This is a genomic window from Acidobacteriota bacterium, from assembly GCA_004299485.1.
Classification (GTDB): domain Bacteria; phylum Acidobacteriota; class Terriglobia; order Terriglobales; family SCQP01; genus SCQP01.
Map to the genome: position 1 here is coordinate 112,403 of SCQP01000012.1, position 45,566 is coordinate 157,968.

The 45,566-nt window shown below is 65.8% G+C and carries 38 protein-coding genes, 1 pseudogene and 2 riboswitches (1 of these 41 cut by a window edge); of the genes and pseudogenes, 21 read left to right on the forward strand and 18 right to left on the reverse strand.

Annotated features, from left to right (window positions below; all coding sequences use genetic code 11):
• The 5 genes in view from EPN33_08630 to EPN33_08650 are tightly spaced (at most 52 nt apart) and all read right to left on the reverse strand, a layout consistent with a single transcriptional unit that may run on beyond the window.
• Positions 1–484: the 5' portion of a hypothetical protein gene (locus tag EPN33_08630; GenBank protein ID TAN22323.1), read on the reverse strand. Its footprint begins 38 nt before the window's first position; 484 of the gene's 522 nt are visible here — the first part of the coding sequence; the start codon lies at positions 482–484; its stop codon lies off the left edge, out of view.
• Complete coding sequence (locus EPN33_08635) at positions 481–1,416, reverse strand: hypothetical protein (protein ID TAN22324.1); 936 nt, start codon at positions 1,414–1,416, stop codon at positions 481–483. The genes EPN33_08630 and EPN33_08635 overlap by 4 nt, the downstream gene beginning before the upstream one ends.
• A gap of 1 nt (position 1,417) precedes the next feature.
• The gene (locus EPN33_08640; GenBank protein TAN22325.1) at positions 1,418–2,332 is read right to left on the reverse strand and encodes a protein phosphatase 2C domain-containing protein; all 915 of its coding nucleotides are present in this window, start codon (positions 2,330–2,332) and stop codon (positions 1,418–1,420) included.
• The gene (locus EPN33_08645; protein TAN22326.1) at positions 2,212–2,898 is read right to left on the reverse strand and encodes a tellurium resistance protein; all 687 of its coding nucleotides are present in this window, start codon (positions 2,896–2,898) and stop codon (positions 2,212–2,214) included. The genes EPN33_08640 and EPN33_08645 overlap by 121 nt, the downstream gene beginning before the upstream one ends.
• Before the next feature lie 52 nt (positions 2,899–2,950).
• Positions 2,951–3,766 carry an FkbM family methyltransferase gene (locus EPN33_08650; GenBank protein TAN22327.1) on the reverse strand — a complete coding sequence of 272 codons (816 nt, stop codon included), beginning with the start codon at positions 3,764–3,766 and terminating at the stop codon, positions 2,951–2,953.
• A 141-nt stretch (positions 3,767–3,907) separates the two neighbouring features.
• Between EPN33_08650 and EPN33_08655 the strand changes: the two genes are divergently transcribed.
• A complete protein-coding gene (locus tag EPN33_08655) occupies positions 3,908–4,414 on the forward strand; it encodes a hypothetical protein (GenBank protein ID TAN22328.1) in 507 nt (168 codons plus the stop codon).
• Here the strand turns inward: EPN33_08655 and EPN33_08660 are convergent.
• Positions 4,399–5,814 carry a beta-glucosidase gene (locus EPN33_08660; GenBank protein ID TAN22329.1) on the reverse strand — a complete coding sequence of 472 codons (1,416 nt, stop codon included), beginning with the start codon at positions 5,812–5,814 and terminating at the stop codon, positions 4,399–4,401. The two genes, EPN33_08655 and EPN33_08660, sit on opposite strands and share 16 nt — an antisense overlap.
• Positions 5,815–6,041: 227 nt before the next feature.
• Here EPN33_08660 and EPN33_08665 point away from each other — a divergent pair, with 227 nt between their 5' ends.
• The 7 genes and pseudogenes from EPN33_08665 (at position 6,042) to EPN33_08695 (ending at position 13,872) form a co-directional block, all read left to right on the forward strand.
• On the forward strand, positions 6,042–6,794 hold the full coding sequence (locus tag EPN33_08665) for a hypothetical protein (protein TAN22330.1): 753 nt from the start codon (positions 6,042–6,044) through the stop codon (positions 6,792–6,794).
• Between the two features lie 374 nt (positions 6,795–7,168).
• A pseudogene (locus tag EPN33_08670) lies at positions 7,169–7,264 on the forward strand (PE-PGRS family protein).
• A gap of 326 nt (positions 7,265–7,590) precedes the next feature.
• Positions 7,591–8,685 carry a PAS domain-containing sensor histidine kinase gene (locus tag EPN33_08675; GenBank protein TAN22331.1) on the forward strand — a complete coding sequence of 365 codons (1,095 nt, stop codon included), beginning with the start codon at positions 7,591–7,593 and terminating at the stop codon, positions 8,683–8,685.
• Positions 8,433–9,089: a response regulator gene (locus EPN33_08680; protein ID TAN22332.1), complete on the forward strand. Its 657-nt coding sequence runs from the start codon at positions 8,433–8,435 to the stop codon at positions 9,087–9,089. The genes EPN33_08675 and EPN33_08680 overlap by 253 nt, the downstream gene beginning before the upstream one ends.
• 26 nt (positions 9,090–9,115) lie before the next feature.
• Positions 9,116–10,951 (forward strand): cytochrome c biogenesis protein DipZ, encoded by a 1,836-nt coding sequence (locus tag EPN33_08685; GenBank protein ID TAN22361.1) that lies wholly within the window; start codon positions 9,116–9,118, stop codon positions 10,949–10,951.
• A gap of 47 nt (positions 10,952–10,998) precedes the next feature.
• Positions 10,999–13,428 carry a choice-of-anchor D domain-containing protein gene (locus EPN33_08690; protein TAN22333.1) on the forward strand — a complete coding sequence of 810 codons (2,430 nt, stop codon included), beginning with the start codon at positions 10,999–11,001 and terminating at the stop codon, positions 13,426–13,428.
• Between the two features lie 3 nt (positions 13,429–13,431).
• Entirely contained in the window at positions 13,432–13,872 is a 441-nt protein-coding gene (locus EPN33_08695; GenBank protein ID TAN22334.1) for a hypothetical protein, read from the forward strand.
• A 9-nt stretch (positions 13,873–13,881) separates the two neighbouring features.
• Here the strand turns inward: EPN33_08695 and EPN33_08700 are convergent, their stop codons facing one another.
• The gene (locus tag EPN33_08700; GenBank protein ID TAN22335.1) at positions 13,882–14,112 is read right to left on the reverse strand and encodes an SHOCT domain-containing protein; all 231 of its coding nucleotides are present in this window, start codon (positions 14,110–14,112) and stop codon (positions 13,882–13,884) included.
• A gap of 343 nt (positions 14,113–14,455) precedes the next feature.
• Here EPN33_08700 and glgX point away from each other — a divergent pair, with 343 nt between their 5' ends.
• The 6 genes from glgX to EPN33_08730 are packed head-to-tail and all read left to right on the forward strand — an operon-like array spanning position 14,456 to position 23,774.
• Complete coding sequence (gene glgX, locus EPN33_08705) at positions 14,456–16,567, forward strand: glycogen debranching enzyme GlgX (protein TAN22362.1); 2,112 nt, start codon at positions 14,456–14,458, stop codon at positions 16,565–16,567.
• Positions 16,564–18,939: a malto-oligosyltrehalose synthase gene (gene treY / locus EPN33_08710; protein TAN22336.1), complete on the forward strand. Its 2,376-nt coding sequence runs from the start codon at positions 16,564–16,566 to the stop codon at positions 18,937–18,939. The genes glgX and treY overlap by 4 nt, the downstream gene beginning before the upstream one ends.
• On the forward strand, positions 18,936–20,777 hold the full coding sequence (gene treZ / locus EPN33_08715) for a malto-oligosyltrehalose trehalohydrolase (protein ID TAN22337.1): 1,842 nt from the start codon (positions 18,936–18,938) through the stop codon (positions 20,775–20,777). Before treY ends, treZ begins: the two co-directional genes overlap by 4 nt.
• Before the next feature lie 53 nt (positions 20,778–20,830).
• On the forward strand, positions 20,831–21,817 hold the full coding sequence (locus EPN33_08720) for a site-specific DNA-methyltransferase (GenBank protein ID TAN22338.1): 987 nt from the start codon (positions 20,831–20,833) through the stop codon (positions 21,815–21,817).
• Positions 21,818–21,819: 2 nt separating this feature from the next.
• Positions 21,820–22,560 carry a restriction endonuclease gene (locus EPN33_08725; GenBank protein ID TAN22339.1) on the forward strand — a complete coding sequence of 247 codons (741 nt, stop codon included), beginning with the start codon at positions 21,820–21,822 and terminating at the stop codon, positions 22,558–22,560.
• Between the two features lie 44 nt (positions 22,561–22,604).
• On the forward strand, positions 22,605–23,774 hold the full coding sequence (locus EPN33_08730; GenBank protein TAN22363.1) for an MFS transporter: 1,170 nt from the start codon (positions 22,605–22,607) through the stop codon (positions 23,772–23,774).
• A 508-nt stretch (positions 23,775–24,282) separates the two neighbouring features.
• Here EPN33_08730 and hflX read toward each other — a convergent pair.
• From hflX to EPN33_08745, 3 genes are all read right to left on the reverse strand, one after another.
• Positions 24,283–25,566: a GTPase HflX gene (gene hflX, locus EPN33_08735; GenBank protein TAN22340.1), complete on the reverse strand. Its 1,284-nt coding sequence runs from the start codon at positions 25,564–25,566 to the stop codon at positions 24,283–24,285.
• Positions 25,567–25,698: 132 nt separating this feature from the next.
• On the reverse strand, positions 25,699–26,022 hold the full coding sequence (gene hfq / locus EPN33_08740; GenBank protein ID TAN22341.1) for an RNA chaperone Hfq: 324 nt from the start codon (positions 26,020–26,022) through the stop codon (positions 25,699–25,701).
• A 109-nt stretch (positions 26,023–26,131) separates the two neighbouring features.
• Entirely contained in the window at positions 26,132–29,350 is a 3,219-nt protein-coding gene (locus EPN33_08745; protein ID TAN22342.1) for a hypothetical protein, read from the reverse strand.
• 156 nt (positions 29,351–29,506) lie between these two features.
• On the opposite strand from EPN33_08745, the gene mltG reads away from it, so the two are divergent.
• Complete coding sequence (gene mltG / locus EPN33_08750; GenBank protein ID TAN22343.1) at positions 29,507–30,502, forward strand: endolytic transglycosylase MltG; 996 nt, start codon at positions 29,507–29,509, stop codon at positions 30,500–30,502.
• Positions 30,503–30,509: 7 nt separating this feature from the next.
• Here mltG and EPN33_08755 read toward each other — a convergent pair whose 3' ends face one another.
• On the reverse strand, positions 30,510–30,815 hold the full coding sequence (locus EPN33_08755) for a hypothetical protein (GenBank protein TAN22344.1): 306 nt from the start codon (positions 30,813–30,815) through the stop codon (positions 30,510–30,512).
• 146 nt (positions 30,816–30,961) lie between these two features.
• On the opposite strand from EPN33_08755, the gene EPN33_08760 reads away from it, so the two are divergent.
• Together EPN33_08760 and hemL are read left to right on the forward strand one after the other, a co-directional pair.
• The gene (locus EPN33_08760; protein TAN22345.1) at positions 30,962–32,242 is read left to right on the forward strand and encodes an FAD-dependent oxidoreductase; all 1,281 of its coding nucleotides are present in this window, start codon (positions 30,962–30,964) and stop codon (positions 32,240–32,242) included.
• Between the two features lie 2 nt (positions 32,243–32,244).
• A complete protein-coding gene (gene hemL / locus EPN33_08765; GenBank protein ID TAN22346.1) occupies positions 32,245–33,525 on the forward strand; it encodes a glutamate-1-semialdehyde-2,1-aminomutase in 1,281 nt (426 codons plus the stop codon).
• 33 nt (positions 33,526–33,558) lie between these two features.
• On the opposite strand, the gene EPN33_08770 is transcribed toward hemL, so the two are convergent.
• The 3 genes from EPN33_08770 to EPN33_08780 form a co-directional block, all read right to left on the reverse strand.
• Positions 33,559–33,903: an XRE family transcriptional regulator gene (locus tag EPN33_08770; protein ID TAN22347.1), complete on the reverse strand. Its 345-nt coding sequence runs from the start codon at positions 33,901–33,903 to the stop codon at positions 33,559–33,561.
• Positions 33,900–34,211: an integration host factor subunit beta gene (locus EPN33_08775; protein TAN22348.1), complete on the reverse strand. Its 312-nt coding sequence runs from the start codon at positions 34,209–34,211 to the stop codon at positions 33,900–33,902. The genes EPN33_08770 and EPN33_08775 overlap by 4 nt, the downstream gene beginning before the upstream one ends.
• A 462-nt stretch (positions 34,212–34,673) precedes the next feature.
• A complete protein-coding gene (locus tag EPN33_08780; protein TAN22349.1) occupies positions 34,674–35,774 on the reverse strand; it encodes a Fic family protein in 1,101 nt (366 codons plus the stop codon).
• A 144-nt stretch (positions 35,775–35,918) separates the two neighbouring features.
• Between EPN33_08780 and EPN33_08785 the strand changes: the two genes are divergently transcribed.
• From EPN33_08785 to EPN33_08795, 3 genes are read left to right on the forward strand one after another with little or no spacing between them, the layout of a single operon-like run.
• Positions 35,919–37,370, forward strand: a complete 1,452-nt coding sequence (locus EPN33_08785) for a glutamate--tRNA ligase (protein ID TAN22350.1) — start codon at positions 35,919–35,921, stop codon at positions 37,368–37,370.
• A gap of 55 nt (positions 37,371–37,425) precedes the next feature.
• Positions 37,426–38,394, forward strand: a complete 969-nt coding sequence (locus EPN33_08790; protein TAN22351.1) for a methylated-DNA--[protein]-cysteine S-methyltransferase — start codon at positions 37,426–37,428, stop codon at positions 38,392–38,394.
• Positions 38,343–39,089 (forward strand): proline hydroxylase, encoded by a 747-nt coding sequence (locus EPN33_08795; GenBank protein ID TAN22352.1) that lies wholly within the window; start codon positions 38,343–38,345, stop codon positions 39,087–39,089. Before EPN33_08790 ends, EPN33_08795 begins: the two co-directional genes overlap by 52 nt.
• Here the strand turns inward: EPN33_08795 and EPN33_08800 are convergent.
• The 4 genes from EPN33_08800 to EPN33_08815 form a co-directional block, all read right to left on the reverse strand.
• Positions 39,067–39,228 carry a DUF1289 domain-containing protein gene (locus EPN33_08800; protein ID TAN22364.1) on the reverse strand — a complete coding sequence of 54 codons (162 nt, stop codon included), beginning with the start codon at positions 39,226–39,228 and terminating at the stop codon, positions 39,067–39,069. The two genes, EPN33_08795 and EPN33_08800, sit on opposite strands and share 23 nt — an antisense overlap.
• On the reverse strand, positions 39,228–40,532 hold the full coding sequence (locus tag EPN33_08805; protein TAN22353.1) for a hypothetical protein: 1,305 nt from the start codon (positions 40,530–40,532) through the stop codon (positions 39,228–39,230). The genes EPN33_08800 and EPN33_08805 overlap by 1 nt, the downstream gene beginning before the upstream one ends.
• A gap of 153 nt (positions 40,533–40,685) precedes the next feature.
• Positions 40,686–40,876: riboswitch (cobalamin riboswitch) on the reverse strand.
• A 20-nt stretch (positions 40,877–40,896) separates the two neighbouring features.
• Complete coding sequence (locus EPN33_08810) at positions 40,897–42,006, reverse strand: aldo/keto reductase (GenBank protein ID TAN22354.1); 1,110 nt, start codon at positions 42,004–42,006, stop codon at positions 40,897–40,899.
• Entirely contained in the window at positions 42,003–42,551 is a 549-nt protein-coding gene (locus EPN33_08815) for a hypothetical protein (protein TAN22355.1), read from the reverse strand. The genes EPN33_08810 and EPN33_08815 overlap by 4 nt, the downstream gene beginning before the upstream one ends.
• A gap of 32 nt (positions 42,552–42,583) precedes the next feature.
• Positions 42,584–42,788, forward strand: a riboswitch (cobalamin riboswitch).
• A gap of 14 nt (positions 42,789–42,802) precedes the next feature.
• On the opposite strand from EPN33_08815, the gene EPN33_08820 reads away from it, so the two are divergent.
• Positions 42,803–45,256, forward strand: a complete 2,454-nt coding sequence (locus tag EPN33_08820; protein ID TAN22356.1) for a TonB-dependent receptor — start codon at positions 42,803–42,805, stop codon at positions 45,254–45,256.
• The last annotated feature ends 310 nt before the right edge of the window (positions 45,257–45,566 follow it).

The following is a 45,566-nucleotide window of genomic DNA, read 5'->3' on the forward strand; positions in this document are numbered from 1 at the left end:
GGCTGGCGATGAGCGTCAGGAGAAACAGCGCGACGCCAGGCAGGGCGAAACGGCGCCAGAGATGAGCCGTGTACTCGTGGCGCAGGAAGGCCTGAAAGGGCAGCGCAGCGGCAGCATGCAGGCGCGCGGGGGTGCGGGCGAGAAGGGCGGCATCCGACGGCGCGCCAGCGCCGAAGCGGGCGAAGGCCGGCGCCAGGGTGTTGTCGAGCGCTGCCGGCACCGCGGCGGGCAGGTGCTGCATGGCGGCCGTGGCGGCGGGCCAGTCGTGGCGCTGGAGAGCATACTCGGTCTGCGCGAGCGTGAGCAGTAAATCGAAATCGCTCGCCTCCGGAGGCTGGGAGCAGAGCGTCATGGCGTTGACGGCGGTATGGAAGTGACCTTGCGCGGCGAGCGCCCAGGCTTGCTGCTGGCACGGCGAGGCTTCTTGTGCTCCAAGTGCACCGGCGAGGGCAAGGATGACTGCGGCTGCGGCCACGATCTTCATGAATGCAGCCGGACCAATGTGGTGGCGATGGCGCCCTGGAGTTGGGTCATCCAACCGGCCCATTTATAGAAGAAGGCCAGGAGGATGACGGTTTGCAGAGCACGGCCGAGCTCGAAGGTGAAGCCGGTTGTGGGGCCAAAGTAATGAGCGGCGCCGATCCAGCCGGCGATCCAGACGATGGCGCCAGCGACGAGCACGGCGGGTTGCGCGATGAGCGAGAGCAGCTCGGGCGCCAAGGCCCACGGCGCCTGGGCGGGCGCGGGACGGCGGCGCGGGCCTTGGCGCTCGACCGCCCGCGCGAGGAAGAAATCACAGAGGCCAAAAACCGCGAGGCCGATGGTTAACTCGGCAGTGGTGAGCAGCCAATCCCGCGGCTGGAGCGACACCGGGCCGAAGGCGATCCAGGTGATCAGCGCCAGCGCGGCGCCGCTGAGGACGACGCTGGCCAGGCACAGGCTCAGCCAGCGGCGGTCGAGGCCGCGCGGCAGCGGCGCCCAGGCATCGGCGAGGGCTTCGCCGGGCGCGGGCCAGGAGGGTAGCGGCGGCGGTGCGGGCAGCGGCGTCACCGTGGTCGAGGAAACTGGCGCGCGGCGCACGGCTTCGATCCAGACTTCGGCGGTCCATTGCGCGGGGCCGCTGGCCAGGCCCAGCTCTTCTACCAGCTTCTGCGTCAGGCGCGCCAACAGGATGGGCTCGGCGGTGTTGCCGAGGGCGGCGCGGATATCGGCCACCAGGTTTTGGCGCAGCGCCGAGATCAGCCAGAAGATTTCACGGCCGCCGCCGCCGCAGAGGTCGCGCAGCAGCGCCTCGCAGCGCCAGGGATCGGCACAGATCTCGAAGCCATAGGTGCCGGTCAGATGAACGAGATGATGGCGCGCCCGCTCGGCGGGGCTGAGCGTGGGCGAAGGGCTGGGTGGGGCAGGGCTGGCCATACTATTTGCCGCCCGCCTCGGCGCGGTACAAAACTCCGGCCGTCACATCATCGCCGCTGCCCAGCCGTGAAGCTTCCTCCAGCCAGACTGCCAGATCACGTTCCACTTGCTGGATACCGTGGGTGCGCACCATCGAGAGTATATCGCGCCCCACGCGCAGGAAGCCACGCTCGGTGCGAAAAGAGTTACTGTAACCGTCGGTGCAGAGAAAAATGAGCGCCGGGGCGTCCGGCTCCAGCGCGCGGCGGGCAAAACGAACTTCGCGCCAGGCGTCGGGCAGGCAGAGCGAGGTGGTCTCGCCACCGAGCAGGCGGCCGTCGCGCGGCCAGGCGCGGCGCACGTGACCGAGAGGTGAGACCAGAAGCAGGTCGCCGTCGCCGAGCTGGAGGGTGAGGAGGTGACTCTCGGTCGCGAGCGCGGCCAGGACGGTGGTGCCGTAGACGGGGAAGAGGGAAGAGGGAAGAGGGAAGAGGGAAGAGGGAAAAGGGAAAAGGGGATGCGTGGCGGCGTGGGAGGTGACGGCGGAGCGCCAGCGATCCACTAACTCGCGGGCCAGACAGGTGGGATCTACTGGGGTGGGGTCAGAGGCGGCGATTTCAGACAGGAGGGCGGAAGCGACGGTGACGGCGAGTTGGGCGCCAATGTCGCTACGGGTGGCAGGGGCGCTGCCGTGGCCATCGGCGAGGGCGAGGATGGCGCCGTTGGGGAGCAGGCGGCGCTCGAGGGCGTCCTGGGCGGGCGTGCCGAGGCGCTCATGTTGGGCGCCGCGGACGGACGCGCCCGCGAGTTGCCAGCTCACCAGACCTCGTCGGCGGGGGAGACGTTGGCGGCGGGCGCGGGGATAGGCAGTGCCGCCGCGGCGAGTGCGGCCGTGGCGGGCGCGGAGGCGGCGCGCAGGACCGCGGTCGAGGCCCAGCGGATGTAGTTGACCAGCGATTCGGCGCCGTTGGCCTGCAGGACGGGCACGTCGGGGTTGCCGATGAAGGCGCGCAAGGGGCCGTGGTCGGCGTCATCGCCGATGGCGATGGCGATACGCACGGCGCGGCGCGCCCAGGGGACTTCCATAAGCTTGCGCAGGCCGCGCGCGAAATCGTCGGTGGGCTGGCCGTCGGAGATGAGCACCAGCACCGGCGGCAGGGCGCGGTCGGTCATGGGCGGAATGGTCAACTGCTCGGCCAGCATTTCCATCGCCTGGCCCATGTCGGTGATGCCCTGGGCGGAAAGATCCTCCCAGCGCAGTTGGAAGACGGGCGTGGGGGTGGCGATATGCCAATGCGCGCCGTCGGCGAAACGCAGCGCGCGGACCAGTACCTGGGCGTTGGGGTTCTCGCCGGCGGCGCGCTGCATGTGCGGAATGGCTTCGCGGATGGCGTTGTTTAGAGACTGGATCTTGCCGTCCGCCTGCATGGATCCGGAACAGTCACAGATCCAGAAAAAATGCAGCGGCCGCGATGCCAACTCGCCTCCGGGTCGTCGCGCCATAGGCCAATTCCAAGCTGATCGTATCACGCCAGCGGTTGGCAACCGGCCGGGGTTATTGCGGCTGCGCGACCAGGGAGTGGCGCTGGGGCCGCGCGGTAGACAGGACGACGGTGGCAGCGCGGCGGTCCGTCATGAGGAGGAAGTTCACGGCGGAGCCGGCATCGGCGCGGTAAAAGCCGGTGTCGTCGAACAGATACTGCTGGTAGCCCAGGGATTCGAGCAGCGCGAACAATTTGGGACGATGGCTGAGATCTTCGATCATAAGGATCGGGTCGAAGCGGCGAATCGTCTCCAGGCCACCGCGGACGACGGCCAGCTCGTAGCCCTGGACATCAATCTTGATGAAGACTGGGTTCAGGCGTTGGTCGTCAAGCCGTTCGGTGCGGCACGCGGTTTCGCGCAGCACCAGCCGCCGCGGGGCAAACCGATAGAGGGTTTCGGGGCCAAGCCAGGAAGCGGCGTTGTTGCGATCGAGCGAAGCCAGACCATCGTAGGCAAAGCCCTTGTAAACGGGCGTGAATAGCGTTGCGTCCGTGGGCGTTGCTCCCAAGCCGTAGGGGTGAACGGTAACAGTTTCACTGCCGCGATGCCGCTGCTGGAGCCGGGCCGCGAGGTGGGGGTCGGCCTCAAAGGCGTGGATGCGTGCGTGCGGCTGGAACAGCCGGATGGATTCGATACTCTGTCCCTGATTGGCGCCCACATCGACATAGCAGCCCGACGATGAGTCCGGAATGAAACGTAGAGAGCCGAAGTCCGGATCCGAGGGTTTACGTGCTAGTCGGGCGTGGTGATATCGCCATGCGGTTTTGAGCGGCTTGAGGAAGGGGACCTCGCTTTGGGCGGTGCGCAGGAGCTTGACTTTATTCACGGCTAAACAGCTTCGATTGAGCTCTGGCCAGAATGGATGCTTGGCGTGGCCGAGCGTCGTTCCCCGGCAATGGACGCCCGCTGGCGCTCAGGGCCTCTCCAGGTTGCTGCGTTCTGTCTGGTAGACTGAGCGCACACAGTCATGACCGTGGCCCTGCGTAACCGCTCCGTTATGGTTCTTGTGGCGCTGCTGTGCGTGGCGGCACTGGCAAGCTGCGGCCGTTCGCAGCCGAAGTTGATCGCGCCGGAGGCACGCGCGCCCAAACCGCAGAAACTGCACGGACCGCATCTGTGGGTCAGCATCGCGCCGGACGCTAACCAGGACAGTCCCATCGCTGTGGACCTGGCGGCAGTGACCGATTCGCGCCTGCTGAAGATGCTGACGCAGACGACCGTGAGCAAATGGTTCCAGCAGCGGACGCAGTGGGAACTTGATAACCCCGGCCTGATCACCGTGTATTCGTGGCAATGGGTGCCGGGGCAGCAGGTGACGCCGATTCCGCTCAAGCTGCCGGGCGGGACGAAAGCGGTACTGGTGTTTGCCAACTACCACGACCCGAAAGCACAGGCGCTGGTGCTGAGCCCCGGCGGCGGCGGCCTCGCGCTGCGGCTGCTGGCCGACGGCGTCGCGGGCTATGGGGTGAAGTAGCGCGCGGAGGCGTGGGCGGAGGTTTTGGGGGTGCGGCGGAGGGTGGTGAAGTCGACGTAGACGAGGCCGAAGCGCTGGGTGTAGCCGTCCTGCCACTCGAAATTGTCGAGCAGGGACCAGTGGAGATAGCCGACGATCGGGGTGCCGGCGCGGGCGGCGCGGGCGAGGGCGTCGAGATAGCGGGCGATGAAGTCGGCGCGCTGGGGATCGTGCACGCCACCGTCGAGAGAGGGGCTGTCGCGGCGGGCGCAGCCGTTTTCGGTGATGAAGATGGGCAGGTGGTAGCGCTCGTAGAGCCAGCGCGGCGCCCAGTAGAGAGCCTCGGGCGTGATCGGCCAACCGTTGGCGGTTTCCGGATACCCCGGCGGCCAGGGGCGATGGAGGTAGCGGCCGGAATAGACGTTGGCGCCGAGGAAATCGAGCGGCTGATGGATAACCGCCATGTCGCCTGCGGCGATGGCGGGAGCATCGGGGCCGAGGGCCTCGAGAGTCGCGGCGGGGTAGGTGCCGCGATAGACGGGGTCGAACCACCAGGCGTTTTCATCCCACCAGTGCGCCGCGGTAAAGTGCTCGGGGGATGAGGCGAAGGTGGCTTCGAGGGCGGCCGTGGGGTCGGCGTCCTCCCACGGCAGAGCGGGCGAGATGTCGTTGGGCAAGCCGATGCGCAGCGGCTGCTTGGCGTTAGCACGCAGGGCCTGGACGGCGCGGCCGTGCGCCAGCAGCACGACGTGGGCGGCGTTGAGGGCAGCCTTGCGGTCGAGGCGCAAGCCGGGTGCCTGCACGCCGGCGACGTAGCCGCCGCCGATGAAGGAACGCGGTTCGTTGATGGTGAGCCAGGTGCGGACGCGGTCGCCGAGCGAGCGGGCGGCGAGGGCGGCGTAGTCGGCGAACCAGTCCGCCATCTGGCGCGATTGCCAGCCACTGCGGCGCTCGAGTGCGAGGGGCGTATCCCAATGGAACAGGGTTGCGATGGGCTCGATGCCGGCCTCGAGGAGGGCATCGACGAGGTGCTGGTAGAAATCAAGACCGGACTGATGCACGGTGCCGGTACCATTCGGCAGGATGCGCGCCCAGGCCAGGCTGAAGCGGAAGGCTTTGAGGCCGAGCGCGCGCATGAGCGCGATGTCGTGTGCGTACAGGTGATAGAAGTCGCAGGCGCGAGCGCCGGTTTGGCCATCGGCAATTACGCCGGGACGAGTGACGAATTCGTCCCAGACGGAGAGGCCTTTGCCGGGCGCGTCGGCGGCGCCTTCGATCTGGTAGGCGGAGGTGGCCGCGCCCCAAAGAAAACCGGCGGGAAAGGACGGCGCCTTGTCGGGCTTGAAGTGCCAGGCGAGCGCCGGCGGGAGCACGGCGGTAGCCGCCAAGAACTTTCGTCTTGTCCAATTGCCATCGCTCATGGCGCTATTGTGCTATAGCCTTGCGGTATAAAGCCGATGCTGGTGGCTCGCCACTTTTTGCCCTGGTCGCTCCCGCTGGTCGCTTGGAGTGCGGGCTTCGATTCCCGGCCGGGTCCGCCCGCTGGCGCTCAGGGCTCCTCCAAGCTGCCGCCGCTCGTGTTGAGCGTGGTCGCGAGCATAATTTTTAGTATCTTTCGCCGCTGAAATTATGTCCTAATCCTCAGAGCATGAAAATTTCATTGGCGCTCGGGTGTGCTCTGCTGCTGGGGATGGGAGTCGCAGCGCAGGCGCCGGCAGCGGTGAATCCTTCTCTGTTGGTTCCCCCTCCGGTGAACTGGCTAGCGGTGACGGCGCCGCGGCCGCAGCAGGCACAAAAACCAAAAAAGGCGGCAGGGCCGCCGGGACATCACGTGTTTTATGTGATTCCGGCATATCAGGTGGAATACCTAAAAAACGTGCCGCCCCTCACACCTCACGAAAAGCTTGTAGAGATGGGGCAGGACGTCTACGATCCGATGGGCCTGGCGCTGGCCGGAGCCGAGGTGCTGGTGCTGGAGCACAACCGCAGCTCGGGCTGGTGCGACTACGGCAAAGGCTGGGGAGGGTTTGGCAAGTGCTACGGCTCCGCGCTGCTCGACGCCAATCTCAGCGGCGCGCTGGGCGACTGGGCGCTGCCGGTGTGGTTTCATCAGGACCCCCGGTACTTCCGGCTGGGCACGGGGTCATTTTTGTCGCGTACGGCGTATGCGCTCTCGCGCGTGTTCCTGACGCGCAGCGACCGCAGCGGGGGGACGGTGTTTGACTCCTCGCAGCTATTGGGCACCGTCACCGCAGGGTTCATCTCGAACCTCTACTACCCGAAAGTGGATCGCGGCGCGGGGCTCACACTCAGCCGGATTGAAATTGATTTGGCGGGGACGGCGATTTTCAATCTCGAAGCGGAGTTCTGGGAGGATATCCATAGCGCGCTGTTTCACTAGCTGGTAGCTCGTAGCTAGTAGCTGGTAGGAGGGCGCGGTGGTGGTGGTGGCTCGCCACTTTTTGCCCTGGTCGCTCCCGATGGTCGCTTGGAGTGCGGGCTTCGATTCCCGGCAGGGTTCGCCCGCTGGCGCTCAGGGCTCCTCCAAGCTGCCGCCACGCGAATGGCGGCGCTTACAATCGCCATACAGGCGATTGTATCTCAGGATGATGCAGTGGGTCAGGGGCCGGGAGACAGGGTCCGGTCCCTTACAGGTGCGCGGCGGCGGCTGAGGAGAAGGGCTCCGCCGGCGGCGGCCATCAGGATGATGGCGCCGGCAAGGGCGGCGGGCTTGAGGATCATGATGAGCGTGACGCCGAGGGTGAGTAGCGGAAGCAGGGCGGCGACGGCGCGGAGAAACGGATCGCGGGCCGCGGTGAGATGGGTGCAGCGGGCGCGGGCGATGGCGGCCAGGGCCGCGAGGGCGATGAGACCGAGCAGCGACAGATCGATCCACGGTGTCGTCCAGGCGAAGGCGGTTTGGGTGAGCCAGGCGCCGGTCGCGATGAGCGCCAGGCTGGTCCATAGCAAGCCAGTGCTGGCACGGGCGGTAAGCCGCAGAGCTGCGAGCGCGTCGGCAGTGGTGCGGACTTCCCACACGCGTTCCAGGCTCCAATGAACGTAGGCGGTGAAGAAGAACGCGGCAGCGACGGCGAGCAGGTGGAAATAGAGTAGGATGCCAAACCACGGCATAGGAAAGATGTAACAGGCTGCGGGGGGCGCGTCAATCCGGCTTGTTACAATATGGGCAAGAAGTTATGCTCCCCCCGATTACTGTGCCCCCCGCGGTTGAGCGGCAATTGCTCAATCTAAGCAGCGATGCGATTATAGTGTGCGCGTTCGACGACAACCGCATCGAGTTCTGGAGTGATGGCGCCGAAGCTATGTACGGGTACAGTGCCGAAGAGGCGCTGGGCCACACCACGTTTGAACTCATCCGCACGGAATTCCCTACGTCGCCCGCCGAGATCAAAGCGGAACTGCGCGCGCAGCACGTCTGGGCGGGGGAGCTGGTGCATCGGACGAAGGATGGGTGCGAGGTCCGCGTGGCGAGCCGCTGGTACTGGCACGATGGCGGCAGCAAGCAATTCTTCTTTGAAATCAACCGCGATGTTTCGGCGCGACGCCGCACGGAGGTTGCACTGGATCAGTGCAATCGGGATGTCGGGCAGATGTTGCGCACGCGCGAGCGTTTTATCGCGGCCATCAGCCACGAGTTGCGTACGCCGCTGAATGCGATTCTGGGCTTTTCGGACCTGCTGCTGGAGAACGGTCAGGGGGAGTGGAGCGAGAAACAGCACCGTTTTGTAGAGCATATCCACAGCGGCGGACGGCATATTCTCACGCTGGTGGACGAAATGCTCGATCTGGCGCGCATTGATGCCGGCAAGCTCACCCCTCGACCCATGCGGCTGCAACTGGCTGCAGCGGTGCAAACGACGGTCTATGACATGGAACTGCCGGCGCAGCAGAAGCAAATTGCGCTGACGCAGCAGGTCGCCCCGGAACTTTGGGTGCGTGCGGACGCGGCACGGTTGCGACAGATTTTGGGCAATCTCTTGTCGAACGCGGTCAAGTTTACGCCCGCTCAGGGGCAGGTGTGGATCGATGCCAGCCCGAAGGATGGGTCCATCGAACTAGTGGTCGGGGATACGGGCATTGGCATCGAAGCAGGCGAGCAGGAGAACGCCTTTCAGGAATTCTGGCGTTCCAACCAGGCCGGTCCGCAGTCCGGGGCTGGACTGGGGCTGGCGATCACGCGCCGTTTGGTGGAGGCGCACGGCGGATCGATCCGGTTGGAAAGCGAGGCGGGGCACGGCAGCCGGTTCTTTGTGATGTTTCCCGCAGCCTGAACAGGGTGAAAAACATACTGATTGCCGAAGATGATCCTGCCAGCCGTGAACTGCTGGTGGAGGTCCTGCGCAAGGCCGGCTACAGCGTGGTGGAAGCCAGTGATGGCGCCGAAGCCGTGGCTTTGCTGGACCAGCAGCGGCCGGATCTGGTCCTTTTGGATATCCAAATGCCCAAGCTGGACGGTTTTCAAGTGCTGCAACACTTGCGCCAGCACCTGGCCGCACCCCAGCCACGCGTGGTCGCCATGACCGCCCATGCCCTGGTGGGCAACCGGGAACACGCGCTGGAGCTGGGCTTTGATGAGTATTTGACCAAGCCGATTGAAATTGCCATGCTGCGCCGCCGGATCGAGGAACTGCTGGAAAATGTAGCCGACCAGCCCCCCGAACGTCCCATCCCGTAAGACAATAGGTCTCGGAGGTGAGGCGAGTGCTGCTGCTGGTGCTGGCGTTTTTGGGGGGCGTGCTGACGATCTTCAGCCCGTGCATCTTGCCGGTGCTGCCGTTTGTGTTCGCGCGCGCCGACCGTTCCTTCCGGCGCAGTACGCTGCCGCTGCTGGTGGGCATGGCGGTGACGTTCGCCATCTTCGCGGCGCTGGCAACGGCCGGCGGGCAGTGGATCGTCCGCACCAATGAATACGGCCGGGTCGTAGCTCTGGTGATCATGGCGGCGCTGGGCGTAAGCCTGTTTGTGCCGGCCGTGGCGGAGTGGTTTATGCGGCCGCTGGTGCGCCTGGGGGCGACGCTGCGCGCGCGCGTGCAGCCCTCCGGCGAACAGGCGAGTCCGGCGGGCTCGGTGGTGCTGGGGGCGGCGATCGGCCTGCTGTGGGCGCCGTGCGCGGGGCCGATTCTGGGCCTGGTGCTGGGCGTGGCGGCGCTGAGCGGCTTTTCGACCTGGACGCTGGGCCTGCTGCTGGCCTTTGCCGTGGGCGCCGCAGTTTCGCTCGCCATCGTGATGCTCGCGGGCCAGCGCGTGTTTCAGTCGCTGAAGCGCGGGCTGGGCGCCGAAGCCTGGCTGCGGCGCGCGCTGGGAGCCGTCGTGCTCGCAGCCGTGGTGGCGATTGTCTTCGGCGCCGATACGCAACTGCTGGCGGCCGTGCAGTACGTCAACACCAATGGCATTGAGCAGCGCTTGGTCGCGGTGCTGGCGCACCCGCGGCCGGTGAGAGCCGCGGCTGCATTTACCGGCGCGGGCCCCAGCGCGGCTTCGCCGCGCGTCCCGCTTGTGCTCGGCGCGGCCGGGGACCCCGTTCGCCCCAGCCGCGCCTCCGCGCCGCAGGTGCAGCAAGTCAAGCTCGACAACGAAGGGCCGATGCCGTCGCTCAGCGGAGCGACAGGCTGGCTCAACTCGCAACGGCTGACGCGAAAGAGCCTGCGCGGCAAAGTGGTGCTGATCGATTTCTGGACGTACTCCTGCATCAACTGCCTGCGCTCGCTGCCCTACATCGAAGGCTGGGCGCAGAAGTATAAGAGCCAGGGGTTGGTGGTGATTGGCGTGCATTCGCCCGAATTCGCCTTCGAACGCGATCTGAGCAACGTGCGCGCTGCGGTCGGGCGGCTGAAGCTGACGTTCCCCATCGCGGTCGACAGCGACCACAAAATCTGGAACGCCTTCAACAACGAATACTGGCCGGCGGATTACTTCGTCGACGCCAACGGGAACATTCGCTTTCATCACTTTGGTGAAGGCCAATATGGCGAGTCGGAGCGCGTGATTCAGGAGTTGCTGGCCGAAGCACATCACCAACAACTTGCGAACAGCGGTGGTTTCGTTGGCGACAGCGGCAACGGCGCCGAAGCCGCGGCGGATGTGCGCCAGATCGGCTCGCCCGAAACCTATATCGGCTATGCGCGCGGCGAACGATTCGACTCGCCCGAACGGCTGCGCATCGACCGTACCGCCACGTATTCGGCGCCGCTGCGGCCCTCGCTGAACCAATGGGGCCTGAAAGGGACGTGGCACGTGGGGGCCGAGTCCGCGATGCTGGAGCAGGCCAACGGCGAGGTGATTTATCGCTTTCACGCGCGCGACCTGCACATGGTGATGGGTTCGGGCACAGGCAAGCCTATCCGCTTCCGCATCTGGATTGACGGCACCCAGCCCGGCCCCGATCACGGCGTGGATACGAATGCTGCCGGTTTCGGAACGGTCACCGGCTATCGACTGTATCAACTGGTGCGGCAGAGGGGTGACGTGGAAGGCCGGACGTTTACCATCGAGTTCCTGGACCCCGGCGTGAAGGTGTTTACGTTTACTTTTGGTTAGACTGCTGAGCCACCCGCGCGGTACGCGGCTGCTTCTAACCGCGCATCATGGGTGCTCTCAAAGTGGTGCGGGTTGTGCCGCTGCTGCTTTGCGCGGCGGTCGCGGCTGGGGCACAGAGCTTTGTGGCGACCGCGGGCCCGATGACGCAGGCGCGCTCTGACCAGGCGGCGGTGGTGCTCAACAGCGGCAAGGTGCTGCTGGCCGGCGGCGTCGGCAGCGAAACCCAGGGGGCGCTGGCTTCGGCGGAGTTGTTCGATCCCTCGAGTTCGACGTTTAGCCGGACCGGGAGCATGGCTACGGCGCGCGGCGCCGGGGTGCAGGCGCAACTGCTTCGGGATGGCTCGGTGATGGTCATGGGCGGCGGGGCGCTTGGGACGCCGATTACATCGGACATTTACCATCCGGCGACGGGTAATTTCAGCGCTGGACCGGATCTGAGCGCACTCGACGAACTGTACGGCAGCGCGCGGCTGAACGATGGCCGCATTTTTCTGCTGGGAAGCGCGACCAACTGCACTGCAGCGGTGTGCCCGATGGTGGTCTATCTCTACGATCCCAGGACGCAGCAACTGGCTCCGGGCGGCAGCTTGCAGGATCCGCCGGTCGAGCGTCCGGCGATCGTTACGCTCGACGATGGGAAGGTTTTGATCTATAACGGTTTCCCGGCAGCTCCGGGCCCTACCTCGCCGACCAACGATTACTGGATCTACGATCCCAGCACGGGGACGGCGGCGCAATATGTGGCATCGACCATTCCCGTCGCCGGCGCGGCGGCGGTGAAGCTGAAGGACGGCACGGTTCTGATTTGCGGCGGAGGCAGTCACGATTCGGGATTTCACAAAGAATGCGAGCTCTACGACCCGGCGAACAACACCGTGCGGTATACGACAGGCACGATGGCGGAGGCGCGCAACGCAGCCCGAGCGGTGCTGCTGGACGACGGGCGCGCGCTCATCGCCGGCGGTCTGAATTTGACGGAAAGCGGGCCGGACGTGGAAATTTACAACCCCCAGATCCAGACCTTCAGTTCGGCGGGTAACTTCAATACCGAGCGCTCTGAGTTTTCCGCTTCTCTGCTCGCGAACGGCAGCGTGCTGTTTGCCGGCGGCCTCGACGATAGCCTCACGGCGCTGAAGAGCGCGGAGGTGTTTCAGTCCGTGCCGGTGCTGCCGGGTTTTTCCTTGTCGGCAGACACCACCATCGCCACCGTTAATACCGGTTCGGCCGCGACCTTTCACATCACCGTGCAGGGCAGCTCCGGTTTCAGCGGGAGCATTGCGCTGGGCTGCTCGGGTAATAACGCGCTCACGTGCGCCTTCGCGCCCGCAACGCTGAGCCCGGGCGCGACCAGCACGCTGACGGTGACTGGCTTCAACCTGAGCGCGGGCGGGCTGGTCAAGTTCAGTGTCACCGGGACGAGCGGCTCGACCACCCACACGCTGGCACTGGCGATCGCGCTGGAGCCACCGAAGGCGGTGCTGGCGCCAGCCGCGCTCAGCTTTGGCCATGAAACCACAGGCCACAAGAGTGACGCGCAAACGGTCTCGCTCTCCAACGGCGGCGAGGGCACGCTGCAGATCAGCACGATCGCCACCAGCGGGCCGTTCAGCGAAACCAACGATTGTCCGGCGAGCATTGACAATGGCGCGCCGGGCTGCACCATCACGGTGCAGTTTGCGCCGGTCTCGGCCGGAGCGCAAAGCGGCACGCTCACGATCAGCGACGATGCGCCTTTCTCGCCGCAGGCGGTGCAGCTCAGTGGAACCGGGTTTGCTCCGCCAGCGCCCGCGGTGACGTTGTCGGTCGCCCAGTTGCAATTTGCGGCGCAGGCGGTGGGGGTGGCCGGTTTGCCGCAGCCGGTGATGCTGACCAATAGCGGTTCGGCTGATCTAACGCTGACGTCGATTGCGGCGAGCGGCGACTTTCAGGAAAACGACAACTGCCCGGCCACGCTGGCGGCATCGAAGAGCTGCACGGTGCAGGTCGTGTTTAAGCCGATGGCCGCCGGCAGCCGCGGCGGCACGCTGGTATTTACCGACAATGCCCCGAATAGCCCGCAGAGCGTGGCGCTGGCGGGGATGGGCGAAGTGGCTGCCAGCCCGGGCGCCACGCTCACTCCAGCCAGCCTTACCTTCGCGGCGCAGGCGCTCAGTACCACTAGCGCCGCACAGACAGTGACGCTGGGCAACGCCACTGGCGACAACCTGGTGGTGAACGCCATCGGCACGGGCGGCGACTTTGCAGCAACCAACAACTGCCCGGTGGTGCTGGCGCCGCAGCAGAGTTGCGTCATCACCGTGACTTTTACGCCCACGGCGATGGGCCAGCGGACGAGCGCACTCAGCGTCAATGCCGGCGGAGTCACGTACGCCGTGCCGCTGGCAGGCACGGGCATCGCCGGCGCGGCGGTGGCCATAAAGGCTGCGCCGGGCGGATCGGCTGCCGCGACGGTGAATCCGGGCGATACAGCGGCCTAGAATTTGCAGCTCAGCTCGGGCTCCGGCTTTATCGGCACGGTAACGTTGACGTGCAGCGGCGCGCCTGCGGGCGCGGCCTGCGCCACCAGTCCGAATCCGGCCAACATTGGCGTCGCCCCCACGCCGGTGAGCGTGAAAGTCACGACTACGGCGGCAGCAGCGGTCTTGCCGCTGCCGGATGAGCCCGTGCCACCGCTGGTGTTACTGCTGGGGCTCGCGTCGCTGGGGTTGCTGATGGCGATGTGGAGGAGCCGCCGCCGCTGGCTACTGGGCGGCGTGGCGGCCATGGTCTTGCTGGGTCTGGCGGCGTGCGGCGGGAGCGGCTCCACGCACATCTCCAACGGCGCTGCTGCCACGCCGGCGGGTAATTACACTTTGACCGTAACGGCAGCCTTCGGTGGTACGACGGAAGGCTCAACCCAGCTCAGCTTAGCGGTGCGTTAGGAACAACCTTCATTCGCGCGGGCGTGGCGGGAACTGATCGCGCTCGAGGATGGCCTTGCGGCGTTCGTAGTCTTCGGGCGTGATTTCACCGCGCGCGAGGCGGTGCTGGAGGACTTCGAGGGGTGTGAGGCGATGGTCGCCACGGTTGGGCATCCACCACGCGAAGGCCCAGATGATGATGATGATCCAGACGATCCACCAGATCCACCACCAGCCGCCCCACCATCCGTAGCCGTGCATCCCGGCGTAGATGCACAGTGGCGGGGCTGGGGGATCAGCCTCGCCGCGCCCAGTAACGACACACTACTTAAGCTGTCCTAAGTAGGCGTGTGGCACAGCCACCTCTTGCTGGAGCCGCCCTCCCGCTGCCACCCCAAGCCGCGTGCGGCTTGGGGGCCCCGGCGCTGGTCGGGCTGTGGCTGGGCTTCGCTCCCCGGCAACCGACGCCCGCTGGTGCTCGTGGCGTCTCCAAGTTGCCGCGAGGTGCGGGCGCTACAATTTTTGGAGTGGAGGTTTACGCCAGTTGACAACCAGAGCGCCGCGTAAATCCCGTGTATTGTGGGCCACGCTGGATCCGGCCAGTCTGGATTTGCGGCCGGGTTCGCCTGCCCCGCTGGGTGCGATCTGGGACGGCGAGGGGGTGAACTTCGCCGTCTATTCCTCGGTAGCGCAGAGCGTGCACCTCTGCCTGCGGGAGTTCGAGGGGTTCCGGGAAGCGCGCGTGGCGCTGCTGGAGCACAACAGCCATATCTGGCATGGCTATATTCCGGGCTTGCAGCCGGGGCAAGCGTATGGCTATCGCGTCAGCGCACCGTATGCGCCGGCGAGCGGGCAGCGCGCGAATGACCAGAAGCTGTTGCTCGATCCCTATGCGCGTGCACTGGCCGGCGACGTGCGCTGGGATGATGCGTTGTTTGGCTATCGCGTGGGAGCGCGCAACGCCGACCTCAGCCTCGACCGGCGCGACGATATCGAGCAGGTACCTGCCTGCCTGGTGGTGGACTCACGCTTTGACTGGCAGGAGGATGCTGCCCCGAAGACGCCCTGGCACGAATCCGTCATTTACGAGCTGCAGGTGAAGAACTTCACCGCGCGGCACCCGGGTGTGCCGCCGGAGCTGCGGGGTACGTTCAGCGGGTTGGCGCATCCGGCGGCCATCGAACATCTTAGATCGCTGGGTGTGACCGCGGTGGAGCTGCTGCCGGTGCAACAGCGGCTGTCGGGGCGCGGCTTGGTGGAGCGGGGCTTGAGCGATCACTGGGGCTACAACACCATCGGCTTTTTCGCTCCCGATGCGCGTTTCGCCAGCGTGCCCGGCGATCAGGTGAACGAGTTCAAGCGCATGGTGCAGGCGCTGCATCGCGCTGGGCTGGAAGTCATTCTCGATGTCGTCTACAACCACACCGGGGAGGGCAACCAACTGGGGCCGACGCTGTCGTTCCGCGGGCTGGACAACGCCAGTTATTACCGGCTGGCGGAGGACCGCCGCTTCTACACCGACTACACCGGCGTCGGCAATACCTTCAACACCGCGCATCCGCAGGTGTTGCAACTCGTGATGGATAGCCTGCGCTACTGGGTCACCGACATGCACGTGGATGGCTTCCGTTTCGATCTGGCGACCACGCTGGGGCGGGGCGCGCAGCGCTTCAAGCCCTGGGGCGCGTTCTTTGCCGCGGTGCATCAGGATCCGGTGCTGGCGCAAAGCAAGCTGATCGCCGAGCCCTGGGATCTGGGTCCGGACGGCTACCAGGTGGGCAACTTTCCATTGCGCTGGTCGGAATGGAACGGCAAGTTCCGGGATGCCATGCGCGATTACTGGCGCGCGGCCACCAACGGCCGGTTGGGGGAGTTTGCCACGCGGCTGACCGGCAGCTCCGATTTGTACGAGCCCAGCGGGCGACAGACCTCCGCCAGCGTCAATTTTGTGACGGCACACGACGGCTTTACGCTGCGCGACCTGGTGAGCTACAACGCGAAGCACAATGAGGCCAACGGCGACAACAATCGTGATGGCACGGACGACAACCGCTCCTGGAACTGCGGGGTCGAGGGGGAAACCGATGACCCCAAAGTGCTCGCGCTGCGCACGCGCCAGCGGCGCAATTTTTTTGTCACGCTGCTGCTGTCGCAGGGCGTGCCCATGATCCTGAGCGGCGATGAAATCGGCCACACCCAGAAGGGCAACAACAACGCCTATTGCCAGGATTCCGACATTGCCTGGCTGGACTGGGAGCATGCCGACCAGGAGTTTCTGAGCTTTTGCCGGGGCGTGCTGGCCTTCTATCATGCTCATCCGGTGTTCCGGCGGCGGCAATGGTTTTCCGGCCGCGGACCGCACGGCACCGGTGCCGACATTGGCTGGTTCCGGCCCGACGGCGCGCGGATGCAAGGGGAGGATTGGGACAAAGATCACGCCCTGCAGATTTATATCAACGGCGCGGCCGTGCCCTCGCGGGATGAGGCGGGCGAGCGCATTCTGGATGACAGCTTCTGTCTGCTGTTCAATGCCCGCGCCGAGGAGGTCGAATTCCGTCTTCCGGTGGCGGAAGTCACCGACGGCGCGCAGAGCTGGCGGCAGGTGATCGATACTGCTTCCGGGCAAGTCGAGGCACAAACCCAGGAGCAGCTCGCCGCCCAAGCGTTGGTCAAGCTGGAGGGCCGCTCGCTGCTGGTGCTGCGGCGGATCGCGTGACGGCCCCGCAGTCGGTATACCGGCTGCAGCTCCGGCCCGGCTTCGGGTTCGACGAAGCCGCAGCCGGGGCGGCGGAATATCTGGCCGCGCTGGGCGTTACGCACGTGATGTGCTCGCCCATCCTCGCGGCCGCGCCTGGCAGCCAGCATGGCTATGATGTCGCCGATCCGGAACAGGTGAATCCGGATCTGGGCGGCGAAGAGGGTTTTCGCCGCTGGAATGAGCGTCTGCGTGCGCTCGGCCTCGGTCAGATTGTGGATATCGTGCCCAATCACATGGCTATTGCCACGACGCGGAATCGCTGGTGGTGGGATGTGCTGCGCGTGGGCGAGGCCAGCCCGTATGCGCGCTACTTCGATATCGACTGGCGTAAGTCAGCGCCGCTCGTTCTGCCTTGGCTGAGCCGGCCGCTGAACGCCACGCTGGCGGCGGGCGAACTAAAGATTGAGGATGGCGTGCTGCGCTACGGCACGATGGAGTTTCCGCTCGCCCCTGGCAGCGAATCTGCGGGCGAGCTGAGCGCGGTGCTGGCGCGGCAGCATTACCGGCTGGCGCATTGGAGCGTGGCCGATCACGAGCTTCCTTACCGGCGCTTTTTTGACGTTTCGCATCTCATTGGCGTGCGGGTAGAGGATGCGGAGGTGTTCGCGGCTACGCACCGGCGCGTTCTGGAGTGGCTGGCGAACGATGTGATCGACGGCGTGCGTGTCGATCATGTGGACGGGTTGCGCGAGCCTGCCGCCTATCTGGAGCGCTTGCGCGCCGCCGCGCCGCACGCCTGGATCGTGGTGGAAAAGATTCTGGCGCGGGGAGAAGCGTTGCGCGCGGAATGGCCGGTGGCGGGAACGACGGGCTATGAGTTTCTCAACCGCGTGATGGGGCTGCTGCTTGCGCCCGAGAGTGGCGCGGCGCTCCAAGCCTGCTATGAGGCGTTTACCGGACCACAGCCGCCGTTCGCGGTTGCGGCACTGGAGTCACAGCGGCAGGTCCTGGGCAATCTGCTGCACAGCGAGCTGCGCTGGGTGAGCAAAATGGTGCTGGCGCGGCGCGGGCCATTTGCGGCGCTGCGTGGCCTGACGCGCGTGCAGCTCGATCATGCGCTGGCCGAGCTGGCGGTGCGTTATCCCGTGTATCGGACTTACGCGCCGGCAAGCGGTCCCATCGCGGCCGAAGATCGGAGAATACTGGCGGCGGCGCAGGCGGCGGCCAGCGCCGCGGAACCCGCGCGAGCAGCCATTTACGAAGCTTTACGGGAGCTGCTTGAGCGCGAAGAGAACCGGGCGGTGCTGTTGCGCTTCCAGCAGCTCACGCCGGCGGTCTTCGCCAAAGGCGTCGAGGACACGGCGTTCTACCGCTCCTTCCGGCTGAGCGCGCTGAATGAAGTGGGCGGCGATCCGGGCAACTTTGGCACGAGCTTGACGGAATTTCACGAGGCGTGCGCTGCGGTCGAGCAGCATTGGCCGGCGACCATGCTCGCTACCAGCACGCATGATGCCAAGCGCGGCGAGGATGTGCGGGCGCGGCTGTGCCTGCTCTCGGAGATTCCGGAATCGTGGCAAGCGGCGGCGCTCGCCTGGCAGGAGCACAATCGCACTCGCCACAGCCGAATCGGACCCGATGCGAACACGGAGTATCTTTTCTACCAAACGCTGGTGGGCGCCTGGCCGATCCGCGAGGAGCGCATGCAGGCCTATCTGCTCAAGGCGGTGCGCGAAGCCAAGGCGCATACCTCCTGGCGGACGCCCAACGCCGCTTATGAACACGCGCTGCGCCGCTTCGTGGCCGCAGCCATGGCTGACGCCGCATGGATGCGGACGGTGGAAGCGTTCGTGCAGCCGTTGCTCGACCCCGGCTGGGTCAACTCGTTGACGCAGGTGCTGCTCAAGATGACCGCGCCGGGCGTGCCGCACATCTATAATGGCGCCGAGCTTTGGGATATGCACCTGGTCGATCCGGACAATCGCGGCGCGGTGGACTTTGGTCTGCGGCGGCGGCTGCTAGCCGAGCTGGATCCGGCTCCGGCGCCCGAAGCTATTTGGGCGCGTCGCGCGGAGGGACTGCCCAAGCTCTGGCTGATTCACCGGGCGCTGCAATTGCGGCGCGCGCAGCCGGAAGCGTTTGCCGATTACGCGCCGCTGCGGGCGCAGGGACCGGATGCGGAGCGCGTGGTCGCGTATACCCGGGGCGGAGGGGTTGCCACCATCGCGCCGCGACTGATGATGAATCACGATCCAGTGGAAGCCACGGTGGAACTGCCTGCCGGGCGCTGGCGGAATTATTTGACGGACGAAATGCTGGAGGGCGGCGCGCGGCCTGCCGCGGCGCTGTGGGCGCGCTTTCCCGTGGCACTACTGGCGCGGGAGACGGCATGAAACCGAGGGTCTGGGCGCCGCTGGCGCAGCGGATGGAGATCGAGCACGATGGCCGCCGCGAGGCGATGCAGCCGCACGCGGACGGCTGGTGGATTGCCGCCACCGATCTGCCGCACGGCGCTGACTATGCCTTTTGCCGCGATGGCGGCGAGGCGCGGCCCGATCCACGCTCCCTCTGGCAGCCGAACGGCGTACATGCACCGTCGCGCTGTTTTGATGTCCGGCGCTTCGTTTGGAGCGATGCGGACTTTCGCGCTGCGGCGTTGACGGGCGCGGGGCCTGGCGTGGCTGCGCCACGCCACCCGCTTGACGCTCGGCCGAGCCGGGGGCCCTGGACGCCCCAGCCCGGCCTTCGCGTCTGGCGGAGCGCGGTTCTCTACGAGCTGCATATCGGCACGTTTACTGCGGAGGGCAGGTTCGACGCCGCCATCGGCGAACTCGATCATCTTGCGGCGCTGGGCATTACGCATGTGGAGGTCATGCCGATTGCGGCGTTTCCGGGTGAGCGCGGCTGGGGGTACGACGGCGTGGCGTTGTTTGCCGCACACAGCGCCTATGGCGGGCCGGAGGGATTTCAGCGTTTCGTCGATGCCTGCCATGCGCGCGGCCTGGGCGTCATTCTGGACGTGGTGTACAACCACCTCGGGCCCTCGGGAAATTATCTGAGCACGTTCGCTCCGTATTTCACCGATCGCCATCACACGCCCTGGGGCGAAGCCGTGAACTTTGATGGGCCGTACAGCGATGGCGTGCGGGAGTTTTTTATCGCCAATGCGCGAAGCTGGCTGCGGGATTTCCATTGCGACGGTCTGCGGCTGGACGCGGTACATGCTATTGCGGACAATTCCGCGCGCACGTTTCTGGAAGATTTAGCGGCGTCGGTACGCGTGCTCGAAGCCGAGTGCGGGCGCCCGCTGGTGCTGATCGCCGAAAGCGACGCCAACGATTCCCGGCTGAGCGCGCCGCCCGAGGCTGGCGGCATCGGGCTGACGGCGCAATGGAACGAGGATTTTCATCACGCCTTGCACGCGGCGCTCTCCGGCGAGCGCGAAGGCTACTTTTGCGATTTCGGCTCGCTGGCGGCGCTCGCCGCGACGCTGCGGCGCGGCTTTTACCTGGACGGACGGTATTCGCACTTTCGCCACCGGCGCCATGGGCGGCCGTTCGGAGCGACGGATGCTTCACGGCTTGTGGTCTACGCCCAGAACCACGATCAGACCGGCAATCGCGCGCGCGGCGAACGCCTGAGTCAGCTCGTCTCGCCGGGCCTGCTGCGGGTTGCGGCGGCACTGACGCTGCTCGGCCCCGGCGTACCGCTGCTGTTCCAGGGTGAAGAATTCGGCGCGAAAACGCCCTTTCTGTACTTCACCGATCATGCTGAGCCCGAGCTGGCAGCCGCAGTGCGCCAGGGCCGGCCGCGGGAGAGTCCCGATCCGCAAGATCCGGACACCTTCACGCGCAGCCGCCTGCGCTGGGACCAGCAGGATGCCGGCCTGCTCGCCTGGTACCGCGACCTGATCCGGCTGCGGCGTACGACCGCACTCGCCGGCCACGATCTCGCCGAAGTCCGCGTGCGCTACAGCGAGCGCGACCGCTGGCTCACGCTGGCGCGCGGAGGCTGGCGGGTGGCGTGCAATCTCGCGCCGCAGCCACAGGCGGTGCCGCTCGGCCGGTCTCCGCAGGGCTGGCGGCTGGTGCTGGCGTCGGCGGAGCCGCAAGCCGTCGCTGCGGACGCAGCCACCCTTGCACCCACTTCTGCTGCCGTATTCGCGCCCCGGCAGGGCTGGGGCCCCGGGGCCCCCGGACCTGCCGGGGCGGAAGCGGGTCGCCCGGCGTAGTCGGGCGGGGCCCCGCGCCAATCAAAGTTCTGGCTGCTACTCTTAAGAGTTCCATGCAAGCTGCCAGGCCACAGCCGCCGGTTGAGCCGGCCGATCTCATCCCGCGCGAGGTGGGCGCTCTCAGCGATCCGCAGCGCGATCTGCCGCGCATTGCCAAAGACGAGGCGCTGGTGGCGCGCATTCAGCGGGCGGCGCAGGCGCTGCCGACCGAACACCGCCTGGTTCACGGCGACGCGCGCGCGCTGGAGTGGTTGCAGCCGGGAAGCGTTCACCTGGTGCTGACATCGCCGCCCTACTGGACGCTCAAAAAATACCGCTCGTCCCGCGGTCAGATGGGCGACATTGCCGACTACGAACAGTTTCTGGCGGATCTGGATCGCGTCTGGACGCACTGCTATCGGGCGCTGGTGCCGGGCGGGCGGCTGATTTGCGTGGTGGGCGACGTTTGCCTGTCACGCCGGCAGAACGGCGGCCGGCACACGGTCGTGCCACTGCACGCCGCCATCCAGGAGCGCTGCCGTGCCATCGGGTTTGACAACCTGGCGCCCATCATCTGGCACAAAATCGCCAACGCCGCCTACGAGGTCGAGCGCGGCTCGGGCGGATTTCTGGGTAAGCCCTTCGAGCCCAACGCAGTGATCAAGAACGATATCGAGTTCATTCTGATGCAGCGCAAGCCCGGCGGTTACCGGCAGCCGGACGTGGCGACGCGGGTGCTGAGCGTTCTCTCCGCGGAGCAGCACGGCGCCTGGTTTCAGCAGATCTGGACGGGCCTGACCGGCGCCTCGACGCGCGAGCACCCGGCGCCCTATCCGCTGGAGCTGGCGCAGCGGCTGGTGCGGATGTTCAGCTTCGTGGGCGACAGGGTGCTCGATCCGTTTCTGGGTTCGGGGACCACCGCTGTCGCCGCAGGCCAGAGCGGCCGCAACAGCATCGGCGTCGAAGTTGATGCGCATTACCTGGCGCAAGCGCACAAACGCATCGAGCGGGAGCTGGTGACGTTCTTTAGTGCGGCGCGTGTCGTTCAGCAGGATAGATAGCTATGCCCCTCGCCCCCGAACTGGAAAGCCGGCTCCGAGACGCAATCCGCAGGTTTTGGGAGGTGCGCGCGACGCAAGCGAAGCGGCAAGGCTCGGCTGGGGCGCGCGACAGCGGCGAACGCGCCGCCGTAACGGGCGGCGCGCAGATGGATGGCTTCGCAAACCTGGTGCGCGATCTGCTCTGCGAACGCGGCCTGCCACACGCCAGCGTGCATTGCGAGCGCCGGCTCGAGCTTCCTGGCTGGTATCGTCCCGAGAAGCAATGGGATCTGATTGTGGTTAGCGACGGCCAGCTACTTGCCGGGGTCGAGTTCAAATCCCAGATCGGCCCGTCATTCGGGAACAACTACAACAACCGCACGGAGGAGGCTCTGGGAAGCGCGACCGACCTCTGGGCGGCGTACCGCGAAGGTGCGTTCCGCCCGTCCGCGCGGCCCTGGCTGGGGTATCTCATGCTTCTGGAGGATTGTCCGAACTCCATCGCGCCGGTGCGCGCGCGGGAGCCGCACTACCGCGTTTTTGAGGAATTTCGCAGCGCCTCGTATGCACGGCGCTACGAACTGTTGCTGACGAAGATGGTGCGCGAGCGGCTGTACGATGCCGCGTGCCTTCTGCTGTCTCCTGCGGTCCCCGCTGCTACTGGTGAGTACCGGGAGCCTTCTTCAGAACTTAGCTTCGAGAATTTCGTCGCGTCTTTGTTAGCCAAGGCAATCGCCGCTGGCCGCGTGAGCGGGCAGTGCTGAGCGCGCCCGCCGAGGCGGCAGCGCCGGCGGCGCCGGCCGGGGACGTGATTGGGCTGCTGGCGTGGGCGCATTTTCTCAACGACGGGGCGGCGAATTACCTGCCCGGCATTTTGCCGGCGCTGCTGGCGGCGCTGGCGCTGCCGCTGCGCGATGCCGGCATTCTGGTCGGCTTCCTGATTGCCTTTCAGGCATTGCAACCGTTTGCGGGCATTCTTGCCGACCGCAGCAATGCGCGGGTGATGATCACCCTTGGTCTGGCGGGGTCGTCGCTGGGCGCGGCCTGGATCGGCTGGGCATCGAACGCGCAGGCGCTGATTGGCGCGCTGGTGGTGATCGGCATCTGCAATACGCTGTTTCATCCGCCGGCGCTGACGGGCGTGCGGCGGCTGGCGGCGGGAAGCGGCGAGAACGCGACGGCGGTATTTCTGGTGGGCGGCGAAGTCGGCCGCGGCCTCTGGCCGCTGCTGGCCGGCATTGTGGTCACTGCCTGGGGATTGCACGCGCTCTGGGTGCTGGCGCTGGCCGCCATCCCCACGCTGCCGCTGCTGTGGTCGCGCGTGCCGGTGCGCATGCACCCGGCGGCGCGGACGGGCGCCTGGCGCGGCATTCGCGAGGCGGGACAGCCGCTGCGCATGGTTATCGTCTATTCGGCGCTGCGGGCCACGCAAATCACCGGCGTGAGCGCCTTTGTGCCGCTGCTGTGGGAGGCGCGCGGCGGCAAGCTGGTGGCGGGCGCGGGGCTGATCACCACCATGCTGGTGACGGGCATCATCGGCAATCTGGGCGCGGCGGCGCTGGCGCGGCACTGGGGACGGCGGCCGCTGGTGATCGTCAACACCGCGGCGTTTACGGTCTTGCTGGCCGTATTCCTGCTGGCCAGCGGCATCTGGCTGTGGATCACCATGGCGCTGCTGGGCATTGCGGTTTTTGCCACGCTATCGCTGACGGTGTTGATGTGCCAGGACCAATTGCCGCGCAACCCCTCGCTGGGTTCCGGCCTGGCGCTCGGCTTTTCCAATGCGCTCGGCGCCGGCCTGGTGGCCGCGCTGGGCTTGCTGGCGCCGCTGTGGGGGCCCGAAGGCGTGCTCTGGACATTCGTGGTCTGCGGCGCCCCGGCATTTCTGTTTGCCTTTGCGCTGCCGGCCGACGCCCCTCCGCCCACCACCCACCACTCGCCCCCCACCACGGCTACACAAAGTCTGAGCAGCTCATGAAATAGCCGCAGCCCGGGCAGCGGAGTTTACAGCCGCGGTCTTCGAGCTTGCGCGAACAGTTGGGGCAGTAGAGCATGGGCTCGCGTGTTGGCTCGGGCGGGCGCGGCGGGCTAGCAGGATTGTTTTGCACGGCTAGGGGCAACGTAGCACAGCGCTGCGGCGAAAGCGAAAGCGAAGAAGAAGCAAAGATGCCGGTTGCCTGTGGAGACCAGTTTGGGACTGGAGGCGGAGTGAGTACAGATAGCGTGAGTGGCGATTTTTCCTAGTGGAAATGCGCCTCCACGCGGCTACGGGCTTGTGCAAAAGCAAAGAATCCCTTGTGGGACGCGCATGGACGCAAGCCGGGCTCAGGGCCGGCGCCGTGTATCGGCTCCAAGTTACTGTAAACAATAACTTTACTGCAATGATAGACGGTTGTGGGGGCAGCGGGTCGAAGCCCCGCCGGCGCTGACTAGCACTTCGGTTTCCGTGGTGAAATCCACGCGATTTCCACAGTTTTCCGCAAAAATTAACGCTTGCTCTGGGCGCGGAATTCCTGTAACTGAGGCAGCAGGGAAGCGGGTACGCGCGCCAGCAGATCGACCCGCGAACCAGAGTGGGATTCGGCCAGGATTTGACCGCGTTCGTGCAGCAAGTGCACGATTTTGCCCGCCGGATGAGGCACCTGCAGGCGCACCTCTTCCAGCCGATCCAGCGGCAACTGCTCATCCAGACGCTGAATAAGCCGATCGAGGCCGGCGCCGGTGCGCGCGCTCACCAGGACCGGCTCTGCGCCCGGGTGCGGCTGTTCGGGCGGGGCGCCGGCAAGCAGGTCGGACTTGTTCCAAACCCGGATTTGGGGGACGGTGGAAACGCCCAGTTCGGCCAGCACCTGGTGTACCTGCGTTTCCTGTTGCTCGCGCTCCGGCGCAGAGGCATCGGTGACCACGAGCAGCAAGCTGGCGCGGGTGACTTCTTCCAGGGTGGCCCGGAAGGCGTTGATGAGGCCGTGGGGCAGGTCGCGCAGGAAGCCGACGGTGTCGGAGAGCAGCACGGTGCGTTTGCTCGGCAGCCGGATGGAGCGGAGGGTGGGATCGAGGGTGGCGAACATGCGGCTGGAGGTCATGACGCCGGCGCCGGTGAGGGCATTGAACAAGGTGCTTTTGCCGGCATTGGTATAGCCGACCAGCGCTACTGTGGCCAGCGGCACGCTTTCGCGCTGGCGCCGCTGCTCGCCGCGCTGTGCACGCACCCGTTCCAGCGCCAGCTTGAGCACACGAATGCGGTGGTGAATGCGGCGGCGATCGCTTTCAAGCTGGGTTTCGCCCGGTCCGCGCGTGCCAATGCCGCCGCCCAGGCGGGACATGGAACGGCCGCGGCCGGCGAGGCGCGGCAGCCGGTACTCCAGTTGCGCCAGCTCTACCTGGAGCTGACCTTCGCGCGTGCGGGCGTGGCGGGCGAAAATGTCGAGGATCAATTGCGTGCGGTCCAGCACCCGGACTTCGAGCGCCTGCTCGAGATTGCGCTGCTGCGTGGGGCTGAGCTCGCGATCGAAAATCACCAGATCGGTACCGCGAGCGGTGGCGGCGAGCTCGGCGAGCTTGCCGGAGCCGATGAGGGTAGCCGGATCGGGCGCCGGCCGCTGCTGCAACAGGCTGCCGGCAACGTGCCCGCCCGCGCTTTCCGTTAACGCGCGCAACTCCGCGAGGGCGGCTTCAGCGCGTTCGAGGCTGGCCGGCAGACGCGCGGTGCCGGCTTCGGCGGCCGCAACGAGTTGACTGGCGCGGGGCCGGGCATGGCTGCGCCACGCCACCCGCTTGACGCTCGGCCGGGCTGGGGTCCCCGTGAGCCCCAACCCGGCCGGGTCCGGCCGAGGCTGCCCATGGCGGGCGGTAAAAACTACGCCGACCAGGACCGCCGTTTCGGGAATCAGGCCCGACCCCGTCTAGGGCTCCTTCGGATCGCTGGCGGCGAGAGCTGCCGCCGCAGGGGCGGCTTCGTTGTGGACTGCAGCCACGGGACGGTGGTCAGCATGTTCGCGCGCGGAGTTGCGCTGCAGGGCGTTGTGTTGGAGAACGACAGTCGAGATCGCGTGCTTGAAGATCATCTGCTCCTGGCTATTGGACTCCAGGACCAGGCAGTACTTATCAAAGCTGCGAATACGGCCGATGAGTTTTACGCCACTCAGCAAATAAATCGTAATCGCCTGTTTTTCCTTGCGTGCAGCATTGAGGAATGAGTCTTGAATGTTTTGCGAGGCTTTTTCCATGTTTCCTCCAGCGGCCCCTTCAAGCTCAGGCTAACACCAACGAGTGGCACGGCCACCTCTTTCTAGGAGCCCCCTCTCCAAGTTGCCCTATGAAGAATCCGCGCACAGCCTAATGGCTCGCGCTGGCGGGATTCACGGTCCAGGTCAGGTGGCTGCTGGCGGTGGCGCCGGTGGCATCTTTGACCTGTACCGTGAAGGCATAGTTGCCGGCGGCGGCGGGCACGCCCGAGAGCACGCCTGCGGGCGTGAGCGTGATGCCGCTGGGCAGGCTGCCATTCAGCACCGTGAAGGTGTAGGGAGTGGTGCCAAAATTCGCGGTAATGGGCTGGTTATATGCCTGCCCAGCGGTTCCCGGCGGCAGCGCGACGGTGGTGACCGCCAGCGACGTGCCGGTAAATATGGTCAGCGTATAGGCCTGAACGACCATCAGGCCGTTGGCATCGGTGGCCGAAACGCTGAAGGTATGAGCTCCAGCCGTGCCCGAGGCGGGCACGCCGAAGATGAAGCCATTGTTGTTCATGCTCAGGCCGGAGGGCAAAGTGCCCAGCACGAGCTGGAACTTGTACGGGCTCACGCCGCCCTGGGCGGTCAACTGCTCTAAATAGCCGGTGCCTTCGACGCCAGTCTGTAACACCGCGGGCAAGATGGCGAAGGGATCCACGGTTATGGTGAAGGGTAGGGTGACGCTTTGGCCGTCCGCATCGGTAATCAGCAGACTGAAATGGTAGGTGCCTGCCTGCGTGGGCGTACCAGCGAACAGCCATTCCACCGTGCTGGAGATGCTCTTTTCGGCGGTGATGCCCGGCGGCAGGGTGCCTTGCGCCAAGGTGGGAACGAATGGCCCCGTGCCATTATTCATGGTGATGATGGCCGCGTAACTGGTGCCCACGACCGGATCGGGAACGGTGGTGCTCTGGGCGGTCAGACCCGCCAGTTGGATGGTGATGGGCCGGGTCGAGGTAGCCGGCGGCACCGAGCTATCAGTAACTTGCACGGTGGCGTTGAAGGTGCCGCTGGTGGCGGAGGTGCCGCTAATGATACCGGTGGCCGGATCCAGGCTGATGCCATGCGGCAGGCTACCTTGCACCACGGACCAGGAATAGGGCTGCTTGCCATTGACTGCGGACAGCGTCAGGTTGAAGGCTTCGTTGGTGGTCCCCAGCGTGGCCGCGACGGGTTTGATGGCCAAGGTTTGGTCGATGGTCATCTGGATGTTCTGCAGGGCGAAGTTGCCCGTGCCATCGGAAGCCTGGAAGGTGATCTGCGCGGTGCCGGCCACGAGCGGTGTGCCGGTGATCGAGCCATCGGATTGCAAGGTCAAACCGGTGGGCATGGGCAGGGAGCCAGGGGCGAGGCTGAAGTTGATTTTCGAATCGCCCAGGGCGCCGTTCACGGCAGCCAACTTACCGTTGTAGGCAACGCCGACGTTGCCATCCGGCAGCGTAGTCGTGAGGATGGTCATGCGGCTCACGGGCGTTTCCTGCACGATCCACAGCCCGGAGTTCATGTCGCTGGCGAGGATGTAATGATTGCCGTTCACGTTGTAAGCGGCCACGCCGTCGACGAGCGCCTTGGGCGGATTGTTGATGGCCGGGTTGTTACCGTTGGGATCGGGCGTGTCGGGCGGAATGAACGAGGCCAGCCGCGTGGGCGGATTCAAGGAACTGATATCGAGATCTTCGACGCCGGCCGAGTACCAGGCAACGTAAGCATGGGGATGGCTGGGATCGCCGTTCCAGGCCAGCGCGTGCGCGGTGTAAATACCATCGTCGGGCGCAGGTGCCGACATGGACTGCGGGTTGGCGAAAAAGCTTTCGAGCGTAGCCGCGCCTTGCGCGCCCAGGCTGTAGGTGCGCACAAAGCCCCAACCCGAATTTAAGGTGAGCGGCACGGGCGGGCCACAATCGAGGGCCACCGCCGGGTTGGCCGCGGTCTGCTGGGAGGGATCGGATGGATTCGTCTGCATTGCCGAGGCGCACACCTGATCGGCAATCAGCAGGCCGGTGTCGTTGTTCACGGGCAACGCGGCCCGGGTATTGCCTTCCGGCAGAGCGGGCTGGGTGGTGCTGGCGAGCCGGGTGATGGGGTACGTGATGTGGTCGAGGAAAATGCTGGGGTTGTTGGTCGCGATTTGCGCCGGGTCGCTGACGTCGAGCACCACCACGCCCTCGTCCCAGTAGCCCAGATAGGCGATCTTGCCGTCGCTCGATAGATTGATTGAGGCCAGAAATACGCGGGGATCGTTGCCCATCACCGCCTGCGGCAGTTGCGTAGCGGTAGCGGCGAGCACGCCCCATTGGCCGATCTGCTGGGGAGCGGCAGGATTGGTAATGTCGAGCACGCGCAGATCGCCCTGGCCGTTGCCGGCGGGTGAGGTTTCCGATCCTGGCACGGCCACCAGGGCGTAGATCTTGTCCTGGCTGTGATCGACTTGCCCAACGGTGTTGGTAGGACCAGGCACGGCGACCATCGCCACATCGGCGGCGCCATCGAGGCCCGAACTCCAGCTTCCCAGCAACTGCGGGCTGGCCGGGTTGCTGACGTCGAAAAACTCGACGCCCTCCTGGTTGGCGCTACCGTTGCGGGGATCGCAGGGCTGCTCGGTGACCGCCATCATGTCGCCGGTCCCGCCCGGATGAAAAAACGGTGAAGTGATGCTGGTGGCGATACGCACATTCGCCTGGCTGGCGCCACTGATGGCCCCGGCCGTGGCGACCACGGTGGGATTGCTCACGGTGCTTAAGTCGACGATCTTGATGCCCGTTGCGGGGCATTCGCCGGGAGTGCCGCGCGTTCCCACGTAGGCGTAGCTGACGCCGCTCACGCTTGTTCGCGCCACGCGCACGGCGGCGTTCTGGCCGCTGCCGCCCAGGTCACTGTGCGCAACCTGCGTGAGCGTCACGCCCGGCAGCCGGATATCCATCAAGTAAGTGAAGTCGGCGGTTTGGGGCTGGGGCGCCGAACTGTCGACCGCTCGAATCGATACCGAGAAAATTCCCGGTTGCGTCGGCACGCCCGTCAATACCCCGGCACTGCTCAGCGTCAGGCCGCTAGGCAGCGGATGGGTGTTGCTAAAGACAATGGGCAGGCGCGCATTGACGCCGGGCTGGCCGACATTCGTCTGAAAGCCGTAGGCGTACGGGGTATCCACGACCGCTCCCGGCAGGGTGCCACCGGTGGAGGACTCGACCAGGAAGTTGGCCATCAGCGGCGGAATCGGCTTGGGAATCGGAGTCGATCCGCCGCAACCGCTCAGCACCATGGCGAACAGTGCTGTTCCGGCCAGCCCGAAAGCGGCGTGACGAACCTGAAATGTCTGAAATCGCATCAGAACAGTCGAGAAAAGCTAATGGGTTGAGTTTACCTCATTTATTGGCGCTGGCCCTGGCGCGGGTTCGCCGCGCTTGCCGCTTTTGTTCGCTCCGGGCCGGGGACCCGTGAGCCCCAACCCGGCGCTGCGTTGCGACGCTAGAATGACTTAACCATGAATCGTGCGCGGATTGCCATTTTAACCGTAGTGGTGGTCGTCGCCGCGGTGGGCATCGGATTGTGGAGGGTCTGGGCGCCCGGCCCGCGTCTGGCGCAGCCCCGGATAGTCGAAATCGCGCCCGGCGCCAGCCACACGCAGGTTGCCCGCCAATTGCACCAGGCCGATGTAATTGGCAATACGGTCGGGTTCGACCTGTGGGCGGCGCTGCATTTCCGCAGCACGCTGAAGCCTGGCCCGTACCGTTTTGGCGGCGGCGAATCGGTACCCCAGGTCTTTTACACGCTTTCGCGCGGGCTGTTGTACACCCTGCCGCTCACCGTGCCGGAGGGCTACAACCGCTTCGACATCGCCCAGGAGCTACAAGCCCGGGGGATGGCGGGCGCCGCAGCGTTTTTGGCAGCGACGGCCAACCCGTCCCTGGTTCACGGCCTCGATCCGCAGGCGGTCTCACTCGAGGGTTACTTATTCCCGGCGACCTATCGCATTCCCTATCACGCCAGGGTGCAGGCGATTGTAGCCATGATGGTGAACCGCTTTCGCCAGGAAGTGCGGCATGACCATCCCCAAAATGTTCATCGCTGGGTGACGCTGGCCTCGCTGATACAGAAGGAGACGGCCGTGCCCGACGAGCGCCCCCTAATCGCCGGCGTGTTCGATAACCGCCTGGCGCGCGGCCTGCCGCTGCAGTGCGATCCGACGGTGATCTACGCGGCACTGCTCGATGATGCCTACACCGGCAGCCTGCATGCCCGCGACCTCAAGCGCAAGTCGCCCTACAACACCTACTTGCACCCGGGACTGCCGCCCGGTCCCATTGCCAACCCCGGCCGCGCCTCGCTCGAAGCCGCGCAGCACCCCGACGAAACCGACTACCTCTATTTCGTCAGCGACGGCGACGGCGCCCACCGCTTCGCCGTGACGCTCACCCAGCAGGAGAAAAATGTCCGGCTCTATCTGCGCACGCTGCGGAAAAAGCAGCACTCGCGCTAGCGCCGCCTCATGGGAAGTTGCCCACGCAGCCCTGACACCTCTGTGAATGATCCCGGTGTGCCACGATGATGCCGGTGATGATCGCCGCCGCCGCTGCGATGACCGCGGTAATCAGCCAGCGGTGATGCTGCTGCCGCGCGCCCGTTGCATCTTCCTGCTTGTGCCGGGGGTGCAGGTGTCTGGGCGCTGGACGGGTGCGAGCCGAAACCGCCGCGGCCGATGGCGGCGACATCGGCGTCTGCGCGCCCAGGCTAAGTGTCGCCAATGGGACGGCAACGAACAGGAGCAAGCAGAGCAGCCGCGCTACAGGCAAACAGGCTTTCGGCTTCGTCGCGTCAGTGACTCCTTTCCAGCACATCCTACTCCCGCCAGCTCACGTTACAACATAAGAATGTGGTGGATACGCTCTCCGCGCGAAAGTGGGGTCAGCCCCCAGCGGAGCGGTATCCTAGAGGTCGCATGGGGTTTCCGGTAATTGTGGCGGGCGGAGGGCCCGCGGGCGCGTTTTACGCGGCGCAGCTCGCGGCCGCAGGGCGCCGGGTCACGCTGGTGGACGAGCACCTGGCGTGGGAGAAGCCCTGTGGCGGGGGATTGACCGACAAGGCGTTGCGGCGGTATCCGTTTTTGGCGGAATCGGCCGAGTCGCACAACGCGGTAAGCGAATGCGAGCTCATCAGCCCGCAGGGACGCACGCTGCTGCTGCGGCTGGATCGCACGGTAGCGATTTTTTCACGCAAGGTGCTGAACGGTATTTTGCTGGAGCGCGCCCGGCGGGCGGGCGTGGCGCTGGTGCAGGAGCGGATTGCAGGCCTGGAGAGCGACCGCCAGAGCTGGCGGGTGCGGCTGAGCAGCGGCTGCAGGCTGCGGGCGCAGGCGGTGGTGGTGGCGACCGGAGCGCGGAATCCATTGCGGGCCGCCGTGCCCTCGCCACTGGGCGATGAGGATTGGATGGCCACGGCGGGATATTATTTGCCGCTGGAGCGCTTGCCCTGGCCGCGGCAGCGGATGGCGATCCGGTTTCTGCCGAACCTGGAAGGCTACATCTGGAGTTTTCCGCGTGGTGATCATGCCTCAGTCGGCATTTGCGGCAAGTTGGGCTCCGAGCCGACGCGCACCCTGCGGCAACGGTTGGAAGCGGCGCTCGATGCCTGGGGCGTCGATTGGCGAACGGACGCAGCATTTTATGCGCATCTGCTGCCGGCGCCCGATCCCAAGCGGCTGCGCGCGGCGGAGTTTGCCGGCGCCGCGCCGCACCCCTGGGCCTTGGTGGGCGATGCGGCGGGGCTGGTGGATCCGATTACCGGCGAGGGGCTTTACTACGCGCTGCGGTCGGCAGAGCTGCTGGCGCAGACGGGCTTTGAAAACTACAGCGCGGCCGTGCAGGCGGAATTGGTTCCGGAGCTGGCGGCCGCGGGCGCGATCGTGCGGCGCTTTTATTTCGGGCGCTTCTGCGGCGCCTCGGTGCTGGAGCGCATGACGCAATTTGGGCAGCGCAGCGCGCGCTTCCGGGAGCTTTTGTGCGACCTGTTCAGCGGCGCACAGGGTTATCTCGGTCTGCGCGAGCGGCTGTGGCGGCAATTGGCGCCTGCGCTGCTGCAGATGGCGCTGCCTTCGACTGGCGCGGGGCCTGGCGTGGCTGCGCCCGTAAACGACGCACTGCGTCGTTTACCCGGACTTGACGTTCGGCCAGGCTGGGGGCCCCCGGAGCCCCAGCCCGGCCCCCGCGTGGGGACGCATTAGGCGTGGGTTCGCGCTCGCAGGAATTGCAGCATCGCGCCGAAGCGATTCTGCCCGGAGGCGTAGATTCGCCGGTGCGCTCTTTCCGTGCCGTCGGGGGCGCGCCGCCTTGGATTGAGCGCGGCGCGGGTGCCTGGCTGTACGACGCCGACGGCAAGCGTTACCTGGACTTCATTGCTTCCTGGGGTGCGCTGCTGTTGGGTCATGCGGCGGCGGAAGTGGTTGCCGCAGTGCAGGAGGCAGCAGCCAAGGGCACCAGCTTCGGCGCCTCAACGCCGGCCGAACTCGAGCTGGCGGAGCTGGTGCAGCGCGCCTATCCCGCATGCGCGATGCTGCGCTTTGTCAACTCTGGCACCGAAGCCACCATGTCGGCGGTGCGCGTGGCGCGCGGGTTTACCGGGCGCAATGGGGTGATCAAATTTGCCGGCGGGTATCACGGCCACGCGGACACGTTTCTGTGCGATGCGGGCTCGGGCCTGGCAACGCTGGGCGTGGCGAGTTCCGCAGGCGTGCCGCCGGGCGCGGTGGCGGACACGGTGACGCTGCCCTATAACGACGCCGCGGCCGTCGAGCAGGCGCTGGAGGAAACCCCCGGCCGCTTTGGCGCAATCATCGTCGAGCCGGTGGCGGGGAATATGGGCTGCGTGCCGCCCGAACCAGATTTTTTGCCGGGACTGCGGCGGCTCGCCGACCGCCACGGCGTGGTGCTGATCTTTGATGAAGTGATGACCGGCTTTCGCGTCGCCTGGGGCGGCGCGGCGGCGCGCTATGGCGTGACGCCCGACATGGCGACGCTGGGCAAGATCATTGGGGGTGGTTTGCCGGTGGGTGCCTACGGCGGGCGCGCGGACCTGATGCGGCGCGTGGCGCCGCTGGGGCCGGTCTATCAGGCCGGGACGCTGAGTGGCAATCCGCTGGCCATGGCCGCGGGCGTGGCCACGCTCAAAGCGATAGCCGGCCAGCCCAACCTTTACGCAAACCTGGAGCAGCGCGGCGCCCAACTCGAAGAAGGTGTCAACGCCGCGATCGCCGCGACCGGCGCGGCAGCGCGCGTCCAGCGCGTTGGCGCGATGCTGACGGTGTTTTTCAGCTCGAGCCCCGTGCGCAATTTTACTGAGGTCAGCGCCTGCGACACGGCGGCGTTTGCGCGCTTTCACGCCGCGCTGCTGCAGGCCGGCGTCCTCTGGCCGCCCTCGCAATTCGAGGCCGCCTTTTTCGGCGCCGTCCATGGCTCCGCGGAGATGGAACAGGCTTTAGGCGCGTTGCGCACCGCCCTGGGCCATTGACCGGCGCGGGGCCTGGCCCCTGACCCCTGGCCCCTATTTTTTTTCCCCCGCCGCCATCTTGCGCGCCAAATCCAGCACCTGCTGGCGTTCGCGCTCGGAGAGCGTGCCGGCAAACTCGCGCATGCGGGTCAAGAACCCAACCTCCTCTTCGCTCAGCGCCGGCGCCGGCTCTTCCACCTCCGTTCCAGTGAAAAAGCCCGAAACCGGCATGTCGAGCGCCCGGGCAATGCGCGCCAGAGTTTGCAGCGAGGGTTCGGTGTGGCCATTTTCTACGCGCGAGAGATAGCAGCGCAGCAGGCCCGTGCGGTTTTCCAGATCGCCTTGCGAGAGACCACAGGACTGGCGGGCTTGGCGGATGCGGGCGCCGATGTCGATCATGCGTTGCCGCTGGCGCCGGTGGAAGCCGCGTGCTCGGCGTTGACGCCATCGCGCAGCTCCTTACTGGGCTTGAAATAGGGCACCTTGCGCGCGGGCACGGCCACCGCGGCACCGGTTTTGGGATTGCGGCCCATGCGCGCTTCCCGCTGCCGCACGCGGAAGCTACCGAAGCCGCGAATCTCCACCTTGTCGCCTGCGCGCAGCGAGTCCACGATGCTGGAAAAGATCGTCTCCACGATCACTTCACTATCCTTGCGCGTGGGCGCGCCGCTGCGAGCGACTTCATCGATCAGGTCGGCTTTGGTCATACCGTGGACTGTACCACAACCCGTCCGGCGGGGTCCGCCCGCTGGCGCTCAGGCCTCCTCCTAGCTGCCGCCCATCGGTTTCCGCGGTCCGCTGCCGATGTTGCTTAGCTTCCTGGGCCATTCGCAACTGGGCCTGCGCCGGGCGTCCGATCGATCAGGTCGGCAGCGGTTTTGAGCTTGGTATCGATACGGTGCCATGCTAGCACCGCGGCGACCGGTTGGTTGGCGGGTTACGGCCCGGCGGGGCTCAGTTTCCAGCGCCCCGCAAGGTGGCTCGCCACTTTTTGCCCTGGTCGCTCCCGATGGTCGCTTGGAGTGCGGGCTTCGATTCCAGGCAGGGTCCGCCCGCTGGCGCTCAGGGCTCCTCCAAGCTGCCGCCACAGGCAGACCGCCGCAGCCCGGAGCATCGCTCCGCAGCCCAACAGATGAAAATGCTTGTGGAGGTGCTCTGGCATTCCCAGACTAGTGCTCGCAAATGGCAAGGAGATCGTCACAAATCCACATTTGGGGCCGCTGCCCCCGGGCCGGCCGCAAGACTCGGAGTATTCCGATTTCTACCATGCGGTCGAGCAGCGCGAGCACTGCGCTTCGGCTCGGCATCCCAGGCCGCCGGGACATCTGCGTGGTACTGAAAATCGGCCATTCAAAAATGGCGTCGACCATCGCCACGGCGAATTCGGAGTGCATCGCGGTGGTGGTCCGCTGCTTGTAGAGCTCGTAGAGTGACTGAACCTCCTGCACCTGGCGCGCATTCCTTTCCGCCTGCGCGGTGACGACGTCGAGAAAGAATTCACACCACGATTGCCATGCATTCGGCTCACGCCCGAGTGCCCGCAGGCGGCCGACGTAGATTTCGCGATGCTGTTCGAGGTAACTCGACAGGTAAAATGCCGGGCGGTTCAGCAGTCTCTTTTCGAAGAGAAACAGGGGCACAAGGATGCGGCCAAGGCGGCCATTGCCGTCCAGGAACGGATGTAGAAATTCAAATTGAGCGTGTACGACCGCAAGTTGAACCAGGCCATCGGGGGCCTCGGCGTGATAGAAGCGCTCCCAAGCATCAAGGTGCTGCGCCAGTTGCTGTGGCGCGGGCGGGACGAAATCGGCTTCCTCCATGGGTGTACCGGGCCTGCCGATCCAGTTTTGGAGTTTGCGGACTTCTCCGCGTCCTTTGCTATTCCCGCGCACGCTGTCCAGAAGAATTGAGTGCATTTCGCGGAGTAGATTCAGTGAGAATGGGCGGGATCTCAATTCCCTTTCGGCATGATCGAGCGCGCGGTTGTAGTTTAGGATTTCAACAATGTCCAACTGACGTGCAGGCTCGTCTGGCTGCTCGCCGGCCTCGGCCTTAAGTACGTCGCCGAGCGTGGCTTGCGTGCCTTCGATCCTGGATGACAGCACTGCCTCCTGCCGGGTCATGGGTGACAGCAAGATGTCGGGGTTGCGTAAACCGGACAACAACCCGTCGTACCGGGCAATGGCGCGATTGGCCATTCCAATCCTGGGTATCAGCGATTCCCAAGCTAAGTGCTGAACCGGCAGTTCGTCCGGGGTTGCAGGTTGCATAAAGCGTACTTGAGGCAAACGAATTTGCGTTAAGCATAACTGAATTTGCTTAACGCAAACGGACGGCGACGTAACGCGGCACCGAGACGAACGGCTTGTTTCCACCACGCCCCTCCGTTTTTTCCGCATTGGTAGACTGGACAGGTGGATCAATCCCGTCCAGTTCGTGTTCGCATTGCGCCCAGTCCTACCGGCGATCCGCATGTCGGCACCGCCTATATGGCGCTGCTCAACCTGATCTTTGCGCGCCAGCGCGGCGGGCAGTTTGTGCTGCGCATTGAAGACACCGACCGGGCGCGCTTTGTCGCCACCAGCGAGCAGATGATTTTCGAGGCGCTGCACTGGCTCGGGCTGGATTGGGACGAAGGGCCGGATAAGGGCGGGCCCTACGGACCCTACCGGCAGTCGGAGCGCACCGAGCTGTACCGCGAGGCGGTCGAGCAGCTTTTGCGTGAGGGCCACGCGTATCGCTGCTTCTGCACGCCCGAGCGGCTGGAGGAGATGCGGCGGCAACAGGCGGCGGCCAAGCAGCCGCCGCGCTACGACCGCACCTGCTGCCAACTGAGCGAGGCTGAGGTTAAGAGCAAAGTGGCTGCGGGCGAGCCGTTTGTCGTGCGGCTGAAGGTGCCGCAGCCGGGGGCGACCACGTTTCGCGACGAGCTGCGCGGCGATATCACTTTTGATCATCAGAACGTCGATGATCAGGTGCTGCTCAAGTCCGATGGCTTCCCGACCTATCACCTTGCCAATGTGGTCGATGACCACGCCATGGAGATCACCGACGTGATTCGCGCCGAGGAATGGATTTCCTCCACGCCCAAGCACGTGCTGCTCTACCAGGCCTTTGGCTGGCCGCTGCCGCGCTTCCGCCACATGCCGCTGCTGCGCAACAAGGACAAGTCGAAAATCTCGAAGCGCAAGAACCCGGTGTCGCTGATCTATTACCGGCAGGCGGGGTTTTTGCCGCAGGCGATGGTCAACTTTCTCGGCCTGCTGGGCGGTGGCATGCCGGTGGCGGACGAACCCGGCGCAGAAAAATTCTATCTGGACGACATGATCGCCCGTTTTGAGTTCGACAAGATCCGGCTGGGCGGGCCGGTGTTTGACCTGGAAAAACTGCGCTGGTTGAACGGCCTGTACTTGCGGACGCTGTCGCCGGAGGAGTTTCTGACGCAGGTGCGCGGGTGCGTGTTCCCGGACGAGTATTTGCGCCGCATTACGCCGCTGGTGCAGGAGCGGATTGAAACGCTGGGCGAGTTCCTGGATCTAACCGACTTCTTTTTTCTCGACAAGGTACTACCGCCGCCCGAGGTGTTTCTGCCCAAGAAGCGCGATCTGGCGCAAACGCTCAAGCTAGCGGCCGAGCTGCTCACAGTGCTGGAAGCCGTGGCTTGGGAACATGCCGCGATGGAGGCGGCACTGCGCCAGCTTGCCGAAGCGCAGGGCTGGAGCGCGAAAGAAGTGTTCATGCTGCTGCGCGCGCTCATTACCGGCAAAACAGCTTCGCCGCCGCTGCTGGAAAGCCTGCTGGTGCTGGGCCGCACGCGCACCGTCGACCGCCTGCGGCGCTTCCTCGAGGCGCAGCCGCGTCACTGAGTTTGAAGGTCAAAAGCGGAGTGCGCGGGATCAGAAGCGAGGTTAGGGTTAAGCCATGAGACCCAGAATCGACCCTCGTTGGCAACAAGTGCTCGCGCGTGATGCCAGAGCGGATGGCCTGTTCGTGTATGCGGTGCGCTCGACCGGCATTTACTGCCGCCCCTCCTGCGCCGCGCGGCGGCCGCGGGCGGAATACGTGAGTTTTCATGCGGATGGCGCCGCGGCGCGGGCTGCGGGCTTTCGTCCCTGCCTCCGCTGTCATCCGGATGCCAGGGGTCAGGGGCCAGGGGCCGGGGGCCAAGGGGAGGCGGCGCGGCGACGGCAGTTTCGGGCGGCGACGGGGCTGCCGCCGCGGGAGTGGGCGGCGGCCGCGCGCGATGAAAAGGTGCGCCGGAGCTTGCGACAGGGGCGATCGGTGACCGAGGCCTTCTATGAGGCAGGCTTTAACTCCAGCGGTCGCTTCTATGCCGCTGCCGACCGCGCTCTCGGCATGCTGCCGGTGCGCTTCCAGCGCGGCGGGGCGGGCGCCAGCATTGCTTTTGCCTGCGGGACGAGTTCGCTGGGCACGGTGCTGGCAGCGGAGAGCGAGCGCGGCGTCTGCGCGATCCTGCTGGGCGATGACGCGGGCGAGCTGGAGGCGGAACTGCGCCGTCAATTTCCGCAGGCGAGCCTTGCCGCGGGCGGGGCGGCGATGGAGCGGCGGTTGCGGCAAGTCATTGCGCTGGTGGAAGCCCCGGCGGCGGCGCACGCGTTGCCGCTCGACTTGCGGGGCACGGCTTTCGAGCGGCGCGTCTGGCGGGCGCTACGGCGCGTTCCCGCCGGAGCGCGGCTCAGCTACGGCGAGCTGGCGCGACGGCTCGGCATGCCCGGCGGCGCGCGCGCCGTGGCCCGCGCCTGCGCCCGCAACCGGCTGGCGGTCGCGGTTCCCTGTCATCGCGTGGTGCGCGGCGATGGAGAATTGGCCGGTTACCGCTGGGGCGTGGAACGCAAGCGGACGCTGCTGGCGCGGGAGCAGCAGGGGTGAGGGCGCCCGAGGTATATGACTGGAACGCGCTGGGCGCTGCACTCGATGCCCAGGGGCAGGCTCTCGTTCCGGAACTGCTTTCCGGCGTGGAGTGCGGCGCAATGGCCGGACTATTCGCGGAAGAGGCGAACTTCCGCAGCCGGGTGGTGATGGCGCGCCACGGCTTTGGGCGCGGTGAGTACAAGTATTTCGCCTACCCGCTGCCGGAGGCGGTGCAGCAGTTGCGAGCCGGCTTTTATCGCGCCCTCGCGCCCATTGCCAACCGCTGGCAGGAGGCGATGGGCAGCCGCGTTCGTTTTCCCGCCACACTGGAGGAATTCCTGGCGCGCTGCCATCACGCCGGACAACGGCAGCCCACGCCGCTGCTGCTCGAATACGGCGCCGGCGATTACAACTGCCTGCATCAGGATGTATACGGCGAGCACGTTTTTCCGCTCCAGCTCGCCATCCTGCTGGCTGCGCCGGGTGAGGACTTCGCCGGCGGCGAGTTTGTGATGACCGAGCAGCGTCCGCGCATGCAGTCCCGCGCGATGGTGGTGCCGCTACGCCAGGGCGACGGCGTGATCTTTGCCGTGCGCGAGCGGTCGGTGCGCGGCGCGCGGGGCTTCTACCGCGTCCAAATGCGCCACGGCGTCAGCGCGCTGCACCGCGGCCGGCGGCATACGCTGGGTATCATTTTTCACGATGCCGCCTGAGGGGCAGTACCTCATGCATAATGCGCAGCCGTTCTTCTTCGCTGAGCGCGCGCCAAGCGGCGATTTCTGCGAGGGTTCGCCCACAGCCCGCGCACACGCCGTCCGGAGCTTGGCATACACCGGTACAGGGCGTGCTGATCACGCCAGCAGGCGACGCCAACTGCTGCCTCCATCCGCGCTGCGGTCGCCGCGTTGAAAGGCCGCCAGAATTTCCCGCAGCGTTTGAACGCCATCCGCCAGCCGCGGCCCGTGGCGCGAGAACTGGCCGCTCGCATCTACAACAAAGACGTTGCCTGCCCGCACGGCTGCGAGGCGCTGCCAGCCATCGGGCCAAGCGAAGCTGCGCGCCTGGCGCTCGACTTCATCAAGATGGTAGCCGCAAGGCATAAGCACGATCACCTCGGGCCGGCTGGCGAGCACCCGCGCCCAGTCGCAGGCAAAGCCGGGCTCGCCCGCAACGCCCAGCGCGTCGCATCCGCCGGCGCAAGCCACCATGTCGGGCACCCAATGGCCGGCCACAAAGGGTGGCATAAACCATTCCAGGCAGAGCACGCGCGGGGCCGGTGAGGTGCGTGGCAGAGGCGCCGCAACGGCAGCGCGCAAGGCGGCAGCGAGCTCGCGCCCGCGCGCCGGCCGCCCGATGGCTTCGCCCAAGGCTTCCACATCCTGCCAAACCTCGTCGAGACGGCAGGGATGCAGCGCCACCATGCGCAGTGCGGGATTGAGCTGGCACAGGCCATCTTCGACATCGTGCGGCGAGGCCGCACAAACGTGGCAGACATCCTGGGTAATCAGCAAGTCGCACTGCAGCCGCGCCAGCGCGGCCACGTCGACTTCGTACAGGGCTTCGCCGGCAGCCACCATGCCCTGCACTTGGGCGTGAATTTCTTCCTGCGGGCGGGTATCGTCGATGCGGCTGCGGACGACCACCGGTTTGACGCGGGCCGCATCCGGGTAGTCGCATTTTTCACTGATGGCGACCAGCTCGTCGCCGGCTCCGAGCGCGTACAGAATTTCGGTGGCCGACGGCAGCAGCGATGCAATCCTCACGGACGCACCGGAACGGGAGCGGCCGCGCGCCGGCGGGCGAGGTAGGCGTCCGCGGCGAACAGGAAGCCGCCAAACAACGCGGCCGCCGCGAGCGAATCCCCGTAGAACGGCAGCCCCGCGAGGTAGCAGGCGCCGAGACCCGCCAGCGTGTGCGGATACATCACGCCGCTGGCCCAGACGGCGACATTGCTCAGTGCAAAAAAGCCGGTTGCGCCTGCCGCGGAAGCCGCACCCAAACGCTGCCAGCTTCGCCGCACGCGCAGGAGCTCGCCGGCGAGCACCATCGGGATCATCGCCACGGTGGTCCAGAGCAGGCCCCAGCCCAGCGCGCTGTGGTAGACGAACAGCGACTGCACGGCGTATAGCGCCGCCATGAGCAGCAGCGGCAGCCAAAGCGCGTCACGGCGCCGCAGACGCGCACCGCCGTAGAGCATGCCGCCAAAGGCAGGCGACAAACCACCCAGATGAGGAAGCACGCCGGCGGCCATCGCCGCCAGCAAAAGAAGGTACGACATCGGTTCTCCTTTGGGCCCACGCCCAAGCTGAACGAATCAAAATGCTCTGGGCAGGTCTCCTGACTCGCGGCTTCCTTTGCAGGATCCGCCTCCGCCTTCCCCGAAAACATTCGAGTGGCATGTGGAGGCGGCCTACCGCTAACAGTGGCGGGGCCGTGCCGGACTCTCACCGGCTTCCCTTTTCAATCCCACAACGGGATCACCCAGAACCAACTGGTGTTCACTATACGCCATATGCCGGCTTACAGATTCAAGCCGGCCATGCCGTGCTCGGGATAGCGCAGTCCCATGGCTGCACCCGGCGGAATCGCCTGCGACAGCGCTAGCAACTCCTGCGCGTCCAGGTGGATGGCTGCGGCAGCCGCGTTTTCTTCGAGATACTTCCGGTGTTTGGTTCCCGGGATGGGCACAATGTCCTCGCCCTGAGCCAGCAGCCAGGCCAGCGCCAACTGCGCCGGTGTACAGCCTTTGGTTTTGGCCATCGCGGCGATTTTGTCGGCCAATGCGAGATTGTGCGCAAGGGCGTCGGACTGGAAGCGCGGGTTATGGTTGCGCCAATCGTGGACGTCGAGATTGTCGCGGGAGCGGATGGCGCCAGAGAGAAAGCCGCGCCCGATGGGGCTATAGGCCACAAAACCAATGCCCAGCTCGCGGCAGGTGGCCAGCACCTCGTGTTCGGGATCGCGCGTCCAGAGTGAGTACTCCGACTGCAAGGCGGTGATCGGATGTACCTGCTGCGCGCGCCGCAGGGTACTCGTGCCCGCCTCCGACAATCCCAGGAAGCGCACTTTGCCCGCCTCGACCAGCCGCGCCATGGCGCCGACGGTGTCTTCGATCGGAACTTTCGGATCGACCCGGTGCTGATAGTACAAATCGATGTGATCGATTTGCAGCCGGCGCAGGCTCATGTCGCAGGCCGTGCGCACGTAGGCGGGATGGCCGTTGACGCCTAAATAGGCGCCGTTCACGCCGCGCTGATTCCCGAACTTGGTAGCGATCACATATTGATCGCGCTGCCCACGCACGGCGCGGCCTACCAGGGCTTCGTTCATGCCCACGCCATACATGTCGGCCGTGTCCAGAAAGTTGATGCCCAGCGCAGCGGCGCGGTGGATTACCGCAATGGCGTCATCGTCACTCACGCCGGAGCCGGTGTAAAACTCCGACATGCCCATGCATCCAAGGCCCAACGCCGAAACGCTCAGCCCTCCGCGCCCGAGGGCACGCCGCGGTGTGGCTCGCCACTTTTTGCCCTGGTCGCTCCCGTTGGTCGCTCGGAGTGCGGGCTTCGATTCCCGGCGGGGTCCGCCCGCTGGCGCTTGGGGCTCCTCCAAGCTGCCGCCATGGGTCATCTAGTCACCTCGATTTTGCCCCACATGCCTTTTTTCGCGTGGCCGGGCACGGTGCAGACGTAATACGCGGTGCCCACATGCTGGGCCTTGAGGGTGAGCGTGCCCGCCGAGTAGCGCGCGCCCTTGTAGGGCCGCAGGATCGGGCTGCCGACGGCGGTTGCGTGCACCGACTGCCCGTAGGGCGGCTTCTGCGAAGTAATGTAGAGGTCGTGGACCATGTCGTCGTCGACGTTCACCAGATTGATGGTGAGGCGTGAGCCGAGCGGGACGCGGATGGTGGGGTTGGTGAGCTCGCCCACGCGGAAGGAAAGCATGTTCTGCTTTGGCCCCGCGAGTATCAGGATGTGATATGTGCCCACATGCGGGTTGCTGAAACTGTTGTCGTGATGGTCGGGCCGCAGCTCCGGGCTGGTGGCCGGGAAATTGGCCTGCGATTTGTAGTTCGCCGAGCTTTTGGCAACTAGTTGAAAGGGCAGGGGGTTGACCGCTGCCCAAGCCGCGATGGTGAAGGCCAATGCGGCCAGACCGAAAATCCACTTACGCATGATCTCATTCGCTCCTTCATTCAATGTTAAGATGACAACGTTCTACTTTGGGTGATCCCGTCGCGGGATTGAAAAGGGAAGTCAGGTGAAAAGCCTGCACGGCCCCGCCACTGTAAGCGGCTATGGCGCTTCGTGAAGTTGCCACTCAGGCCAGATGGGCTTGGGGAAGGCGAGAAGCTGCCCTCGATTTTCGAGAAGCCGCGAGTCAGGAGACCTGCCCAGAGTTTTAGGCTTGCCCGCTTGCGGGCAGGTTGGTTGGCTCTCTGGCTGACGCGGGTCAGCTCGGAAAGGCTCGGTTCGACGTGTGGTTTCGTCTCTCGCTGCTGCTTCTCGCGGCATCAGTTGCCGCGTTCCCTCAAAACTCCAAAACCCTTACCGGCGCGGTGCAGGATGCGCTCGGCCGTCCTGTCGCCGGCGCTACCGTTACGCTGCAAAACGCCAGCGGTGCGGTGCTGGGCACAACCCAAACCGATCGCGCCGGCCGCTACGAGCTCGCCGAAGCGCCGGGCGCGAGCGCGTTGCGCGCCATGCGCTCGGGTTTGGCGCCGGCCAGCGAGCCGGTGAGCGCGCATCCGGCGCCGCTGGTGCTTGGCCTGGCGCCGGTGCAAATCTCGGTCAACGTTACGGCGACCGGTCTGAGCTTGCCCGAAGCGCAGGTCGGCAACACCACCGCGACGATTTCGGCGCAAGCCCTGCAGCGGTTGAATCCAAAGCAGGCCGTCGCGGCGCTGCGCCTGCAGCCCGGCATGGGCGTGGTACAAAGCGGCCAGACCGGCGAAGTGACGTCGGTGTTTGTGCGTGGCGCGCCGGCGGATTTCACCAAAGTGCTGCTCAACGGCGTGCCGATTCAGCGCATTGATCTTGGCGGCTACGACTTTTCCACGCTGCTGCCGGCGGGCGTGGGCGAGATGCAAATCCTGCGTGGGCCCGACAGCGCGATCTACGGCTCTGATGCTGCCGCGGGTGTGATCGCGATTTCGACGCGGCGCGGCGATCAGGTCGAGGCGCCGGAACTCGACGTTGCCACCCAGGCGGGCGCCTACGCGACCGTCATGCAGAGCGACCAACTGCTGGGCTTTCACGGCGGCTTCGATTACGCGCTGCGTTTCGGCTACCTCAATACCCACAATCAGATTCCGGGCGCCAAGTTTCGTGACAACACCTACGGCGCCAATCTCGGCTGGAAACTGACTACGCCCTGGAGTTCGCGGCCGGCCGAGTTGCGCTTGCAGGTGCAGCGCATTTTCGAAAACAACGGCGAGCCCGGCGGCATTCTCGATTACGGCATCGCGCAGGGCACGTTCAAGAATCAAGGCGAGACCTATTCGAGTCTCCACTTCCAGCAGCAGCTCACGCCGGTGTGGCATCAGAGCCTCCGCTATACCGATGCGCGCGTGAACCTGATGAGCGAAGTGCCTGGCCCGCAGGGCATTCCCGACGGGTTTGGCGACTACGACGGCCTCCCCGTCACCCTCACCGGCGCCAATGGTTTCCGCGTGCATGGGCAAGCCATTCTCGACTTCGGCGGCAAGTTTCCCGAGATCAGTCCCTCCGACACCCACCGGCGTGATTTCAATTGGGATACCGAGCTCAGCCTGGGCAGCCGCTGGAGCTTGATCGAAGGCTATCGCTACTACGACGAGCGCGGCCTGAGCTCGAATTTGGCGCTTAGCCGTCACGACCACGGCGCCTATGCCGTACTCAACGGCGCCATCGGCAGCCGGTTGTTTGTCAATGGCGGCATTTCCACCGACCGCAATACACCCTTTGGCGTGAATGTCGATCCGCAAGCCAGCCTGGCTTACTACCCGCGGCTGGGATCGGGCTTTTGGGGCGCCACGCGCCTGCGCGCCAGTGCCGGCAAAGGCCTCAAGGACCCCTCGCTCGAAGTAGAGGAATTTTCGCTCTACCAGGAACTGTTGCCCCAGCCCGGCGGCGCGGCGCTGATTCAGCAATTCCATCTGCGGCCGCTCGCGCCGCAGCGCAGCCGGGACTTCGACGTGGGCCTGGATCAGGACTTGGCTTCCGGGCGCGCGCGGCTGAGCGCGACCTGGTTCGATCAGCGTTATTACGATCTGGTCGAAGATGTTCCCCAGAACGCGCTGCCCGCGCTTGGGGTTCCGGCTGCCGTGGTACAAGCGGCGATTTATGGCGGCGAGTTCAATTCGCTCGATGAGCGCGCGCGGGGAATGGAACTGCAGGGCGAGCTGCAGCTTGCAGCCGGCTGGCGCTTGCGCGGCAACTATACCGCGACCGCGGCGCGCGTGTTACGCAGCTACTCGTTTGATGAACTGGCGCCCGCGATCAATCCCAGATTCCCGAATATTCCCATCGGCGCGTTCGCGCCGCTGGTGGGCATGCGCCCGTTTCGCGTGCCGCCGCAAACCGGCAGTGTCGAAGCCATTTATTCCCGCCGCCGCTTCACGGGCGTGGCCTCGGCCTACTTCATGAGCCGCCGGGATGACAGTACCTTCCTGACAGATGCCAATTTTGGCAACACGATGCTGCTGCCCAACCGCAATCTCGATGCCGCCTACGGCGTGGTGGACCTGAGCGGTGCCTGGCGCGTGTCTCCTCGCTGGCAATTACTGGCCGCTGTGGATAATGCATTCAATCACTCGTATCAGGAAGTGATTGGCTTCCCGGCGCCCAGAATCGGTGTGCGCGTAGGGATTCGCTTCCGCTGGGCGCCGACCGTGAAATAAATATCGGAATGTCATACTTTTGTCGATTTGTTTTGGTGGGATAGATCCAACACCCTGCAGACCGGCTCTCCCATGGGTATAGTTTGCCCTTAACTGCACCCTGCTTGGTCTGCTACGGCGCAACGGACCCGTTCTGCCCGAACGGGTCCGTTGCTTTTATAGATCGCGGGCACCCAGCCGGGCTACGCCCGGCGGCCCGCTCTCTAAGGCCGAAAGCCCGCTGCGCTGGGGGCCCCTACGCCCCAGCTCCGCTTGGGACGACTGCGCGCTTCTGCGGGTGCGCCGTTATGCCCGGCGGTTGCGGGGCGCC

Coding starts and splice junctions, on each gene's coding strand:
- EPN33_08635 (TAN22324.1), bottom strand. CDS start 1,416: ATGGCCAGCCCTGCCCCACCCAGCCCTTCGCCCACGCTCAGCCCCGCC.
- EPN33_08645 (TAN22326.1), bottom strand. CDS start 2,898: ATGGCGCGACGACCCGGAGGCGAGTTGGCATCGCGGCCGCTGCATTTT.
- EPN33_08655 (TAN22328.1), top strand. CDS start 3,908: ATGACCGTGGCCCTGCGTAACCGCTCCGTTATGGTTCTTGTGGCGCTG.
- EPN33_08660 (TAN22329.1), bottom strand. CDS start 5,814: ATGAGCGATGGCAATTGGACAAGACGAAAGTTCTTGGCGGCTACCGCC.
- EPN33_08665 (TAN22330.1), top strand. CDS start 6,042: ATGAAAATTTCATTGGCGCTCGGGTGTGCTCTGCTGCTGGGGATGGGA.
- EPN33_08675 (TAN22331.1), top strand. CDS start 7,591: ATGCTCCCCCCGATTACTGTGCCCCCCGCGGTTGAGCGGCAATTGCTC.
- EPN33_08690 (TAN22333.1), top strand. CDS start 10,999: ATGGGTGCTCTCAAAGTGGTGCGGGTTGTGCCGCTGCTGCTTTGCGCG.
- EPN33_08700 (TAN22335.1), bottom strand. CDS start 14,112: ATGCACGGCTACGGATGGTGGGGCGGCTGGTGGTGGATCTGGTGGATC.
- treZ (TAN22337.1), top strand. CDS start 18,936: ATGAAACCGAGGGTCTGGGCGCCGCTGGCGCAGCGGATGGAGATCGAG.
- EPN33_08720 (TAN22338.1), top strand. CDS start 20,831: ATGCAAGCTGCCAGGCCACAGCCGCCGGTTGAGCCGGCCGATCTCATC.
- EPN33_08725 (TAN22339.1), top strand. CDS start 21,820: ATGCCCCTCGCCCCCGAACTGGAAAGCCGGCTCCGAGACGCAATCCGC.
- hfq (TAN22341.1), bottom strand. CDS start 26,022: ATGGAAAAAGCCTCGCAAAACATTCAAGACTCATTCCTCAATGCTGCA.
- EPN33_08745 (TAN22342.1), bottom strand. CDS start 29,350: ATGCGATTTCAGACATTTCAGGTTCGTCACGCCGCTTTCGGGCTGGCC.
- mltG (TAN22343.1), top strand. CDS start 29,507: ATGAATCGTGCGCGGATTGCCATTTTAACCGTAGTGGTGGTCGTCGCC.
- EPN33_08760 (TAN22345.1), top strand. CDS start 30,962: ATGGGGTTTCCGGTAATTGTGGCGGGCGGAGGGCCCGCGGGCGCGTTT.
- EPN33_08770 (TAN22347.1), bottom strand. CDS start 33,903: ATGATCGACATCGGCGCCCGCATCCGCCAAGCCCGCCAGTCCTGTGGT.
- EPN33_08775 (TAN22348.1), bottom strand. CDS start 34,211: ATGACCAAAGCCGACCTGATCGATGAAGTCGCTCGCAGCGGCGCGCCC.
- EPN33_08780 (TAN22349.1), bottom strand. CDS start 35,774: ATGCAACCTGCAACCCCGGACGAACTGCCGGTTCAGCACTTAGCTTGG.
- EPN33_08790 (TAN22351.1), top strand. CDS start 37,426: ATGAGACCCAGAATCGACCCTCGTTGGCAACAAGTGCTCGCGCGTGAT.
- EPN33_08810 (TAN22354.1), bottom strand. CDS start 42,006: ATGACCCATGGCGGCAGCTTGGAGGAGCCCCAAGCGCCAGCGGGCGGA.
- EPN33_08815 (TAN22355.1), bottom strand. CDS start 42,551: ATGCGTAAGTGGATTTTCGGTCTGGCCGCATTGGCCTTCACCATCGCG.